The organism is Kitasatospora sp. NPDC054939 (genome assembly GCF_053610105.1).
Genome location: NZ_JBSGXP010000041.1, coordinates 1 through 56,243 on the forward strand (window position 1 = coordinate 1; position 56,243 = coordinate 56,243).

Below are 56,243 nucleotides of genomic sequence, written 5' to 3' on the forward strand. Positions count from 1 at the left end.
CACCGAACTCCTGCGGCTGTTGCAGGTCGAACACGACGAGACCGCCGCACGCGCCGACTACCTGCGCGAACAGATCGACCAACTCACCGGTGAACTGGACGAGGTGGAGGCCCGCCTCGCCGAGATCGTCACCACCGGCAAGGTCATCGACGGCCTCGCCCCGCCCGACCACGAACCGGCCACTGCGGAGACCGCCACCACTTACCAGCGCATCGTGACCGCCTTCAACGAGCATCCCGGGCGGGTCTTCCGGGTCCGCGACCTGCACGAACTCCTCGGCCTGCCCACCGATGAGCCCTCGATCAACGTCACCCGCTCCCGCCTGGGACGACTCGTTCGTCAGGGACTCCTCGACCAACCCGGACCCGGCCGCTACCAGAAACGGACTTAACGTCCTCTCAGAGCCTCGAGATCCCCGACAGGGCCCCTCGCTGCTACTGTCTCTGGCTGGAAAGGAGTTCTGTGTCTGCAGACCGCGCTTCGGGCTCCGCTGGCGATTTGGTCTTCGCCGCGTCGCAGAGAGACCGTGCTCTGGACCAGCAGGTGAAGGCGAGCCGAGCGCTGCGACTTGCCCCGGGTGTCTATGCCGTCGGCGCTGACTTGCCGCCCGAGACCGTCGCGTACATCCACAGGTTCTCGCTCATCGAGCACTACTGGCCAGGCGGCGTGCTGTGCGGGCCGACCGCCATGTCGGGCGGCGAGCCGGTTGATGGGTACATGTTCGTCGCTCATGCGGGGCAAGGCCGTAAGACGGCGCTCAAGCTCCCTGGGCTCACCGTGCAGCCGACGGCCGGCCCAGGGCCGCTGGCGAGCGATGAGAGCGGCCCGGGCGGTCTGTGGACATCAGGCACGGCCCGCCGACTCCTGGAGAACGTCAGCCAGGGGAAGCGTCCCCCACGTCACCAGGCAGGTGCCGAAGAGGTGCGGCAGATCATTCGCGATCTGGCCGACCAGGGCGACGAGCACGTCAGCCAGGTCTCGGCAGAGGTGGAGGCCGTCGCCGAACACTTTGACCCCGGCGTGGTCGCGCAGGTCAAAGTCATGTTGGGGTCGCCGATGGCTGACGAAGTCCCAGGGGCGTCGGCTTCCAACGGGGGCTCTGCTTCCCCATATTCCACAGGCGGTGGAGGCGTGACATTGGAGCGTCGCCTTGCCGCCGTCTACCTGAGTCATCTGCTCACCGGAACCCCGGTGGACGAGCTGGGTGCATCGCGTTCTGTGACTCGCGTCGCGTTTCAGCAGGCCCCTTCCTATGCAGTGGATGACCTTGTCGTCACTGCAGTCGATCCTGACAATCCGCAGGACAGTGCAGAGCTGCTGATTGCTGCCAGGCGCGCGCCGCTGTTGACCGCGAGCGACGAGAGCAGCCAGCAGCTGATCACGCAGGTGCTCAAGGTCACCACACAACCCACCCAACCGCCGCCGATTCGCACGGTCGCCGTCGCTGTCACGGGAAACCACAAGCCCGGCCAGCAGCTCAGTCTGCTGGCACACCATGCCCACGAACAGTCAGATCCAGACGAGTTCTTCGCTCTGATCAACGAGCCGCGCAAGTTCGATGCTGAGGTTCGCGGCCGCCTCGCCCAACTGCTCAAGCTCGTCGCGATCGGGCTGGATGCCCTGTCGCTTCCCGCGGATGAGCCGGCTTCACGCGCGGCCCTCTTTGACCTTCTGTCCCAGCTGGTCGTGATCCAACTTCGTCTGGAAGCCCCGGACGAGCACGACTGGGGCCACCTGCTGGGACAGCTAAAGCCGGCAGCCCGTGGTACCTCTCCGCAGGGGGCGGCACGTTTGCGTGACCGCCTCGAAGCCCTGGCGGCGATCTATGCCCCGGCCGCGGCCGTCATCGAAGCAAGTCAGCTGCGCCGCGATGTGCACGCTCTCCTCGAGAGCACCTACAACCGGAACGCGCCGGCTTGGAACCTGCTGGCCCAGCTCGATCAGGACTGGCGCGCCTCAATCCGGAGCCGCATCGGCGACTACGACAGCGGAGAGCAGAGCGTCCAGATTGATCGCACCGCTGATGCCGACCTGTTGCGCTCCGCGATCGACGACAACGCCCTGCTGATCCACGGGCAATCCGGCGTTGGCAAGAGCGCGTTGATCTGCGACCTCCTCCCAGTTGGTACCCATGAGCAGCAGATCCTCGGCCTCAACCTGCGCCACCTGCCGCGCACCGCAGTCGAGTTCACCGAGGCTATGACTGTTCCTCTGCAACAGGCACTGGCTGAGCTCAGCGCTCCTGAGCGGATTCTCGTCATCGACGGAGCGGACGCGGCCACCGAGTCCGACGCCCGGGAGGACATGCTGGAACATGTCCTCCGCGCCGCACACAGCGCCCAGGTCACGCCGATCGTGCTCACTAACGATGACGCGCTCCACGTGGTACGCGACATCACGCAACGCGTAGTGGGAAAGGTCCGCACGCACGAGGTGAGCGGCCTGGACGACGCGGAGATCGGCGCCGTCGCAAGGACGTTCCCGCACCTGCGCCCTCTGGTCGAATCTTCCCCCGCACGCGAGTTGCTGCGCCGCCCCGCCATCACCGACCTCCTTGTGCGCGCCGGGACCGACGGTGTGCCGCTCACCGAAGCCGACGCCATGCGCGAGATCTGGCACGGCTTGGTCCGTCGCGGAGGGCGCGACGGTCACGGCAATCCGGATGCGCGGGAACGAGTGCTGCGCCAGTTGGCTCGTCAGCAGTTGGACCGTACTGACGCGGAGACGGTACTGGACCAGCTTGACGCTGACGCGGTCGCTGGCCTGCGCCGGGACGGCCTGCTCCGGCCGGCCACGGATCAGCCCTGGCAACAGGTTCCGTCCTTTACCCATGACATTCTGCGGTCCTACGCGCTCGCTCAACTCCTACTCGTCAACGGCCGCCCAGGCGCGCGGCTCGGGACCAGCCAGGCACCGCGCTGGGCGCTTCCAGCCGCCAGACTTGCCTGCCAGGCCCTCCTGACTACGTCGGCCGATCGCTCTGACTCCCCGCTCGCGCAGCGATTCCTGCAGCTTCACGAACAGTTCCAATCGTTGGTGGAAGCAGGTTACGGCGACCGGTGGGCTGACATCCCCAGCGAAGCCCTGCTGACCGCCGGCCGCGACGGTGACGAGCTCAGCAGTGCTTGGCCGACTATCCTGGCGGCCGCCCCGGAGACGCCCTCCCGGGTTCTCCGCGTGCTCGGGCAACGTCATCAACGCGGTGGCTTGCTGGACTCCTCGATCGCTGAACCAGTGATCCAGTGTTTGCTCGACCACCGTGTTGCCCCTGCGACAGCAGCCACCACACAAGAGATCATCCGTGACTGGCAAGTGGCACTGGTTTTCTCGCGTACACCTGGCGGCCACCCGCTGCGCAGGCGCCTGCGAGAGCAGCTTGTCCAGCACTGCCGGGCCGCGTTCGCAGCTCTGGAGGAGGAGCAACAACGTTCGCGTCAGCAAGCCAGCGCGAACGACCCAGAGAAGGACAGCCTCGCGGCGGCAGCCAGGCTGATGGCTGCGCCGGACATGCTTCGCCTCGAGCGCACTCGAGAGAAGCGGCAGCATCTGCCGAACGAGTACACCGATGAAGCCATGCTTGAGCGGTTGGCCCTCCTGGGACCGGATCTCGACGACGAGACGGAGGAGATTCTGCGCCTCGTCGCCGAGTACGGCCCGCATGATCTCGCCCCTGCGGTGGAAAAGCCTTTCACGGGTCATGCGCTTGCTCAGTACAGCCCCGAGCTCCTGCGAACCCTGATCGAGGCGTACTACATCGACACAGAGAGTCCGCCATTTTTCAGCGCTGGCTCCGATGAAGGCATCAGGGAACACCTATGGGGTGGCCTCGGCACTCCGCTCGCGGCCTCCTACCGGGGCCCATTCCTCGCGTTGCTCCGCACCGACTTTCGCCGGGGCGTCGCCGTCATCAACACCGTCTTGAACGCTGCGGCCAAGGCGCGCGTTGCCCACATGACCCGGCCTACCTGGCACACACATGGGCAGCAAGCGGACCCTCGGGATTTTGAGTCGATCTTCGTCCTTGACGGAGCGGAGCGATGCTTCATCGGCGACGAGCAGGTCTGGGTGTGGTACCGCGGGACAGGAGTCGGACCCTACCCGTGCATGAGCGCCCTTCAGGCCCTGGAGCTGGTCTGCGACGAGCTCATTGCGCTCGGCATTCAGCCCAGCCAGTTGGTGCCGGTCATGCTAGCGGGCGCTGAGAGCCTGGCCATGATCGGCCTCATCGTCGGCTTCCTGGTCCGCCACGTCGACACCGCTGGAACCCTCCTCGACTCCTTCCTCGCGGAGCCGCAGGTGTGGCACCTGGAGTTCTGGCGCCACATGTCCGAATCGAGCGGGCTGGCCGCCCGTACACCCGGCATCGCCAACGTCGAGCGGCGGAGCTGGACGCTACGCGAGGCCACCATGGTCATGGTCCTGTCAGCAGACGAGGGGCGACGCCAACAGCTGCTGGCGATTGGCAACCAACTCGTGGAGCGTGCCCAGGAAGCGATTGGCTCGGACGCTGCTTCGGTGGGCACCTCGGGAGCACCCGACACGGTTGATGCTGAGACAGAGAACTTCTTGGCCACCGTGCGCGGATGGGCAGCGACGTTTGACGCGAGCCGGTACCGCAGTGAGCAGCAGGCCGACGGGTCGGTACAGATCGAACTGACCCCGCCTGACGATGTGGTCTCGGTCTTGCAATCCCAGAACGATGACCTCGCTCGTGGCAGTCGCGCGACAGCCCTCGTAGCCCGCTACGGGGACCGCCGCAAGGCGCTGGCTGATGACAGCACTCCAACCGACTTCCTCCGGGATCTACGCGAGGCCCGCGACCTGCACGCGAACCCTCCCCAGAGCATTCCAACTGGGCCCCTCGAGGCTCCCGCAGCGGTCGCCTGCCACGCCCTGCACACCGCGCTGGTCAGGGCTGAGCCCGTGGTTGAGGGTGACCTGCTCTGGTCGGCGAACGTCCTCCTTGAGGTAGCCGAACGGCCACGCTCACAGGAACAGCCGGACGACGACGTCTCGCTGATCACCTGGGGAGCAGATCGCAGTGCAGCACGCGGACTCCCGCTGCTGCTCCTGCCACAGGCAGCCGTCGTGCGTCGGGCCGCCGGCCTTGAGGACCAGCAGGGCCGACAGCGCCTGCGCGACGCCCTTCAACAACTCGCTACAGCCCCGGCACATGAAAGCCGGCTCTACTATGCCGGAGCCTTGGACCCGGTATGGGCAGCACCCTGTGCCCTGGACTCCGCAGAGGTATGCCACCATCGTGTCGCCCTCGGCCTGGTTGAGGACTGCGTTCGTGCTGCCACCCACGGTTCGTGGAACGTCGAGGAGCAGTCCTACGAGCGTCTCCGTCTGGAGGGCCCTGTCGCGGATGCCCTTCCCAGTATCCCCGGGGACAAGATCATCGTGAGGGTGTTGAGCCCTGGAATCCGGGCGGCAGCGCCTGCCGCGGTAAGTGGTTGCTGCAGTGCCGAGGCGGCCCGGTTGCTGGCGGCGCTGCTTGATGCGCACCGGCGCGGTCTGATCTCGCACGAGCACCTCTACCACCGCAGCCAGGATGACGCGCTGGTAGCCGCACGTGCCCTGCTCACGGTGTCCGACGCCAGCGCCATGAGCCAACACCTGGCAGCCTATGGCACACGCATGGACCCTCTCGCGGGGTTCCTCAGAGCGGTGGCCGCAGCAGCGGAAGAGACAACCACTCTGGCCGATGCAGCAAGCCGTGCCTGGCCTCGCGTCATGGACACGGTGCTGGGCATCTTGGATGCCGCCGACAAGCCCGACATGAGAGACCGCTACACGGTGTATGCCACGGCAGCGCTCGTTCCCAGCGTGGCCTACGACTTCGGATACCTCTACCGAGAGGTATCGGGCGAGCCCAGATCATGGACGGACCTCAGTGCGTGGACTGTTCAGATCGGGCGTTGGCTTACGCACGCGAGCGGCCACCCCGACTGCGTCAATGCGCTCGTCAGTGCCGTCCGTACTCTGCCCATGCCTGAGCAGGTCGTGGTTGGACTGCCGTGGATGGAAGCTCTGATCGTGAGCGCGCCTGATCGAATCGCCAACCGCTCATGGGGACTTGCCGACTGGCTGCGAGAAGTCCGCAGCCACGTCCACGGAAACGCTCCGAGTAGCTGGCAGCGAATCGTTGACGCCCTGACCGTGGCGGGCGACGAGACCATGTCGGACTTGGCAGACTGAAGCGCCGACATCAGTGTCATCGGCGTCGGCTTGCAGGGTCGTGATCTCTCCGCAGATCCGGCCACCGGCCAGGAACAGGGAGAGCACGTACGGAAGCCGGAGATCGCACTGTGCGCCGGATGAAGGGGCGAGGAACGGTATCCAACGATGTCGCTGTCCACGCGACGTTGAACGACGGCGGTCCCCTGCCGGGCGCTCTGCGTGACCGGTTTGGGACGGCATCTTGTGTACGGCGCCAGCTGGCGCAGTGGCGCGTGGACTGTCGTCGCTACCGGTAGGCGTATGAGCTGCGCGCGTAGTTCGGCGCGAGCCGGGGCCAAGTGAATCGTATGGCGCGGATACCCAGGTGGATGCTCCGCCATCCATGGCCGGTGCACGCTCGGGCGGCGATTGGACAGCGTCGTGCGTGGGGGCTTGAGGCTGTGGTCGTGTCGGTGCCCCGGAATACGCTAGGCGGCCATGGACTGGCTGGAGCGGGTGGCGAAGCTGAGACGGTGGACGAACAACGATGTTCGGGCGCCGCACAAACCGTTGTTGCTGCTGTACGCGCTGGGCAGCTTCCCGCGAGATGCCGACGGTGAACTGAGGTACAGCGCGGTCGAGGAGGAGCTGAAGCGGCTGCTCGAGGAGTACGGGCCGTCCCATCCGACCACCCCCGCCTACCCTTTCCACCATCTGGTCAGTGACGGCGTGTGGGAGGTCAGGACGGAGCAGGGGCTCGGGAGCCCTGGAAGCGGAGTGCGGGTCCTGCGCTCCAGCGGCGCGACCGGGAGGCTCGCGCCCGAGTTGCGGACGGCGCTGAGGAAGGAGCCGGCGCTCCTGGGCCGGCTGACACGGGTGCTCCTGGACTTCCACTTCCCGCCGTCGCTGCACAACGACCTGTGTGAGGCCGTCGGACTCGACTTGGACCTGGTCGAGACCGAGGGCGTGCCCGGAGGCATCCCGGGTGGGAGAGAGCGGGCGGCGCGACGGCCGCGGGACCGGCGAATGCGTGAACTCGTCCTGACTGCCTATGAGTTCCAGTGCGCCTTCTGCGGCTACGACGGGATGCTGGGTGCGAGCACGGTCGGTCTGGAAGCAGCTCATGTGCGGTGGTGGTCCTATGACGGGCCGGACGAGGTCGACAACGGCCTGTGCCTGTGCTCCTTGCACCACAAGCTCTTCGACAAGGGCGTCCTGGGGCTGGGGGAGGGGCACCGCATACTTGTCTCACGGCGCTTCGTCGGACGCAGCGAGGCCAGCAGGCAGCATGTGCTCGCCTTGGCCGGACGGCCGGTCATCGGCCCGCAGGCAGGGATTCCACCGGTCGCGGGCCGACACCGGAAGTGGCATGTCGAACAGGTCTTCCGAGGCGAGCCCAGAGAATCCCCGAACCCGGTGTCCACCATCTGACAGAGGCTGTTCGATCGCTGATCCAGCAGCGTGATGACCACGTGCCGTCCGGCTTCGTTCCGCACGGCCGGGAACAGGCCCTGCGGAACGGACGGCACCGGTGCCTTGCGCGGAGTCAGTGGGTGGACGTCAGCCGCGGCGGCCGTGCCCCACTTCGATCCGTCCCGCCCGCTGCCCGGTGACCAGATCACGCAACTTGGCGCGTGTCTCCGGGTCCGTCGAGTACACGACCGTGCCGATCATTCCACGGGTCAGCAGCACCTTGTAGGTGTTGCGGATCAGGCGGTCGATGTCGGCGTCGGTGGTGGACTTGCGGAAGACGGGGTCCTTGGAGGCCGTCCGGTCGGTGGTCCAGTGGTCGGTGCGCCAGACGAGGTCCGGCCCGATGATGACGCCGCTCCAGTCGTACTCGAAGCCCTGGGCGGTGTACACGCAGCCGACCTGGCCGAAGCCGGCCGGGTCGGTGGCCCACAGCGCGGCCGGCGGGGCGCCGGCGATCGACCGGTCGCCGTAGACGTTCCACGGGCGGGCCCAGTCACCGATGTGCACGTCGAGGGGGAGCGGATCACCCGGGGCGACCTTCGTGGTCCACTTCCAGCAGTACCCGGCCGACATACGGGCGCCGTACCCCTCCGCGCGCCGCGCGTCGAGGAATGCCTCCAGCTCCTGGGGACTGTCGACCACCTCCAGGGCGACCTTGCCGTCGGGCTCCCAGCCGACCGGGCCGCCGGGCTCGAGGCCCAGGAGGCGCACCACCCAGTGCAGGTAGGCGTCGCTGCCTCCGCAGCGGAACTGGCTGTCCAACTCGACCACCTGGCACTCCAGGCCCTTCACCGCCGCGGCAGCCCGGATCTGGGCCACGGTGCCCATCTCGCCCGGCCGGACGACCTGGTGCTCGTCCAGCAGGAACACGGGCACCCGGGCGGCGTCGATCAGCTCCTCGATCTGGGGCTTGCCGGTGCGCTGGGCGGCCCGGGTGTAGCGGTTCGCCGACGTCTCCCGGATCCGGTGTGCCTCGTCGCAGATCAGCACGTCCAGCCCGTTGCGCTCGGCGGTCATGAAGCTGTTGAAGTACTTGAACAGCTCCTGCACCTGACGCTTCCGTGCACCGGCCATCCGACGCATCGTGGTGGTGAACGAGCTGGACCCGGTCGCGTGAAGGGCAGTGACGCCACGCCGGTACAGATCGCCGAGGAGGGACAGCGCGATCACGCTCTTCCCGGTCCCCGGGCCGCCCGTGATGACGACAACCTGCTTGTGGTCGGACTGCTGTGCCTGACGGACCGCGCGCAGCACCAGCTCGTAGGCAACTCGCTGCTCGTCCAGCAGGACGAACTGCTCGCGCTCGCGGACCTCTTCGGCGGCCACCGCCATCAACTGCTTGGACGGGGCCACCTTGCCCGCGAGCAGCTGGTCTGCCGCCTCCGCGCCGGAGACCGGCTTCAGCTTCGAGCGGAGGTACTGGACGAATTCCCCGCGGCGCTCGGCGGTGAAGAGCCGGCCGCGCTCGTCCTGCGGCACCTCATAGAGGCCCTGGACGCCGAACTCCGTCGCGTTGTGGAGGAAGGCCACTCCGGACAGCCGCTCGGGATGGGCGGCGAGTGCGCCGTTGAAGGAGGTGAGGTAGTCGCAGTAGCCACGGACCTGCTCGATGGGATTCAGCACGGGCCGGGTGTAGGCGTCGACGCGGCAGAGCAGGGGCTCGCCGTCCTCCGGGAGCGCACTGCTCCACTGCTTGAGCTCGACCACCACGTACGACGGTTCGCCCGTGCTCGGGTGGACGCCGGCGAGTATGACGTCAGCCCGCTTGCTGTTCAGCGGAAGCGAGTACTCGAGGAGCACCTCCACCATGCCCAGCCCGGCGTCCAGGAGAGCATTGGTCAGAGCCGGGATGCTCCGCTCCCAGGAGCGCACCTCGGACGGGCTGGGCTTGTGCCCGTGCTTGTGGACGAACTGGTCGATGAGGCGCACGAACAGTGATCCGGCCAGGCTCTCGGCGGCGACCGCGGACACGGAGTCGCGGAACAACAAGGAATGCTCCCAGGCAGCACGAAGTGACTCGTGCGGGTGGGGGCATGTCCCTGGAGGGAAGCCCGGCGGGCCGCGCTGATGACAGAGCCAAACCTACAACGGAGAGTCTGAGCTCGTGCCCGAACACCTGAGCCTCCACCAACGCATGGCGGACCGGGAATGGGCGACGGGGACGGCTTGCGTGGCCAGCAGAGCCCCGGAGCGGCCCCGCCTGGACGGGGCTACTCCGATGGATTGGGTCACGACAGCTGCGACGGAGCCGGGGGGCTGGAGCGGGAAGAACCGGAGACATGCCGGGGACCACGCGTCGATCACCATCGCCTCTGAGGCATCTTTTGGTGAACGAACAGCGCGGGCTGCTGGGGGTCAAGGGGTCGCAGGTTCAAATCCTGTCGTCCCGACCAGCGTTTACGCAGGTCGGAGGCCGTTCCTATCGAAATGATAGGAACGGCTTTTTCGTTCGGTGGTCGCAATGTGGTCGTGAACGCTCGTTCACACCGCCTCGCTGAGCACGTTTCCGCAGGCCCGGCCCCTGCGACCCGGCCGTGACCGGGCATTTGTTCATCCGTCCGGTAATCCGCGTGCAGTCGATCGCGGACCGGTCGCCTCTTCGGCGTGGAAACGGGCCCGGATTCGCGGGAAATGGGCATACCGAAGGGAACCTGCGGCGTCATCTGATTCGACAGGCCGCACATTTATCGGGTGTCAGCTATGAGCCGGGAATCCCGGTTGCTTGTCGGCCCTGGTGGCCGGAGCGGCCAGGAGGGTCCGCCGAGCCGTCTGCAGCGGTGGGCCGTCAGGCCGCGTGGCTGAACAGCGGGTTCGGCAAGCCGACGTCGTGGGCGGGGGCGTTCGGGTCGTGCCGGGCGCGGGCTTCGACGAGGTGGAGCCTTGCTTCGATGGTGTTCACGGCGGCTCTGGCGACGTCCCAGGTCAGGTGGCTGTAGATGTTCGCGGTGGTCGACAGGGTGGAGTGTCGCAGGGTTTTGGAGATGACGGCCATGGAGACGTTGCCCTCCAGGGCGAGGGTGGCGGCGAGGTGGCGCAGGTCGTGGATGGTGACGTGGGGCAGCGCGGCCTGTTCGCGCAGCTCGTGGAAGCGCCGCCGCACGGCGGCCGGGTGGAGGGGCCGGCCGTCGGGGCCCTGGAAGACGTGGCCGTTGATAGTGGAGGTGCTCCGGTCCATCGCGCGCTGGAGGGCGGCGGCGACGCGCTCGGAAAGGGGCACCCAGTTGCGGCTCTTCCTGGTCTTCGGCGCGGTCAGGACGAGTTCGTTGTTGTCGACGGCGGAGAGGGTGTGGCGGATGTACATGACGCGGTCGTCGAGCCGCACGCACGGGCGCTGGAGGCCGAGTGCCTCGCCCTTGCGCAGGCCGGTGCCGATGATGACCTCGAAGAGGTCGGCGAAGGCGGGGTCGACGTTGCGGCAGTGACCCAGGAAGGCGACGGCCTGCTCCGCCGTCCAGGGGACGCGTTCGTCGGGGCGGGGCCTGCGCATGGGCAGGGGCTGGGCGGCGTTGAAGGGCAGGCGGTGGGTGCGCACGGCTGTGCCCAGGGCGCTGGAGAGCGTGGCGAGGCAGTGGTAGACGGCCTGGCGTCCGCGGCCGGCGTCGAGCTGCTCGTGCGTGTAGGCGGAGATGTGGTCGTGGGCGAGCTCCTCCAGGCGCAGCTTGCCGAAGACGGGGATCAGTTCGCAGAGCACGTAGGTGCGGTAGCGGGCGTAGGTGGTGGGCTTGAGCAGGAACTCCATGCCCTTGAGCCACTTGGTGAGGTAGGCGGCGACCGTCTCGTGCGGGTCGGCGTCGAACCCCAGTTGCCGCCCTTCGAGAAAGCGCCGCAGCGCGGTCCCGGCATGCCACTCGTCCTCGAACCCGCCGCGACGTATCGTGCGCCTGCGGCCGCTGAGGGAGGGGATGTCGACGGCGAACGTCCACGTGCCGTGCCCCTCTTCGGCCAGGCGCGGGCACCCGGCGCCGAGCTGGCGCCGGGCGGCGTCCCGGCACCCGCACCGGCGGTAGACCCGGCCCGGCCGTCCTGACGTGCGCACTTCCCCAGCCTCCTACGGCAGTTGATCTCTTGCTCGACCCGCGGAGGCTACCGGGGCACTGCCCCGGCGGTCGTCTGCGACCACCATGCGATCACCAACACCAAATCGAGGCCCTGACCTGCGGCTCACGGTGAGGACCCGCACCTGGGCATGCGCATGTGCGGACGACTGCCTCGATACCCGAGTCGGCGCTGCGGATGCCCCGGAACTTCGTTACGGTACGTAACCGCCTGCGGGTCTGGAGCTGGGGGCCATGCTGGGGTATCAGGGGGGTGCTATTTCTGGATACCCACATTCGTGATACAGGGACTGACTCCTCCGGCGAGCGTTCGGCATGGCCGTCGGACGTCTCCTGCCGTCGATGCGGCTACGTAGTGTCACTGAATGGCGGCCCAGGTGTGTCGGCCGTGGGTGTCCTGTGGGCGCCGGCCGGCCCGGGTGCAGGCGGAACTCCGGGGAATCCGTGGGCGGGTGGTGCGGCAGGCGGTCAGATCAGTCGGTCGCGGTGGGTGGCCGCGGCTTCGCGGACGAGCCGGGCGAAGTGGCTGTGGCTGAGGTCGTGCGGCTGTCCGGCGTGCTCGGCGTCGAGGAGGTCGCGGGCGGGGCGCTTGGGGTCGAGCGGGCGTGAGTCGCAGGGCGACGTCGGTGTAGTCGGCGAAGGTCTCCTCGAGGTCGTCGAGCTGTTCGCGCAGGGCGTGGGGTCGGGGCGCAGGCGGTCGGTGATGTGCATGGCGTGGTGGACGAGGCCGATGACTGTGGCGTACGGGGTGGCGCCAAGTGGCGGTCGTGGATCCGCGCGGCGGGTACGGAGACGGGGCGGGGGAGGCGAGGGACGTCGTAAGGCGGCCCTTCCGCGGCTCGCGCCGGGCAGCGCCGTGCGCCGCCCGAGCGGCAAGGCCCGGCGGCGCACGGCGTTGAAACTGTCGGGCCCGGAAGCGGGTGGTTCGGAACGGGCGGCTCAGAGGAAGCAGGGGTCGTCGAGCGCGGGGCCGCCGGCCTGCCCGGGTACCCACTGGCCGCGGGTCGCGCGCCAGGCGCGCTGCTCGTCGGAGTCGGCCGCCGCCTCGGCCAGCCGCTCGGCCTGCCGGACACCGGACAGGCTCGGCGCCGGGGTGGCCTGGTAGCCGCCGAAGCGGGCCACCGGGCTCCACAGCGGGACCACGGCCGGCAACTCCGGGGCGAGGCCTTCGTGTTCCTGGGCGCCGTACACGATGCGGCCGCCGACCACGGTGAGCACCGACTCGATGTGCGGGATGTCCGCCTCGGGGACGGTGAGGTAGTCCGCGCTGAGCACCGTGAGGTCGGCGTAACAGCCCACGCGGAGACGGCCCTTGACCTCCTCCTCCCCGGTGAGTCGGGCGCCGCCGAGGGTGTACAGCTCCAGCGCCTCCTCGCGGCTCAGCCGGCCCTCGACCGGGCGGAGCGTACGTCCGCTGACGGCCCGTCCGGAGACCAGCCAGTGCAGGGCCACCCACGGGTTGTAGGAGGAGACCCGGGTGGCGTCGGTGCCGGCGGCCACCGTCAGGCCGCGCTCCAGCATCGCCCGCACCGGCGGGGCGTCGGCGGCCGCGGCCGCGCCGTAGCGTCGGACGAACGCCTCGCCCTGGAAGGACATCCGGTTCTGCACCGAGACGGCGCCGCCGAGCGCCGCGATCCGGTCCAGGCTCGCGGTGGAGACCGTCTCGGCGTGGTCGAAGAGCCAGCGGTTCCCACTGGGGAACAGGCCCTCGGCGGCCAGTCGCTCGAAGACCGCCAGGTCGCGGCGGATCGTCTCGTCGTAGCTCGCGTGCAGCCGGAAGCCCCAGTCGTGCTCCATCAGCAGGCGTACCGCTTGCTCGAACCCAGCCTCGTACGGGCCGAGCTCGGGGCGCGGTTCGGAGAAGTTCTCGAAGTCGGCGGCCGCCCAGGTGAGGTTCTCCCCGGCCCCGTTGAGCCGCAGCCATTCGTCCCCGTCGCCGGGGCGGACGGTCTCCACCCAGCGCCGCAGGTCGTCCAGCTCCTGCCCGGCGGTCTGCGGGAAGAGGTGGTAGGCGATCCGGAGTGTCAGCTGGCCCTTCTTCGCCAGCTCCGTGACGGTGCCGTAGTTCTCCGGGAAGCTCTGGAAGCCGCCCGCCGCGTCGATGGCGGAGGTGAGCCCGAAGCGGTTGAGCTCGCGCAGGAAGTGCCGGGTGGAGGTGGCCTTGTCGGCCTCGTTCAGGGTCGGTGCCTTGGCCAGGGTGGAGTACAGCAGCAGGGCGCCCGGGGCGGCCAGCAGCATGCCGGTCGGCTCACCGTCGTGTGCGCGCACGATCTGCCCGCCGACGGGGTCGGGGGTGTCTCGGGTGAAGCTCGCGGCCCGCAGTGCCGCCCGGTTGAGCAGCGCCGACTGGTACAGGTGCAGCACGAACACCGGGGTGTCGGGGGCGGCGGCGTTGAGTTCGGCGAGGGTGGGAAGCCGGCGCTCGGCGAACTGGTCGGCGGACCAGCCGCCCACCACCCGCACCCACTGGCCCGGAGGGGTGCGTTCGGCCTGGGCGCGCAGCATGGCCAGTGCCTGGCGCAGCGTCGGCACGCCGTCCCAGCGCAGCTCCATGACGTAGTTGAGGCCGCCCCGGATGACGTGCAGGTGCGAGTCGTTGAGACCGGGGACGGCTCGCCGGCCGAGGGCGTCGACCACGCGGGTGCGTGGGCCGACCTGCGGCAGGACGTCGGCGTCGTCGCCGATGGCGGTGATCAGTCCGGCGCGGATCGCGACCGCGCTCGCCCGGGGGCGCAGGGGGTCGCCGGTGTAGACCTTGGCGTTGCGCACGACCAGGTCGGCGGTGTGGTCGGGGGAGGCGTCGGGGGCCGAGGGGCCGGGACGGATCCCGGCGACGGGCATGCTCGACATGCGATCTCGCTTTCGGGGAGCAGGAAGAGGGGAGCGGAGGAAAAGGCGGAGGAGGGCGCGGGGGAGCGGTCGATCACTCGCCGATGAAGTCGAGCAGCTCCTTGTTGACCTCGGTGGCGTGCGTCCAGATGAGACCGTGCGGGGCACCTTCGAGCACCACCAGGCGGGCGCCCGCGATGGCCTTCGAGAGCGGGACGGCGGTCGAGCGCAGCGGCAGGGTGCGGTCGGCGTCGCCGTGGATGATCAGGACGGGGACGTCGATCCTCGGCAGGTCCGCGCGGAAGTCGGTGAGCCAGGTCGGGACGCAGTCCGCTGTCGCCTTCGCGGAGGCCGAAACACCGATGTTCCAGCTGTACTGGACGACCTGGTCGCTCACCCGGTCGCCGCCGAGCACGTCCACGTTGTAGAAGTCGGCGAGGAATCCGGCGATGAAGGCAGGGCGGTCGGCGCGGATGGCGCCTTGGATCTCCTCGAAGACGATGCCGTCGACACCGTCCGGGTTGTCCTCGGTCTTAAGCAGGAACGGCGGCACCACGCCGAGCATCACGGCCCTGGAGATGCGCTCCGAGCCGTAGGTGCCGAGATAGCGGGTGACTTCGCCGCTGCCCATGGAGAAGCCGACGAGCACCACGTCGCGCAGGTCGAGGTGGGTGAGTACGGCGTCGAGGTCGGCCGCGAAGGTGTCGTAGTCGTAGCCGAAGGACGGCTTGTCGGAGGCGCCGAAGCCGCGGCGGTCGTAGGTGATCACGCGATGGCCGGCGGCCAGCAGCGCGGCCTCCTGCTTCTCCCAGGACGCGCCGTTGAGCGGCCAGCCGTGGATGAGCACGATGGGCCGACCGGTGCCGTGGTCCTCGTAGTACAGGTTGATGACGCTGGAGTTCTCCTCGTCGACGGGGAGGAAAGGCATGAGTGCACTCCGTGCAGGTGTGGTGCTGCCGACATCGGAGGCCGGCACGGTGGGGACGCGGTACGGACGAATCTAGGGAGCCGGGGGGAGTCGGCTTTCCTCTGCACGCACCGGTTCTGGCCCGTCCGGGCAGTTCCGGATCAGACGCCGGCCGGTCGTTCTCCCGGCCGGACCGGGCGGGGCGGGGCTGCGCCAGTACGGGGGCGGGAGCAGCTGGGGGCGTGGCGGGGCAGCGGCTGTGCGAACGCGGATGGTCAGCGTTTCGGCGCGAGCCCGGGCGGTCCTTGAAGCCTAGGAATCCGCATTCCTGATACCGCTGGAAAGGATCTCCGCCAGAACCCTGTCGAGCTCGGCCTGCGCCTTGTCCTCCCATCGCTCCTCGGCGCACTGCGTCCTGGCCACCACGTCGCGCACATGGGCCGACGCCATCCTGACGACGCACCAGGACTGCCCCGAGATGAGCTCGACGTCCGTCTCGTCCTCGCCGTGGGGCCGGACGCGCACGTCTCCCTCGCCCGTCGGCAGGATGAGCCCGGTGGCGAGCAGATCCCGGCCGAATACCCAGGTCGCGGCCGGTGGATCGTCCTCGGCTGCGAAGAGGTCCATTCGGACTGCCAGTGCATCGTCCGGCGAATGCCTCATGCGCAAGGTCATTTCATGCCATTCACACGCTGCTGTCATCAGTCTCGCGCTGATCGTCTTTTCGAGGGGGAGCTGCATTGCGGTTCCTTTCGCCTTCATTGAAATTACCGGTGTTCCGGATGTCATCGAGCCGTTCCACGCACGCGTTCTTGACCTCTGGTGCACGCGATTCGAAAAGCAACGTGGCGCGGACGAACCGGGATTCGTACGCGCCACTCGGTGCGTTCCGGTCAGCTCGTCGCCCGCACGGCGTCCCGGATCAGATCGGCGACCTGCTTGGGCTCCGACAGGGCGACGGCGTGGGAGGCGTCCGGGAGCTCGACGACGACGGACCCGGCCCGCTCGGCGCCGAAGCGCTGGACCTCCGGGTTGATCGCGCGGTCGGCTCCGGCCACCAGGGCCCAGGACGGCTTCAGCTGCCAGGCGGCGGCGGATGCCGTCTCGGTGAAGGCCGCAGTGGCGACCGGGCGTTGGGCCGCTGCCAGGACCCCGGCGACCTCCTCCGCCACGTCCGCGGCGAAGACGGCGGGGAAGGCCGCCTCGTCGATGGTGACCTCGACCGCGGAGTCGCCGTCGACGAGCGGGTAGGTCCACCTCTTCAGATTGCTCGTGAGCGAGGAGTCGGGGAAGCGTCTCTCGAGATCGCCGAGGCACTCGCCCTCGTGGAGCACGTACGCGGCTATGTAGACGAGTCCGACGACGTTCTCCGCGGCGCCGGCCACGGTGATCAGCGCACCACCGTAGGAGTGGCCGACTAGAAGGACGGGGCCGGCGATCTGGGAGACGACGGACGTGACGTAGGCGGCGTCGGAGGCGAGGCCGCGCAGGGGGTTCGGCGGTGCGATCACCGGGATGCCGCGGCTGCGCAGTTCCGAGATGACGCCTATCCAGGCCGCTGCGTCGCCGAAGCCGCCGTGTACGAGGACGACGGTGGGGGTGGTCATGGCGGTTCTCTTCTCGGTGTCAGGCCGCGTGCGGGGCGTCGGCGACGGCCGAGGACGCCAAGGACTGCCATTCGCTCGGGGTCATGCCGTACGCGCCCCGGAAAGTGCGGCTGAAGTGCGAGGGGCTGCTGAAGCCCCAGCGGTGCGCCACCGCCGCCACGGTGAACCGGCGGTTGGACCGGCCCAGTTCGACCCTGCAGGACTCCAGCCGACGTCGCCGCACCCACTGGCTCACCGTGATGCCCTCGTTCTGGAAGAGCTTGTGCAGGTACCGGACGGAGATGTGGTGGGCGCGTGCGATCGACTCCGGCGAGAGGTCCGGGTCCATGAGGTGCTCCTCGATGAAGCACCGGATCCGGGACAGCATCTCGCTGCCGATCGTCGGCGCCTCGGCCTCCTCGCCCTCCTCCCCGGTTCCGAGGAGTTCCATGAGCAGGACGGACAGGAGGTGGACGGCCGTACGGGCGAGCCGGTCCCCGGGCCTGGACCGGCGGAAGTCGGCCTTGTCGGCGAGCGCGGACAGGAAGTCCGACACCAGCGCCCCCAGCCCGTCGCCACCCGGCACGGGAACACCCACCACCTGGTCCAGCTCCGACTCCGTGACTCCCAGATAGCCGCGGGGCACCCGGAAGAAGATCATGCGGCAGTCGTCGCCGAACTGCAGAAGGTGGCGCCTCGCCGGGTCGCAGAAGACCAGGTCGTGCGGCTCCAGCGCCGTTCTGACGCCTTCGCGGACACTGGTCGCCGCCCCCCGGACGTGCATCCCGAGATAGAGGAAGTTGCCGTCCCCCTCGCTCGGTATGCCGGAACGAATCTCGACGAGCCATTCGGAGGCGGACACCGGCCGGAGAGCGGCTGGTCGGTGTTCCTCCTTTTCCGGCGCGCGTGACATCACTGACTGGGTCATGAGAACTCCAAGCCTACGGTTCTTTACGGTGGAGCAGCCGTTCGCGCGGCCGCCGGAACGGAAACGGAGGCGGTCTACGCTCCCAGGTCCGGTTCCTCGGCGAGGAACTTCTCCACCACCGCGTTGAAAGCCGCCGGGTTCTCGAGGAACGGGAAATGCGAATTCGCCGCCTCGGAGGTGAACACATGGATTCGGGCGCCGGGAATCTGCCGGGCGATGAAGCGCTGCGACTCGGGGTTCACATGGCTTCCCTCGCAGCCGATCACCAGGGTCGGCACATCGATCCGGGGAAGCACGTCGCGCCAGTCCTGGGCGCAGTGGTCGAACAGCAGGGGGACGCCGGCGTGGGCGGGCGTCGAGGTGATCTCCTGTGCGACGAAGGCGAGGATCTCCGGGTCCGGCTCACCCGAGAACATGCCGCGCACGAAGTCGGCGCGCACCCGGTCACCTCCGGGGGCCGCGAGCGCGGCGAGCAGTTCGAGGAGCTGCGACACGTCGAAGATGGCGCCGGACTGCTGCTGCTCCTCCCCGGTCGTCCAGGGGACGGCGGCGACGGCCGCCGGCTGGTCGACGGCGACGAGGCGCCGGATCCGTCCGGTGCCGTACTGGTCGATGAAGCTCCACCACACCGAGACGCCCATCGACCACCCCAGGGCGTCGAACCGCACCAGCCCGAGGTGGTCGACGAGTTCGAGCACATCGCGGGAGAACCGGGCGATGCGGTAGCCGTGCTTCGGCTTGTCGGACAGCCCGTGGCCCCGGAAGTCGACGGTGATCACGCGACGGCCGGGCGACAGGCTCTCGACCTGGTGGCGGAACATCGCCTGCGTCTGGCCCCAGCCGTGGAGCATGACCAGGGGGACGCCCTCGCCACCGGTGTCCCGGTAGGCGAGGCGTGTCCCGTCGGTGGTGATCAGTTCCTTCATGACCTCTTCCTTCCCTGGCCACGGGCCTGTGGTCGTGCCCGCGCCGTCTCTCACATCTTCGATCACGGCCCTTCGCCGCCACCACCGCGCGCTGTAGGAATCGGGTCGCGGATCCTTCTCGCTTTGTCGAAGCGGCGGGGACCGGTGGGGGCCGGCGGGGACCGGTGGGGGCCGGTGGGGGCCGGCCGGGATCAGGCGGCCCGGTCGTCGCCGGTGGCGAGGAGTTCCTCGATCCTGAGCCCCAGGTGCAGCGTGAGCCGGTGACCGCCGTCGTCGAGGTCGAGTCCGGTGATCTCCTGGATCTGGCGCAGGCGGTAGTAGAGCGAGGTGCGGTGGAGCCGCAGCGCCTCGGCGGTCCTGGGGATCGATCCGGCGTGTTCGAGGAAGCAGCGCAAGGTGTCCCGGAGCCGGTCGTCGCCGTGAGCCTCGTTCAGGGTGCGCAGTGGCTCGGGGACGAGGGAGGCGTTCAGTGCGTGCTCGGGGAGCTGGAGGAGCACGGCGAACTCCCCGAGCAGGTCCCAGTCGCCGATGCTTCGCAGCGAGGGGATCCGGCGCGCGGCCCGGGCCGCGACGAGGGACTGCTCGTACGACCGCCAGGCGTGCTGCAGGCCCGGGTGACGCCCGCCGACACCGATGACCGGAGCCGCCGACGGTTCCAGAAAGGTGGCGAGTTCGTCGAGGATGCGGGCCGACTGGGCGGCGACCTCGGGCGGGGTGGGAGGCCGCTCACGCACTTGGAGCAGGACCGCCCGGTCCTGGTCGACCGCGAGGACGCCGTGCGCCGAACGTGTTTGCCGGAAGCCCTCCAGAGCCCCCCACAGAGCCGCTTCGCGTTGCCGCACGGGCTCCGTGCCGCGGCGCAGCTTGACCAGGGTGACCAGGACGTGTTCGGCCTCCCCGAGCAGCCCGAGTTCCACGGCCCGCCGGCGCGCGGCGGTGCGGGTGACGACGTTGGTGTCGACGAGTTCCAGGACCAGGGTCTGCTCGTCGGTCTTCCGGGTGTCGGCGCCGAGCTGCTCGACGTACATCTGGGCGGCCATCAGGCCGGCGGCCCGCCCGATGGCTTCGGTCTCCTTCGGTTCGAGCGTCATCTCGGGCGCCACCACCATGAGCAGCCCCAGGAGGTGCCCGCGCTCGCGCAGCGGCACGACGTAACGGGGCAGGAGTCCGAGGTCGTCACGGCCCTCGATGAATCCGGGCCTGGGCCACTGGGTCACTCCTTGGGCGAGTACGTAGCGGATCGTCGCGTTGTCGGCACGGCCCTGGAGCAGCGTGCCGATGCGTACCGGGTCCTCGTCCCCGAAGTGGCGACTCGTGCAGACCACGCGGACCAGCGGATCATCGATCGCGACGGACCGGCCGAGCTGCTCCGCGAGCTCGTCGACGAGCGCCTGGAGTCCAGGGCTGCCAGGGCGGGCTCGCTGGAGCCTTGCGGTCATGCGCTGTTCCTCTCTCGACCAACTGTTCCCTGCGGAACGCTTCTTTTCCGCAGCTGTTGATCATTTTGAGGAGACGGCGATGTCCGCACATCGCATGAAGGGTCCATAGGTACGGCGTCGGCAGGGGATGCGAAGTGATCACTCTCCGCTGTCGCGTCTCTCCACCAGTCGGGCCAGCTCCGCGCGGGAGGCGATGTCGAGCTTGGTGTAGGCGCGGCGCAGGTGCGAGCCCACCGTGTGGGGCGACAGGGAGAGCTGTTCCGCCACCTGCGGGTTCGTCAGCCCCTGGGCCACGAGCCGTGCCACCCGGAGCTCGGACGCCGTCAGCTCGGGCCATTCCTTGGCAGATCCGGCCGGTGAGGGGCGTCGGCGCACTCCGGCGGCCCGCAGGCGTCGACGGACCCGCGCGACGTGCCGCTCGGCGCCTGCCTGGCTGTAGAGCACGAGCGCCTTGTCCAGGTACGGCACCGCCTCGGGCCTGCGGGTGGTCGCGAGCTTGCGTCCGACGTCCTCCAGCGCCGACGCCTGGGCGATGGGGCGTGAGCACCCCTCGTACAGCCGGACGGCGTGCATGAGGTGTGCCAGATCGTTGTCGAGCAGCCCGCGGGCGTGCGCGGCACTGGCGGCGAGGATCGTGAAGTCCGGGTTGCGCGCGGCTCGCCGCTCGGCCACCTCGACGGCCGGAGCGGCCCGCTCGGCTGCGCCGGCGCGCAGGGCCATGCGGACGAGGGCGGGAGTGTCCATCGGGTCGACCGGGCTCACCAGGGCCGGCCGTTGCTCGGCGAGCGCCGCCAGCACCTCGTGGAGTTCCGCCAGGGCCCGGTCGGGCCGGCCGTCGAAGTCCGCCAGCTGTACCAGCATCCAGGCACTGACGCTACGGGCGAGCGGTGCGCCCGTACCCCGCACGCGCCGCGCCTGCGCCGCGCACCGCTGAGCGGCTTCGCGGTCGTCGGTGTGGATCGCCACTCGCGTCAGCGTGTACAGGAGCATGAGTTCAGCGAGGTCTCCGCCGTCGAACGCACCCCTCATGTCGGCGGCGGCTTCCGCATCGGCCCGGGCTTCCGCCAGCCGCCCGGCGTCCAGGAGCGCCCGGGCGCGGTGCATGAGCCACATGCGTGCGGCCGCCGCCCGGCCCTGGTGGCGGGTGTCGTGGACCCCGGCTTCGGCGAGCGCGAGCGCCTCCGCGGTGCGGCCGGCCACGGTCAGCAGCAGGCACTGCCACAGCGCCTCCGGAATCCAGACCGAAGGGGTGATGCCCAGTCCGGCCGCCAGGGCGGCCGCCCGGCTCGCCCGGCGGAGCGCCTCGTTCCAGTCCATCCGGTAGAAGCACAGGGCCGAGTCGACCACCATCATGGTGGCCTGGGCGGTGCCGTCCTGGGCCGCATCGGTGGCCTCCCGCGCCTCGGCAGCGGTCTGCTCCGCACCCTCGGGGTCACCCGCCAGCGACAGGCCCAGGCACAACAGGGCGAGCAGCCGGGCCCGCAGTGCGGCCGGGATCCCGGGCAGTGCCGCCCCCGTACGGGCCTGGCGGACGGCCTCGGCGAAATCGAAGTGACTGGCGAGGCGCGCCATGGCGAGGCGTATTCGCGCCTCGTCGTCTGGCCCGAGATCACCGGCGGCCAGGGCCGACGTCCCCAGGTCGTGTGCCTGGGCCGGCTGCCCCATCTGCCAGAGCAGTGGGAGCGTCTCGGCGATGACCTTCGGCCGTTGCGCCGGGTCCTCCATGGTGAGTTCCAGGGCTCTGAGGCTGAGCTCCGCCGCTGCTTCGGGTGCGGTGGCCGCGAGATCGGCCGCGGCGGCACGCAGCCGTTCGACGGCCGTCCGGTCGCCGAGCCGCACGCCCACGGCCGGCGGCGTGCACGGCTCGATCGGGGACGCCGCGCGCGCCGGCGGCAGCTCGGCGGCATGCTTCCGCAGGGTTCGGCGCAGGGCGGGAGGGAGTCCGGCTTCCACAGCCTCACGGATCAGCTCGTGGCGGAACTCCAGACGGTCGTCCCTTTCGACGAGCAGACCGGAGTCGAGGGATTCCTGGATCGTGGCGATCAGCGTCGCAGGTCGTCTGCCGAGCAGCCCGGCCAGCAGCTCCACGGGGACGGGGCCTCCCACCACGGCCGCCGTTTCGACGAGTTCGCGGGCCGCGGTGGGAAGCCGGGCCAGCCGGCCCTCGACGGACGGCAGTTGCGTGAGGGAGAGGGATCCGGCCGTGAGCCGTGCTGTGCCGTTCTCGATCGTCACCAGCCCCTCGTCCCGCACCGCGTCGAGCAGTTCTTCGAGCAGCAGCGGCACCCCCTCGGCGCGGCGCGCGACACGGAGGACGCCCGGGTCGGGAACCGCGCCCAGGACGTCCTCCGCGATCCGGGCGACCGCCGGGTCACCGAGCGGCCCCAGAAGCAATTCGTGCGCCCCGGCCTGCCGAATCCTGTCCAGTGTCGTGCGGACCCGGGAAGGCACGCTCCCGTGGGGCACGGCGACCAGCCACAGGATCGGGTGCGGCGCGAGTGCGGCCGCCAGGGTGTGGAAGGTGAGGAGCGTCAGTTCGTCGCACCACTGGAGGTCGTCGAGGACGATGAGCAGCGGCCCGCTTTGAGTGGCCTCCCGCAGGCGGTCCCCCAGTTCCTGGAGCAGCCAGAACCGCTGGCCCGGCGTCGCGGCGAGGTCCCGTAGCCGGTCGGCACCCGCGAGCGGTTCCTCCCCCGCGAACAGGCCGTCCAGCAACGGGCCGAGCGGCACGAACTGTTCGTCGGGGTCGGCTCCGCCCTGGAACACCCTCGTCCCGCGCCGTTTCGCGGACGCCGACGCCTCCGCGAGCATCCGCGACCTGCCGATGCCCGCAGGGCCTTCGACGAGGACGATCCCGCCTGCCCCCCGGGCCAGGGCGTCGAGTCGCGCCTCGACGAACGCCAGTTCCTCACCCCTGCCGCGGACCGGTGTCCCCTCACCCTCGGTGTCCTCGGGGAAGGGCCATGTCGTCAATCGGTTCACACTCACTCCGCCGGACGGGGACGCACGGGACGGGGCTCGTCCAACGGGCGGTACGGCGGATCAGTATGCGGCACGGCGGCTTCGCCCGGGCAGGCGGCACCTCGGAGCGACCGGCTTCAGTCGAAGCGCAGGTCGGCGAGCTGTCGTTCGAGGGCGGTGACGTCGTCCTCGGGTTCGGCTCGGGCCGGGCGGTCGGCCATGAGCGCGGCCAGCTCGCCGCCCGCCCGGCGGATGCGGCCGGGCAGGCCGTCGGCGTACTCGTCTCCTCCGGATCCCCAGTCCGCGGACGCCGCGTACACCGCGGTGGGGACAACCGTGGCGCGCAGGTACGCGAAGAGCGGTCGCACGGCGTGCTCCAGCACGAGGGAGTGGCGAGCCGTACCACCGGTGGCCGCGACCAGGACCGGTTTGCCGGCGAGGGCGTCCGGGGCGATCACGTCGAAGAAGGACTTGAACAGGCCGCTGTAGGAGGCCGTGAACACGGGGGTGACGACGACCAGGCCGTCGGCTCCGGTCACCGCGTCGATCGCGGCGGCCAGGCGCGGTGCCGGAAAGCCGGTCACGAGATGGTTGGCGACATCGCCGGCCAGTTCGCGCAGCTCCACGACCTCGACCGACACGGCACGGCCCTGGACGGCGAGTTCGTCGCGGACCGAATCGGCCAGCCGGTCCGCGAGCAGGCGGGTGGAGGAAGGGGTGCTCAACCCCGCGGAAACGGCGACCAGCCTCACGCGGCGCCCACCTCCCGCGCGGTCGCGGCGGCCGTGACCCGCGCCGCGTGGGTGGGGGCGTCCGGCACGTCGTCCGGACGTCCGATCGCGAACTCCCGGCGCAGCACGGGCACGACCTCCTCGCCGAGGATGTCGAGCTGCTCCAGGACGGTCTTGAGGGGCAGACCCGCGTGGTCCATCAGGAAGAGCTGGCGCTGGTAGTCGCCCACGCTGTCCCGGAAGGACAGGGTCCGTTCGACGACCTGCTGGGGAGAGCCCGCGGTCAGCGGGGTCTGCTCGGTGAACTCCTCCAGCGACGGGCCGTGGCCGTAGACCGGCGCGTTGTCGAAGTAGGGACGGAACTCCCGTATCGCGTCCTGCGAGTTCTTGCGCATGAAGACCTGGCCGCCCAGCCCCACGATGGCGTCCTCCGGACGGCCGTGGCCGTGGTGGGCGTACCGGCGCCGGTACAGCTGGACCATGCGCCTGGTGTGGTCGGCGGGCCAGAAGATGTTGTTGTGGAAGAAACCGTCGCCGTAGTACGCGGCCTGTTCCGCGATCTCGGGCGACCTGATCGACCCGTGCCAGACGAACGGTGCGACGCCGTCCAGCGGCCGCGGTGTCGACGTGAAGGCCTGCAGGGGCGTGCGGAACCTGCCCTCCCAGTCCACCACGTCCTCACGCCACAACCGGCGCAGCAGCGCGTAGTTCTCCTTGGCGAGGTCGATGCCCTGGCGGATGTCCTGGCCGAACCAGGGGTACACCGGTCCGGTGTTGCCACGCCCCAGCATGAGGTCGACCCGGCCGTCGGCCAGGTGCTGGAGCATCGCGTAGTCCTCCGCGATCTTCACCGGGTCGTTGGTGGTGATCAGGGTCGTGGCGGTGGACAGGACCAGCTTCTCGGTGCGGGCGGCGATGTGGCCGAGCAGGGTGGTCGGGGACGACGGGACGAACGGGGGGTTGTGGTGCTCCCCGGTCGCGAAGACGTCCAGGCCGACCTCCTCGGCTTTGAGGGCGATGGCGACCATCGCCTTGATGCGCTCGTGTTCCGTCGGGACGCGGCCGTCGGTGGGGTCGGGTGTCACGTCCCCGACGGTGAAGATGCCGAACTGCATGGTGCTTCTGCTCTCCTGAACCTGTCTGGATGCGGTGGTCGCGGGCCTGGTAGCCGGAGGAGTCCTGATCGTCCGGCGCCGGCGCCCGCGGCGGCCGGACCTCCGGCTGCCGCGGGCGGGGGGCTCACTGCGGGTGGGCGGGCCGGAGCGGCCTCACTTCGCCAGGAACGCGAGGAGCGCGGCGTTGACCTCCTCCGCGTGGGTCCACAGCAGGCCGTGCGGGGCGCCGTCGATCTCGACGTAGTCGGCGGACGGGAGCGCCTTGTGGAAGGGACGCGCGGTGTTCTCGGCCGGGAGGATGCGGTCGGCCGTGCCGTGCAGGATCAGGGCGGGGACATCGACGGCCGGGATGTCGGCGCGGAAGTCGGTGTACCAGGTCGACGGCGCCGCCGAGGCCGCGAAGGAACCGCCGGCGGCTGCGGTGTTCCAGCTGTTGCGGACGGCCTCCTCGCTGATGCGGGTGCCCAGGTTCTCGTCGAGGTTGTAGAAGTCGTTGAAGAAGGCGGTGTAGTAGGCGTAGCGGTCGGCCTTCACCGCGGCGACGATGCCGTCGAAGAACTCCTGCGGGGCGACACCGTCCGGGTTGTCGTTGCTCTTCAGCAGGAAGGGCTCCAGCGAGGCGAGGAAGGCGACCTTGGCGACGCGGGCGGTGCCGTACGCGGAGACGTAGCGGGCGACCTCGCCGGTGCCCATGGAGAAGCCCACGAGGACGGCGTCGTTCAGGTCGAGGGTCTCCATCACGGTGTTCAGGTCGGCCGCGAAGGTGTCGTAGTCGTAGCCGGTCGTCGGCTGGGAGGACCGGCCGAAGCCGCGGCGGTCGTAGGTGATGACGCGGTAGCCGGCGTCGAGGAGCGCGGCGCTCTGGCGCTCCCAGGAGTGGCCGTCGAGGGGGAAGCCGTGGATGAGCACGACCGGCCGGCCGGTGCCGTGGTCCTCGTAGTAGACCTCGACGGCGGTGGTGTTCTCCTGGCCAACGGTGATGTACGGCATGGCTGTGTCTTCCTCGCTTCGGTTCGGCTGGTCCGCGCGTCGTCGCGGCGCGGAATGCCGTCACGCTATGGCGGGGGAGGCGCCGCCGATTGTCGTGCGGCGCCCCGGGCCTTGCCCCCGGGCGCAGAGTGCGCGGACGGCGACGGCGACGGGGACGGGACGGCCGTGTCGGGTTCGGCCTGCGCCAGGACCAGCCGGGTCAGGTGGACCCTGGAGTTCACCGAGAGCTTGCGGAAGATCGACGTCAGATGCGTGTTGACCGTGTGCGGAGACACGACCAGGGCGGCAGCGGCCGACCGGTTGGTGTGTCCTGCGGCGATGAGCCGGGCGACCTTGCGTTCCGAAGCGGTGAGCGCGTCCCACCCCTGGCTGGGACGGGGGCGGGCCGGACGCCGGCCGGAGCCCGTCACGGCCCGGTCCAGTTCCGCCCGGACCTTGTCGGCCTCGAAGCCGGCCCCCGCGTGGGCGTACGCCTCGTAGGCCCTCGTCAGGGCGGGTATCGCGGCGGCGTCTCCTACGGCCGACAGCGCGCGGCCGAGGTCGGCGCGGGCCGCCGCGAGGTGCAGCGGCCGGGGACCGTTGAGAAGGATCCGGACGGACCGTTCCAGAAGGCCGGGATCGGCGTTCACCAGTGCCGCCGTGTGCGTGGCCGTCCCCTGTGCCGTCGGCACGGCGGGGTTGTGGGAGGCGTAGTCGGCCGCCTGGGCCGCGAGGTCCACGGCCAGGGCCCGGTCTCCGGCACGCAGGGCGATCTGCACGGCCTCGACGAACCGGGTGCGCAGGAGCCTCCAGCGGACGAAAGGGTGGTCCCGCTGGGCGGACCGCAGCCGTTCGGCCGCCGCCACGTGATCGCCGTCGGTGTCGGCGAGGAGGGCCTCCAGGAACTGGTGGGCGGCGTGGTTCCCCGGGTTCGGCCGGCCGGCCACCGCCGCCCTGACGACCTCGACGTGTTCCTCCGCGGCTTCGCGATCGCCACGCAGCAGCGCCAGCCAGCCCCGGTGGACCCGAACGTTGACCAGGTTCGCGGGCACGTGGATGTCCGCTTCCAGCCGCTCGGTGGTGACGAGGTCGGCCTCCGCGTCGTCGAGCCGCCCGAGCCCCAGATTCAGGCTTCCCTGCGCCCACATCAGCATCGCGGGCCGCAGCGGATCGTCGCCCGCCGTCCGCAGCAGGTGCCGGGCCGTGTCGAAGTCGTCCAGGTGGACACGGGCGACGACCTCCTCGGGCAGGAACGCCGCGTCGAACGCGCTGAGCGCCGTGTGGTGGTCGACGGCGGACGCGCACTCGCCCGCGTTGAGGGCGATCTCGCCCAGGCCCCACAGCGCGACGACGCGGGCCTCCCGGTCCTGTGCGCGCTCCGCCTCGGCGAACGCCCGTTCCGCGGTCGTGCGAGCGCTGCCGAGGTCGCGGCCGCGGGACTGGGCGAGCGCGAGTCGCGCGGTCAGCCGGGCGCGGACCGCCGGGTCGGTGACGACGCCCAGGGCGGCCGTCGAGCGGCGGGTCAGCTCATGGATGTCGTCGAGGTGCCACAGCGTGTCCCCGAGGACCGACTGCAGACGGGCGAAGACGTCCAACGGGGGCTGCCGGGCCAGGAGGACGTCGCCGGTCTCCCGTGCCCGGGTGTACCGGCCCGCACGGGTGAGGGCGGTGATGGCCCGTTCACCCACGTCGAACTCCGTGGGATCGTGGGGCGGCACCAGGTCCATGGCGCGCACGGACAGATCGGCGGCGAGGTCGGGCATGACGGTGAGTACGTCCGAGGCGGCGCGGCCGAGCAGCCGGATCGCCTCCCGGTCACCCGGTTCGGCGCTCTTGAGCAGGTGCGGGACAGCGTCGGCCGAGGTGCGGCCCGCCGCGACGAGCAGACTCGCCGCCTCCCGGTGCAGTGCCCGCCGCGCGGAGGGTGCGAGGTCGGCGTAGACCGCCTGCCGGAGCAGGTCATGGCGGAACACGAGGCGTTCGCCGTCGTCCTCGATGAGCCCGGCGCCGATCGCCTCGTGCAGTTCGCCGATGAGGCCCGAGGCCGGCCTGCCGCACAGGGCCGCAGCGTCGGCGAGGTGGAAGGCGCGGCCCAGGACCGAACCGATCCGCAGGAATGCGAGGGTGCCCGGTCGGAGCGCGGACAGCTTGCCGCGGACCCCGAGCACCAGCCGCTCCGGCGGCTCGGCCCCGTCCGCACCCGACGCCGCGATGCCTTCCAGCACCTCCGTCGCGAGGAACGGGTTACCGCCGGCGGTGTCGAGCAACCCGGTGACGCGATCCGGCACAGTCCCGCCGAGTACGTCCCGCGCCAACTCGGCGAGCGCCGCACCGGACAGCGGCCGCAGCGCGAGCGTCGCCGTCCGGGTGGCGCCCCCGCGCAGGTCCGGGTTCTCCCTCCCCGCGAGCAGCCAGAGAACCGGGGAGGCCAGCAGTCGCGCCGGCATGACGTTCAGTGCGAACCGGCTCAGCGGATCGGTCCACTGGACGTCGTCGATCGCGATCAGTGTGGGAGCGCCCGTCGAGCGCTCCTCGATCAGCCGGGCCAGCCGTTCGACCAGCCAGACGCGCTGGTCGTGGTGGCCCGCGAGGTGCGCGAAGTCCTCCGCGGCCAGCAGCGGCGGGTCGCCGTGCAGCAGGCCCGAGGCCAGCGACGCCAGCGGTGCCAGCTCGTGCAGCTCCTCGGCGCGCCCCTGGCTGACGGTGAACCCGCTGGCGCGTGCGATCGAGACGGTCTCCTCCAGCAGGGCGGTCTTCCCGATTCCCGGCTCGCCGAGGAGCAGGGCGATCCCGCTGCCGTCGCCGTCGCGCACCGCCTCGACCATGGCCCGCAGCTGTTCCAGCTCGGCTTCCCGGCCGCGCAGACCCGGCCGGCTCAGCCGGGCGTCCGTGCTCATCTCCTGCGGTGTCATCCCTTGACGGACCCCGCGAGCAGACCTCGGGCGACGTGCCTCCGGAAGAGGAGGAAGACGAGCAGCGGGACGAACGCCGACACGAACGCTCCCGCGGTGAGCCGCTGCCACTCGTTGCCGCGCGTGCCGGCCATGGCCGCCAGTCCGACCGTCACCGGAGCGGTCTCGGCGGTCCCGCCCGACAGCGTCATCGCCACCAGCAGGTCGTTCCACACCCAGATGAACTGGATGACCGCGAACGTCACCAGGACCGGGCGGGCCAGCGGCAGCACGATCCGGAGCAGCAGTGTCGCGTGTGACGCGCCGTCGACCCGGGCTGCCTCGATCAGGTCACGGGGCAGTCCGGCCAGGTAGTTGTGGAGGAGGAACACCGCGACCGGCAACGCGAAGACCGTGTGCGCGAACCACGCCTGGCTGAACCGAGCCGCTCCGGTGGCGTTCCAGGCGGGCAGGAACAGCCATCCGCGGGAGAAGAGCCGCAGCAGTGGGACGAGCACCATCTGGAGGGGCACGATCTGGAGCGCGAAAATGCCGACGACGAGCACATCGCGCCCCTTGAAGTCGATCCACGCCAGGGCGTACGCGGCGAGGAACGCCAGCGTGAGCGGGAACAGCACCGAGGGCAGGGTGATGACGATCGAGTTGACGAGGTGGTCGGCGAGCCGGCCCGACGCGTTCCCGGTGCCGAACAGCACCTCGCGGTAGTTGGCGAGCGTGAGGTGGGGCGAGCCGAACACGGTCCACCAGCCGGTCGTCTTGATCTCGGCCTCGGGACGGAACGAGGAGAGGAACAGACCGAGCGTCGGCACGGTCCACAGGATCGCGGTCACCACGGCGGCCAGCGAGAACACGCGGGAGGACAGCCGCTCCCGGACACCGCTCACCCCGCGTACCCCGCTCACCCCACGCTCCGCTGCGTACGGACCTTGTAGGCCACGACAGGGGTGACGAGGAGGAAGAGCAGCACCGCGAGGGCCGCGCCGTGGCCGGTCCGGCCGTAGCGGAAGGACTGGTCGTACATCTCGTGGGCGATGACAGCGGTGTCGAACTGCCCGGCGGTCATGGTTTTGACGATGTCGAACGCCTTGAAGGTGCCGATCACCTCGGTGAGGACGACGACCAGCAGCGTGGGTCTGATCGACGGCACGGTGATGTGCCGGAAGATCTGCCGCGGTGACGCGCCGTCCAGCCGGGCCGCCTCGACGATCTCGCCGGGAACCGCCGTGATCGCGCCTGCCAGCAGGAGGGCCGCGAAGCCTGTCTGGGCCCACACCATCGCCACGATGAGGAACAGGATGTTCCAGGGGGAGTCCACGAGCCACTGTCTCGGCTCGCCGCCGAACGCCACGACGAGTTCGTTCAGCAGCCCGATCTGCTCCGCGCCGGCCGGCCGGTAGGCGTAGACGAACTTCCAGACCAGGCCGGCGCCGACGAACGAGATCGCCATCGGCAGCAGGACGAGGGACAGGGCGAGCGCCCGGAACCGCGCACGGACGACGGCCGCGGCGTAGAGGAGACCGATCCCCGTCACCAGCGGGGGCACGAGCACCACCCACGCCAGGGTGTTGCGGAGCGCGATCAGCGCCTCGGGGTCGGTGAACATCCACACGTAGTTGTCGACGCCGACCCAGGTGTCCCCTTCGTCGTCCATGAACGACAGGCCCAGGGTGTGCAGGCCGGGCAGAAGGAGGCCAATGGTGAGCAGCAGCAGGGCGGGGGCCAGCAGCAGGAAGGCCGCGCCCCGCCTCCGTGCCGGCCCTCGGTGCAGTGCCAGGAGGATCAGGCCGACCACGGCCGAGAACGCGACGACGGCCTGGAGAATGTGGGCCAGCTTCGGTTGCTGAGCGACGACGTCGAACGGCATCAGTGGCTCGGCCAGGACCGTTCGATGGCCGCCGCCACCGATTCGGTGTCCTTGCCGCTGATCCAGTCGACGGCTCCCTTCCAGAAGGTGCCCGCGCCGACGGCCGCGGGCATCTGGTCGGAACCGTCGAACCTGAACTGTGTCCGGGGATCCTGGAGCAGCTGGATCGAGAGTTTGTCGATCGGGCCGGCGGCGTCGGCCGGATCCACTCCCTTGTTCGCGGAGACGAAGGGGCCCTTCTTCATCCGCGCGTTGGCGAAGTCGGCGCTCGCCAGGTATTCCCGGAAGGCTCGCACCTCGGGGCGGTCGGAGAACGCCGTGGCGAACGTCCCTCCGCCCAGGACGGGCTTGCTGGTTGTGTCCGCCCCCGGAAGGAGGAAGGCGAACACGTCCCCGTCCGGTCCGATCCGGGTGCCCTTCGGCCAGTGCTCGGCGTAGAACGACGCCTGGCGGTGCATCGCGCAGTCGCCGGAGAGGATCGGCGTGCCGCCGTCCTGGTAGGAGATCGAGGCCATCGAGCGGGCCGGTCCGTAGCCGCCGTTGGCATAGCGGTCGCTCCTGAGGATCGATCCCACCGTGTCCATGGCCCGGATCACTCGCGGGTCGTTGAACGGGATCCGGTGGGAGACCCACTGGTCGTAGACGTCCGGCCCCTGCTGGCGGAGCAGGACGTCCTCGATCCAGTCCGTCACGGGCCATCCGGTGGCCTCGCCGGATTCGAGGCCCGCACACCACGGTTTGACCCCCGATGCGGCGACCTTCTCCGTCACGTCCATCAGTTCGGCCCAGGTGCGGGGGACGGTCAGCCCCCTGTCGCGGAAGAGCTTCGGCGAGTACCAGACGAAGGACTTCACGTTCGCGACCAACGGAGTGCCGTAGAGGGTGCCGTTCACGGTCGCGTAGCTGTTCCAGTCCGCCGACCAGCCCTGTTCGGCCAGGGAGACGAGCTCCGCGCTCGCGGGTTGGAGCTTCCCCCCGCGCGCGAATCGTTCCAGGAGCCCGGGCTGGGCGAAGAACGCCACGTCGGGGGCGTGGCCGCCCTCGACCCGGAGTTGGATCTGGGCCTCGAACTCCCCGTTTCCCTCGTACTGGACGTCGATTCCCGTGCAGGCGGCGAAGCCGGCCCAGGTCTCTTCGAACAGGTCTGCTTCCCGGTCCCGGCTGGGCGCGTAGACGGTGACGTGGGTCCCGGGGTGTTTGCCGTACCGCGTGTACGGCCCGCAGTCCCCGGCCTCGCCGGACGAGGAAGAGCTGGGAGGGGCGACGCATGCGGCGGCCGTGACGACGATGGCGATAACGGCGAGCGCGAGCCTCGCGCCGAACCTCATGGGTGTGCTTCCTCCGTTCGCCCGCCGAGTGTTCTCGGGGGCGGACCGAAGCTATCAGCGTTCGAACATAATCAACCAATCGTTCGAGGTCAAAGGCTTGTGTGCCCGTCCGAGCCCCCACCGGGGGTGGGCTCGGACGGGCACCGGCGGCGCGGGCGGGTCAGCGGGTGACGGACCGGGCCGCGTCCTGGATCAGCGCGGCCACTGCTTCGGGCCGGGCGAGCATGACCAGGTGCGAGGAGTCGACCTCGACGGTGGTCATGCCGGCCCGCTCGTAGCCGTAGCGCTCCACGTCGGGGTTGATGGTCCGGTCGGAGGTGGCGACCAGGCCCCACGACGGCTTGCTCTTCCAGGCCGCGACCGGGGCCGCTTCCGAGAAGGCCCGCGCGGCCAGGGGGCGCTGGGAGACGGCGAGCACCGCGGCGAGCCCGGGGTCGACGTCGGCGGCGAAGAGGGCGGGGAACCGCTCGACATCCACCGAGACGTCGGTGCCGGCCTCGGCGGATCCGATCGCGGGGAACGGCGTGAAGACGAGCGCGTCGGCGAGGCCGGAGTCGGGGAAACGCCCCTGCAGCTCGCCCAGGCTCTCGCCCTCCTCCAGCGCGTATCCCGCCAGGTAGACGAGTGCCTGGACGTTCTCCTCCACGCCGGCGAGGGTGATGACGGCGCCACCGTAGGAGTGGCCGACCAGGATCACGGGTCCGTCGACAGCACGTATCACCGAGGCGATGTACGCGGCGTCTTCCACCAGGCTGCGGTTGGGCACGGCGGGAGCCACTGCCTTCAGGCCCGCGGCGGTCAGCTCCGGTATGACGCGGGCGTAACTGGAGGCGTCGGCGAAGGCGCCGTGGACCAGCACGACGGTGGGTTCGGCGGATCGGGACATGGGGGAACTCCTGTTCAGTCGTTGTGACGGTGCGGGTGCGGTGTTCATGAGCGCGGGACGGTCAGAGCGTTCGTCGCACGCCGGCCTGGCGTTCCAGGTTGCGGAGCTGGACCGCGAGGTCGCCCTCGACAGCGGTGTGGGCCGGCCCGCTGCGGCCGATGGGCAGGACCTCCTCGCTGCGCATGTCCTCCAGCATCAGGGCGAAGGCGGTGTACATCGCGACGATCGCCACCACGAGACCGAGGGCCCCCGACGTGCGGGTGAGCCATTCGGCGCCGGTGAGACCCGACAGACCGGTGGTCGCCCAGCGGGGCAGGGAGACCAGCAGGACGAGCCACAGTGCGCGCTTGGGCCGTGTCACGGCGGTCATCAGCGCCCCGAAACACAGAAAGGCAAGGTTGAAGACGCCCAGCACGCGCAGACCGTCGGGCGCGCCGCTGAACATGACGAGCGCGTAGGCCAGCCAACTGCCGGCGAAGATGCCCATCAGCGTCGCCGCGATCACGTCCCGGGCGCCGAATGCCAGGATGCTCACCAGGAACTGCAGCGCGAAGGCCGGCAGCACGCACAGGGCGACGGCGCCGCGGGCCTCTGTGTCGAAGAGGCCGAGCTGCATGCACCCCGTCATCACGGAGGCGATCGCCACCGTGAAGAAGCCCAGCGGCATGGGGGAGGCGATGGGACGGAGGTTGATCCGGGTCATCGACCGGAGGTCGGGTTCGAAGCGGCGTTCCGGGGGAACGTCCGGCCGGCTGCCCTTTACGTCGTCGGCGCCGCCGGAGGTGGAGGGGGAGGTCGGACTCATGGTGGGATCTCTCGTTCAGCGCTCGAAGCAGGGGCGGGGAAGGCGAGCAGGGCTCGCGGAGGGGCACGGACGGAGGTCGCCTCAGAGGCCGTACGCCTCAAGGAGGCGCAGCCAGACTTCGCTGACGGTCGGGAAGGCGGGGACGGCGTGCCGCAAACGTTCGAGCGGTACTTCGCCCACGATGGCGACGGTGGCGGTGTGGATGAGTTCGGTCGCCATGGGGCCGGTGAGGGTGCAGCCGACGACGACTCCGCGGGTCTCGTCGACGACGAGCTTGGCGTAGCCCTGGTAACCGTCCGCGTACAGCGCGGCTCCGGCGACGTCGCCGATGCGGTACTCCACCGCACGGATCGCGAGACCGGCTTTACGTGCCGCGCGTTCCGTGAGGCCGACGCTCGCGATCTCGGGATGCGTGAAGACGGCCTGCGGGACGGCGACGTGGTCGGCCTGCGCGCTCCAGGCCTGCCAGTCGCCGCTGTCGGCCGGGCGGCCTGCGGCGCGTTCGGCGATCGCCGCGGCGCAGGCACGGGCCTGGTACTTGGCCATGTGGGTGAGCGGCGCGCGGTGGTTCACGTCGCCGACGGCGTACAGCCAGTTGCCGTCGAGGGCGGTGACGCGACAGGTGTCGTCGACCGGGAGCCAGTCACCGCCCGGCAGCCCGACGGTCTCCAGGCCGAGGTCCGCCGTGCGGGGGCGCCTGCCGACGGCGGCCAGCACCTCGTCGCACGCCAGGACGGCGCCGTCGTCGGTCTCCACGGTCACGGTGCGGGTGGCCCCGTCGCGGGCGACCCGGAGGGCCGAGACCCCGAAGCGGATCGTCACGCCCAGGGCGGTCAGCCCGCGGGCGACTTCCTCGCCGGCGCGCGGCTCCCAGCCCGTCAGCAGGGTCTGGTCGCGGACGAGCAGGGTGACGGCGGAGCCGAGTGAGCCCCATGCGGTGGCCATCTCGCAGGCCACCACTCCGCCGCCGATGACGACGAGCCGCTCGGGTACCGCGTCGGCCGTGGTGGCCTGTCGGTTGGTCCACACACCGACCTGGTCGAGCCCTTCGACCGGCGGTAGCGCGGGTTCCGTGCCGGGGCTGAGCACGACCGCGCGCCGGGCCCGCAGGGTGCGGACGGTGCCGTCGGCGCCGGTGACCTCCACCCGGCGCTCTCCGGCGAGCCGTCCGTGCCCTCGTACGATAGGTACGCTGGCGCTGTTCAGCCACTGGGCCTGACCGGTGTCGTCACCGCGGCTGGTGAACCGGTCACGGCGGGCCAGGACACGCGCCGGGTCGAGTGCCGCCGTGACGGCCTGCCGGGCACCGTCGACCGACCGTGCGGCCTCCCGGGCCGCGCCGGGACGCAGCAGGGCCTTGCTCGGTACGCACGCGCGGTAGGAGCACTCGCCGCCGACCGCCTCGGCTTCGACGAGGACGGCGGTCAGACCGGACCGGACGGTCCGGTCGGCGGCGACCTCGCCGCCCGGTCCGCCGCCGACCACGACGATGTCGTACGTGTCCGCCATCAGCCCTGCACCAGAGGGGTGTCCACGAGGTGTTCGGCCAGGAACCACACCTGCGCCTCGCCGGGGCGGATGACCTCGGAGACGAGCAGGTCGGTGCTGCCCTCGTCGCCCTCCGCCGAGATCCGGGCGGCGGCGTCCCGCGCGTCGATCAGGATCCGCTCGTGCGCGTCGAGGAGCCGCGACAGCATGACGGGGACCTTCTCCACACCGTTCGGCGGTCGCGGAATGGCCGTCAGCTCCGCGACGTGGCGCGGGTCTGCGACCGCGACACCGCCGAGGCTCTGGATTCGCTCGGCCAGCGCGTCCACGACGGCCAGCTGGGCCTCCGCGTGCTTGTCCAGCATCAGGTGGAGCGAGTAGAAGGTCGCCCCGCGCATGAGCCAGTGATGCTTCTTGTAGAGGGAGTACAGGATCTGCGTATCGGCCAGCACGCGGTTGAGGCGCTGGCAGGCGTACATGCGGGTGTCGTGGCCGAGGCCGATCGGCAGCTGCTTCAGCGTGCCGAACGTCTGGGTCTCGCCGCCCTTCTGGTGCAGCAGCGGCTGACCGCCGCCGCGCGAGGGTGCGGTGGTGGATGCGGTGGTCGCGGTTTCCATCGGTACTCCTGGTGTGGAAGGTGGGAGGGCCCGGCCGCCCGCGCGGGGGTCGCAGGGCGGCCGGACCCGGTCTTGTCGCGGCTCGTACTCAGCGGCCGCCGGGGGCCGCGGTCCGCGCCGCCGCCGGGGCCCGGCCGTGCAGTACGAGCCGGGTGAGCAGCCCGCTGCCGAGGCCGGCCACGAGGGCGGCGGCGGCCCACCACAGCGGGTACGGAGTGAGGCCGAGGGCCGCGTCCAAGGACCACGCGCCGGGGCCGGTGGCGGCGAGAGCGGCGGCGGTGCCGATGAGGACGAGCGGGTACTCGTACCCGTCGTTCTGCACCCAGAGTCCGTGGTGCCACTTCACGGTGAGCGCGACCGTCATGACCCCGATGACGCCGGTCGCGGCGAGCGGGGTCAGAAAGCCGGCGGCGAGCAGCAGCCCGGAGCCGATCTGGCCGCCGCCCGCCGCCAGGGCGGTGACGACACCGCCGCGGAAGCCGTCGGCGCGGAACTCCTCCGTCCCGCCCTCAAGCCCCTTGCCGCCCAGGTGGGAGCTGATCTTCTGCACGCCGTGACCGGCGACGAGCAGGCCCGCCAGCAGACGAAGGATCAGAATGCCGGTGTCCACGAGCGTCAGCCCGCGGCGTGCGCGCCGATGACGCTCTGCGCGTACACGACGCCCAGGCCGTACGCGCCCGCGTGGGCCTTGACGATCTCCATGACCGCGCCGTACGTCTCCTGGCGCGCCCAGTCGCGCTGCAGCTCCAGGAGCACCTGCACCCAGGTCACCGGCACCGCGCCGGCGGCCAGCATCCGCTGCAGCGCGTGCTCGTGGGCAGCCGGGCTGACGCCACCGGAGGCGTCCGAGACGACGTACACCTCGTACCCCTGCTCCAGCGCGGAGAGCGCGGGCAGCACCAGACAGACCTCGGTCCACAGGCCGGCGAGGATGATCTTCTTGCGCCCGGTCGCCTTGACCGCCGCGACGAGGGCCTCGTCCTCCCAGGCGTTCATGCTCGTCCGGTCGATGATCTCGTGCTCGGGGAACACCTCGGCGAGCTGAGGCAGCAGAGGCCCGGAGAAGGACTCGGCGGCCACCGTGGTCAGGACGGCCGGCACGTCGAAAGCCCGAGCCGCCTTGGCGAGCCCCACGGTGCTGTTGATGATCGCGGTGCGGTCACCGCTGCCGGTGCCGAAGAACATCTGCGGCTGGTGGTCCACGAAGAGCATGACCGCGTTGTCGGGCGTGAGGAGGTCCGAGCTCGGGCCGGCCTGAACCTTGGTGATGTCGAACATGAGGGATCCTTTCGGAACAATCGGTAGGGTGCCCACCGCATTCGCGGCTTCGGCACACCCCGAAACTACGGCCGGATCGATCGGCCGAATCCTCCCTCTGTGCTCAGGAATTGGCACCACAGCGCACTACCCGGGGATGAACCGGCGCGGTGACGCGGTGACGCGGAGGCAGTACGGACGCCGGGCCGGCGACCGTCGCACGAGGCTGCGACAGTCCGCTCGTTCGACAGACGGACGCCCCGGGGCGACTGGCCGCGGCGAGACACTGTGACGTCGGAAGCCGCGGAGCCGGGAGGCCGCAGAGGCGGTCCACGAACCGACCGGTTGCTCCGCGCCAGGCGGGTGGCGCACTTCCCATCAGGTGCCGGTGCGTTGCCGGGACATCCGAGCCGGCTTCGGCTCATGGTCCGAACTCCGTCAAGGGTCCTCGGGCCTGCCGGGTCGGCACTCGTGACCGGGAAGACGCGCGCGCAGCTGTCGATCCAGGGCCCGCCCACCCGGTGACGCCACTTCTCGGCAGACTGCGGCCCGTCCGGAGCGCCCGTACCTCCACCGAGCTCGCCCTGGACGGCCGGCTCGTGCTCGGCGAGGACCGGTTCCTCGACATAGACGCGGGGGCCTCCCACGGTACATCTCATCCGTGGAAGGCCCCCAAGCATGCAACCAGGTGTGCTGGCCGGACGGCTCACCGGTTCTCTCGCCTACTCCTGGCGATTCGCTTCCCGTCGGCCGCGACCGGGCAGCCGCAACCCCTCGCTGGTCAGGAAGTAGAAGACAGGCAGCACGACGAACACGGCGAGTGCGACGACCGGGGCGGTCAGCGCACCGACCGCACCGGCGAGGAGATACGCCATCACGCCGGCCCACGAGCGGAGCCTGCCGTGAGCGACGTAGGAGGGTTCGACAGCGTGGTGCAGCAGTTCCGGACGCCGGTCCAGATGGCTGTAGAGCACGATCCAGCTGCCGCACATGCCTGCCGCGATCCCGGCGTACAGCGCGACGGCCACGCGAGCGTCGCTGTCGATGACGCTGTTCTGCAGCGCGCCCGACAGCACCGCGGTGGGAAAGGCGAGCGCCGCCGTGGTGAAGAGCAGGAGGAGATTGGCCGCGTGCAACCCGCGATCCATGGCACGTATCCGAACGAAGGCCTGATGGTGATTCAGCCAGATGACCGCCACATAGCTGAAGGAGGCCAGGTAGCCGAGGTAGACCGGCCACTGGCGGAGCAGGGCCCGCCCGAGTCCGCCCGGTTCGTGGGGCGGATCCGTGAGCCCGAGGACCAGGATGGTCACGGCGATGGCCAGCACGCCGTCGCTGAACGCCTCCGCGCGGGCGGTCTCGGAGCGAGCGAACCTCCGCGGGAGGCCGTGGTCGTCCGTCATGTCGTTCTCTCCTCCGGTCCCGGGCCGCACCACCCGATGAGCCCGAGGTCGTTGTGCCACCGACGGCACTCCGGAGCACTCCGGGCGGGACGGCCGCCGCTCGTCGACATCCACCAGGCCTCCGCCGGGGAAGGCGGAGGCCGCGGCGCGCCCTACGGGGCGAGTGGGGCATGGACCGGGCTGCACGGGCAGGCGAGGTCGACACCGGTCGTCACCGTACGTCCGCCGGTCATAGCCGGTCGGTCCATCCGTGCCCCGGTTCTGGCCTGTGCGCGAACAGCCGTCGGAGGTCTTCGTCCTCCGACGGCTGCGCATACCTGCTCTTGCCGAAAACCTCATCCGCCCCGATCAGGTCGCATGTTGGTACTCGTGGAGGAGGCCGCCGAGTGTGTCAGGCGAATGAGAAGTGTGCGGCGGCTTCGCGGGCCGTCGAAGGCAGGAGGCCGGCCGGCAGCATCTCGGTTGTCAGGGCCAGGAACACGGCCGCTGACAGGCTGAGCGGCCCGCTGACGGGCGCGGCCCGGGACGGGGCTCACGGGGGCGGCTGCCGGGGGCGGTCGGCGACGACAGGACGGCGGTGCACTGCTGGTCAAGGGCCGAGGCCCTGACGGCACATCAATGGATCACATGGCCGATTAGCGTGCCGACAGCGCGCCGTGGATGCTCGCCGTGTGCGAAAGCCGGTGGCCGGGCGAGCGCGCTGACGACCTGTCGTTACACGATCGAGGGATTCCCGCATGCTCACAATGAATGGACCCGGTGCACTGGTACGCGTGCGCCGACGGCTGGTCGGCTCACTGGTCGCCCTGGCGCTGGCGGTCGGGCTCATGGGTATGACGCCGCCTGCGGCGCACGCCGACACGAACAACCGTCTCAGCAACATCAACTGGGAAATCAGCGACCTGAGCGGCGGCGGCGCTCAGGCGCACCAGCGGTACTGGGACGTGATCGCCCAGCTCCACTCGCTCAGCAGCCACGACTGGTTCAGGACCGACCTGGACGAGACCGTCGTGGCGGACAACGACCAGCTCATCCAGATCAGCCTGTTCCAGAGCGGTGCCTACCAGGGGGCCATTTACTTCTGGCCGCACAACCTGTACCTGGCCGGCTTCTACCAGGTCGGGGGCACGCACTGGGTCTTCAACGACGGCAACGCGTCGAGGGAGCGCTTCAACCGGGTGCTGGGCGTCCAGGCGAGCACCCTCCCCTGGTCCAGCAACTACAACGGCCTGCCCGGTGGTGACACTCGGTACAACCAGCAGATCAACGGGCCGAGGCTCGACAACGCCCTGCGGCAGGTCCGTCAGATCGCCGCTCTCCAGAACACCGCCAGCGGGCGCGCCGTCCTGGCGGACTCCCTCCTCATGATGATCCAGGCCACCTCGGAGGCAGCGCGCTTCGGGCGGATCTTCGACAACATCCGCGGCAACATCCGCGACCACGGTCTCGCCCAGATCGGCCGGGACAACGTCAACCTGGAGACGAACTGGGCCGGGATCTCGAACTGGGTCTACCGGGTCATGAACAATGCCGGTACCCCGCCCATCTTTGCCGGTGGTCAGACGTTCTACACGTTGCAGCAGCTGATGCTGTACGTGGGCTACCTGGACCTCTACAGCGGGTCGCGTCCCCGCTAGTAGTGCTTTGTCGGGAGGCTTGTCGCATCGTGTCATCGGTAGTTCTCCGTTGGTATGAGGGCTGGGGACCTTGCGTTGTGGCGGGGTCGGTTGGAGGAGTTCGCGGCTGAGGTGATCGCGCCCTTGGCCCGTTGTGATCAGCGGGCCAAGGGCGGTCTGTATCTGCGGGGGATGCTGCTGGAGGGCCGGCGCAAGTCGATGCAGCCGATGGTCGGGCGCCTCGGGGTCGACCATCAGCGCTTGCAGCACGCCGGCACGCTAGCCGTCACCACTGACACCCGTGCCGTTGTCCCGCCGCTGTCGTCCACCGGCGGCCACGGCCAGGGAGTACTCCCAGGCCGTGGCCGCCCGAGCCTCTGTGCCGCCAGAGGCACAGCCTCATTGGGCGGACAACCCCTCGGCGACTCGGGTACGGTGTCGGCCAGGACCAGGTCCGGACCGCCGACAGCATCGGCGGAACCAGCCTCGGCCGATCGTCTTCTCCACCGTCCGGGGGCGCGTCAGCAGCGCGCCCACCAGCGGAACTCCACTCTCCTGCGCGCCGTGTGCCCGCGGCGTGCCTTCCACCGCACCGGAGTTCCCCGTATGTCCGAGCACCAGCCCACCGCCGCACCTCGCGACTTCCTCTGCGAATACACCCCCAGCAAGAGCCGCGTCCTCGTCCTCCTCTCCCACGCCGACGGCCCCGACTCGCTCCAGGCCGTCCTCACCTGCCGCGACCCCGAACTCGCCCACCGCGCGGCCGAACTGCTGCGCCGAACCCTTCGAGGACCGGCCGGCGAAAATGCCGTCGAATCGGTGGACGGGCTGTGCGGCGAACTCCCGGACGCCCCGGCGTCCTCGCTTCGGCAGGCCGCCACCCACGCGCGTTCCGGCACATGGCCGGCAACCGCCGGAACGCTCATCGCCTGGCCTGACGGATCCGTGCACGAGGATCCCGACCAGGACGACGAGAGTGGCAGCCGAGACAGCGACGACAACGACGCGGTCCCGGGCGCGGACCCTCCCGCAGAGGGCGAACCGCGGCTTCGAGACCTGCCGGGCCAGGTCGTACGGGTTGCCACGCTCCGCGAGTTCCACATCCACGACCGGAAGGCGCTGCTGGAAGAGGCGGGCGAGCAGGGATGGGAACCGATGTCGGCCGACCAGATCGCCGGGGACGATCCGCACGATGTGGTCGGCGCCGTCATGTGGCTCGCGGACCTGCCCATCGACATCGAGGGGGCGGACGGCCTCACCGAACACAGCCAGGCCTCCCTGCTCCGACGGGACAAGGGCGATGAGGTCGCCCTTTGGAGCACCGAGCCGGTCGTGGCTGACTTCGGCCCCGGCTGGCATGCATCCCGAACCGTGCAGCCTCCTGACCGTGGAGACGAGGAGGAACTCCCCGACTTCGTCGCGCTCTTCCCCGTAGAGGCCCCGCACTGCGCGGACCCGGAGTGCGAGGACGAACGCTGCCGGTGGAAGCTGACCCCCCGTACGGCCGACCTCCTCCACACCGCGCTGTCGCTCTTGGCCGACGAGGCGTACGACGACGCCGACGAACTCGGCGACGGACGCCTGGTACCGGACGAGCACGAGGGCAACTGGGGCGTGTTCCCACGCCTGCCGAAGCTGACCTTCGCCACCGATCTCCAGTGGCGTCGTCGCTTCGCCCGCGCCGCAGACGACCTCGTCGACGAACTCGAACACGGCCACCGGCCGCGGCCGACCTGCACCGCTGAGGAAGTCGCCCTTCACCTCGCCATCGACGACGCCCGCGACCGCGTCGACGAACTCGAGGACGACCCCGACGACTCCGGGGCCGACACCCACAACAGGATGCCGACCCACCGCGACGACTACGACTTCGACGCCTGCACCGACCTGTTCTTCCAGGACACCGATGTCCTCATGCTCTACAGTCCCCGATTCGACGGCATCGAGGACCCCGACAGCGACGCGAACCGTCAGTTCCGTGTGGGCGACCTGCGCGCGCAGGCGTGGTTCAAACCGTTCGGGAACGTCAAGGCCCGCGACCCCCACCGGGGCTTCCGCCGTTGATCGGACGGGCGTGCACCCCGACGGCGGGCCGAGGCGCAGAATGTACCTCCGCCCGCCGTCGGCGGCGTCCGGGAGTGGGCGGCCTGCGGGGACCTTTCGGGCCTGGCGGTGCTCGGCCCGTTGCCGGTCGGTGGTGCAGGGTGAACGGGTGACCGAACGGATCGGGGCAACCTTCCGTGGCAGTGGTACACCCATGAGCTGCCCCGCAGCCCGGGAGCTACGCGAGCGGAGCGTGGCGCTGGCGACGCATCGTCGGCGAGCTGCAGGTGAAGGCAGAAGCCGCCGGACGCGACACCCCGTGACCCAAGCAGGCAACGCCATGCACGCGACCGCACTGAACAGGCCATCCATGACCAGCACACCGCGCGAGAGCCTCTCGCCGCACGCCACCGGTCCCCGGTTGCTCGCCCGGCTCACCGCACCGCTCCGCCGGGCCGGCTGGACGGAAGGCGAACTCTGGGACGACACGGCAGAGGACGACGAGCCCGGCACCGGCCCGCTCTACCGGGAGTTCTCCCGCTCGAACTTCCACATCAGTGTCATCTGGAACCCTGCCGACGCCCGGCTCACCATCGACGACCCGACCGAGCACTGGGACTGGGACGACGGCCTGCCCCCGCTGTGCCCCGTTGACCAGCCCCTCATCGTCGAGCTGAGTACCCGCCCCACCCAGGCCGCCATGGCCGAGGCCGCACGCCGCGCCTTCGCCGAAGCCGGCCTCCTCGACGCCACCCGCGTCCACGTTCCCGAGCAAGCCCGGGATCTGTGCCACGATCTGGTCGTGCAGTTGTGGGCGGCTACCGTCAGCTGCGCGATCGCCCGGCACCGGCGCGCCGGTGGAGGGCGTGAGGCCATCGCCGCGCTGGGCGAGGAGTTCTCCTGGCGCGTGGGTGACGGGCTGCGTACCTACCCGCTGATCGTCCCGGACCCGGTTCCGACGGCGGCGGCGCGTGGCATCGCCGAATGGTGCTGGCGTCGGGAGAGCGACGTCGAGGAATGGCACTTCAAGATCGACGACATCACCATGGCCCGCGCCAACATCGCCGCGACCCGCGTCGTCACGCCCCACGTGCACCCCGAAGGCGTCGACTGGCCGGCCGTTCGACTTGCCCTCACGGCGCCCACCCGCCGACTCGCCGACGGCCGAGCACTCGCCGATATCCTCGAAGAAGGCTGGGCACCCGTCCTCGCCTCCATCCACCGCCAGATCGACCTCTGGCAACGGGCCGACGAGACGCTCGGTCCCGAAGCCGTCCTGCGCATGCTCACCCTGCACGGCTCCCGCACCGAATCCGTCGGCGAATGGTGGGGATCCGGCTGGTACGAGACCGCCACCCGCCGTGCCATCGCCCGTGCGGCGGGCGACGGCACCGTGCCCGCCGCGGTGACCGCCCTCTTCCCCGACACCGAGCACCTGGCCGACACAGCCGCCGCCCACCCCGACCTCCTCGACGACGACACCCTCGACTGGATCACCGAAGCCGTCTTCAAGGAGGGATCGCTGCGGCGCGAAGCCAGACTCCCGGTCCCGCCGGCCATGACCCTTCCGGACTGGGCAGCTCACGACCTCCTCGACAACCTCCGCCTGGACCTTGAGGAAGACGATCCCCCAGTCACTGACCCGAGCCCCGGGCAGCCCTGACCGACGTACGGGGTGCAGCAGCCACTACGCGGCGAGCGGCAGGTCGTCGTCGTCACGGGGGACGGCGCGGAGCCGTTCCGGCTGGGCTCGGGCGAGGGCGTTGACGGCCTGGTCGGCGGAGTCCTTGAAGAGGTGGCCGTAGAGGTTGATGGTGGTCGCCAGGGTGGCGTGGCGCAGGGTCTTGGAGACGATGGCGATGGCGATCATGATGCTGGCAGCCGTGTGGCGCGGGTCGTGCAGCCCGATCCGGGGGAGTCCTACCTCGGTGGTGCGTTTGCGGAGCTGGTCGAGGACCCACTGGGGCCGCAGGGGCGATCCGTCCGCGTGGGCGAAGACCAGGCCCTCCAGCCGGCCCGCCGGGTGGGAGTTCATCTGGAGGGCGGCCTGGCGGTGGAGGGCGGCCGTGACTCTGGGGGAGAGGCTGATCCAGGCGCGGCTGGCCTCGGTCTTCGGCTGGTTGAAATGGAGGTCGCCGTTGTCCACGGCCGACAGCGTCCAGCGGACGAACAGCTTGCGGTCCATGAGGTGCACGTCCGACCAGTGCAGGGCCAGGACCTCACCGCGACGCATGCCGCTACCGAGCAGGACCTCGAACAGGTCGCCCAGCTGGTCCGCGTACTGCTCCGCGTTGTGCCGCAGGAACACCGCGGCCTGCACCGGCGTCCAGCACGTGCGCTCGTCCGCGCGGGGCTTTGGCGGCACGCAGTGCTCGGCCGGGTTGAACTTCAGCCGCCACGACCGCACCGCGTGGTTCAGCGCGTTGCGCAGCGTCGAGACGACCCGGTACAGCGTGACCCGGCCCCGGCCGGCCGTGCGCTGTGCGGCCATCCAGTCCTCGATCTGCTTCGGCCGCAGGTCCAGCAGCCGGCACCGCCCGAACGCCGGGACCAGGTCCCTCTCCACGTACGCCTTGTAGCCGGCGTAGGTGTTGACCGTGAGCTCCTCCTTCCGCGCCGCCAGCCACTCCCGCAGATAGTCCGCCACGGTGGTACGACGCTCCTCGTACGCCCCGCTCAGCTCACCCTCCAACACCGCCGCCAACTCCTGCACGGCCTCGGCCTCGGTCCCGAAGCCGCCACGACGCCGAGTACGACGCCGACCGTCATCCGGCGCCAGATCGACGCAGTACGTCCACGACCCGTGCCCCGCCTCCTCCAACAACCGCACACACCACACACCCAACTGCCGCCCGCCCCCGTCCCGGCACCCACACCGCCGATACACCCTGCCCCGCTGCGCACGCTGCCCCATGTGTGTTTCTCCTTCTCGAACGCGGTGACCTGGTCCAAGGCTCGCCGTTCGGCCGGGCGTGGCGGCAGAGCGTGCGGGACGGTGCGCGAGGCACGTCAGAACCAGCCGGCGAGGACACGCTCAAGACGACACACCGTCCGGAGGATCACTATCCGTAGCCAGCGGGTAGTCGACCTTGATCTACCCGGGGTGCTCGGGCCAGCCAGCGGCAATGTGCGGCGGTCCGCAGCGGTCGGCCGGCGGGCTCTTCTGAAGGGCCGACAGATTGCTGCTACTCGCAGTGACCAAGGCCGGTCTGGGGTCCTGGGGGCCATTTGGGGACCAGTTTGGGACCGCGCTCGGTGAGCGCGTATGAGCGCCCGTGGGCGATAACGGGCATCTATGTACGAACTTGAACCCGACTGAGCATCGCGCGGGTTCGAGCCCTGTCGACTGTGGATCTCCATGATGAGCATCAACTTCCCATGTTTTCAACATGGTTGAGCAACATGAAAGCCGAGGCCGCGAGGCCTCCGCTGTCGACAATAGTTGAACCCGTGGGGGTCAAGGGGTCGCAGGTTCAAATCCTGTCGTCCCGACTGTGAAGTCGCAGGTCAGAGGCCGTTTCCACCGGATGGTGGGAGCGGCCTTTTCTGTTGGTGATCGTTGGGTGGTCGTAAGCCGGGGCATGGCACGGTTCCGTTCCCTGACGTTCTTTCATGCCGCTTTCGGATACTGGTCTCTGTGGGGCGGCCGGCGCTGTTCCGGCGGGCTGGTGGTCGGTTTGCGGTCGTAGCGCTCTTCTTCGTGGTCGAGCTGTTCGGCGATGGCGTCGACGGCTTGGTGGGCAGCGGTCTTGGTGAGGTGTCCGTAGATGTTGGCCGTGGTGGAGATCGTGGAGTGGCGCAGGGTCTTCGAGACGATGGTGAGTTCGACGCCTGCGGTGAGGGCGAGGGTGGCGGCGAGGTGTCGCAGGTCGTGGATGTTGGTGCGGGGGGCGCCTGCTTGGCGGGCGAGGTAGTGGAAGTGGTTGAGGACGTACTCGGGGTGGAGGGGGTGTCCGTCGTCGCGGCAGAAGACGTACCCGCCGCCTGGTGGCCTGCGCACTGCGGTGGTGGTCGGGTGGGGCCTGGTCCTGCGGCGGGCGAGGATCTTGTGGACGCGGGGTGAGAGGGCGACCCAGTCGCGGCTCTTGCGGGTCTTGGGGGTTGTGAGGATGAGCTTGTTGTTGTCGATCGCGGACAGGGTCCAGTGCACGTACAGGGTGTGGGTGTCGAGGTGGACGTCCTTCCAGTGAAGGCCGAGGGCTTCGCCTTTGCGTAGTCCGGTGCCGATGAGGACCTCGATGAGGTCGGCGAAGTCGGGGTCCGCGGCACGGCAGTAACGCAGGAAGCGGACGGCCTCGGCGGGCGTCCAGATGGTGCGCTCGTCGGCGGCCGGGCGGGGGATGACCGTGGGCCGGGCGACGTTGACCGTGAGGCGGTGGGTGCGGGCGGCGTCGCCGAGCGCGCTGGAGAGGGTGGCGAGGATGTGCCAGACGGTGGGGCGGCCACGGCCGGCGGCGAGTTGGGTGTGGACGAAGTTGTGGATGTGTTCGTAGGCGAGATCGTCGAGGTGGATCTGGCCGAGTGCGGGGATCAGGTCGTGGTGGACGTAGTCGCGGTAGCGGACCCAGGTCGTTGGCTTGAGCTGTAGCTGCTTGCCCGCGAGCCATTGGAGCAGGTAGTCGGCGAGGGTCTGGTTGGGGTCGGCGCTGATGCCGAGGGCGCGTCCGGTGAGGTAGCGGTGGAGGGCGGTGCGGGCTTCGTCCTCGGTGGGGAAGCCGCCGCGGCGCGTGGTGCGGTTGTGGCTGCCGGGTGTGGTGGCCGGGACGTCGACGGCGAAGGTCCAGGTCCCGTGGGATGGATCGGTGGCGAGGCGGGGGCAGCGGGTGCCGAGCTGGTGGCGCTGCTCGTCGCGGCAGCCGCAGCGGCGGTAGACGCGTCCCACGCTGTGGTGGGCGCGCATGGTGATCACCTTCTAGGGGTGCATGGAGTTGTCGGAACCCATTGTGATCCGTGCCGGGGGAGTGGCGGGGAAGCCGACGACCACAATCCGACCACCAGTCCCCATCCGACCCCTATGGCCTGGGCGGATCCCTTTACTTGTCCGCCAAGTGCGCTGCCGGTTGGGGATTTTCGTCCCGCGGTATCGGTGGGGTGGGGCAGGCTGGTGTCATGAGCTACGCGGTCACCGTGGACACCTGCCGGCCCGAAGGCACCCCTGAACTCGACCCGCTGCAGCGGGCGGGCGTCATCCATCTCCTGCGCGAGGGACTCGACGCGGTCGAAGCCATCGAGGGGAAGGAGGGCGAGATCGTCGAGATCACCGATCACTTCATCGGCGTCCACCCCGAAGGCGCGCTGTTGAAGGTCTTCGTTGACGCGCCCTCCCTGGAGGATGCCGAGGCCGCCATCGAAGCCGTGATCGGCGAGATCCTGGAACACACCGAGACGCTCGCCGGCTGGTCCATCCAGAGGTGCGAGGTCGAGCTGCACCTCGACTCGGCCAAGGAGAGCCTGGAAGCGGCCGACGGTCCCGACGCGCCCGCATCCGATCCGGCCGTCCGTGCCGCCACGCACCGCAAGACCTCGCCAGACGCAGCGTCGCAGCCCGCACTGAGTGACCAGGACCGAGAGAGGATGCGGGCGACCATGCGCGCGCTCGCGCCTCAACTCGCCGGCGTTGGCCTCGCGACCTTCGGGCACCTGACCGCGGAGGACATGGAGGACGAGGAGGACGAGGAGGAGTCCGACGAAGAGTTCAATGTGGCGCGTGAGGACGCCGAGCTCGCAGCCGGCGCGATCTTCTACTCCATCGACATCCTGCTGGATGAGCTCTTCGAGGACATCGACAGCCTCGGCGACAACCCCAATGTCGCCCAGTGCGAGGGAGGCCTGCTCCAACTCGAACGGCTGCCACTCCAGTTCGCTCACCTCTATACGCCGCTCTTCGCGCGCAAGCTGCTGGTCACCGCCGTGGACCTGACCGGCCGTCTGTGCCGAGGGGGATTCTCGCAACTCAGCAGCGTCGCGGAGGAACTGCTGCTTCGGCTTCTCCTGGAGACCACCGAGGCGACCCTCGATATCCACGGTCTGCTGGCTGGCGGAGTTCAGGAGGCGCTGGGCTCCTTCCGCGAGAACGTGTACGAGGACCTGGACCACGAATGGCTCTACGAGCCTGCCCTCGATGGGATCGGCCAGGACCCCGCTGCCGCGCTCCTCGGTGCCGCTCCGATGAGCGCGGACGACTGGTTCGCACCCTTCAACGGCAGCCGTCCGGTCCACCCTTACGCTGCTGGATCCGCCACTGAGGAGGAGTAGGCGCTGGTGGACCGCATGGCTGCCCGAACTCCGGCACCCGGCTGGTCATCGATCACTGACTGAGCGGCCGTCGTCGGCCATGCGCATGCCTGCGGTGGCCAGTGCGAGGATCGCTGCCGCACCGGAAACCCCTGCCAGGAAGGCGAACATCACCGGGGTGCCACCGATACGCGGAGCGAGGGCAGCGGTAGCCCAGGTTCCCGCTCCAGTCCTGCGCGCGGCATTGGAAGGGCCGTGGAAGCCTGGATTCCGAGCCCGACGGCCGGTTCGATCCGAAGGTCGGACGGTTCCCTCGGCCAGGGAGGCCCCGATGGCCAGTACCCACAACCAGCCCCCGGCCGGCAGCGCCGTCCCGGGCTCCTCACGGCATCCGCTACGGTCCGGCTGGATTGTCTTCGCCGCAGTCCTGATGATCTTCAGCGGAGTCATGGCGATCATCGAGGGGGCGCCGCCATTGCCAAGGACGACTTGCTCGTCCGGACGGCGAACTACATTTTCCTGCTCAGCGTGACCGGCTGGGGCTGGATTCATCTCATCCTCGGCAGGCGCCGGAAATCGCGAGAGCAGGTCCTTCCGGCGCATTCAATTTCGGAGTTCGACAGGAATGCCGCGTGCGCTGTCCAGCGGTCCCCTGGATGACGCCGGCGGGCGTGGCGCTTCGCTGTTCGCGGCCAGGGCAGGCGCTCCGCGCCCAGTCGGCCGCCCTCTCCATCCCTGGAGTCGGCGGCGCCGACAGGGCGGGAGGCATGCTCAACGAGGCTGCTCTCCATGTGTGTTGATGGTCCCGGTGCCTCGCGATCGGCGGCCCTGGGGAAGGGGCCTCGCGGAACCGGGGGTGAAATATCCGCCCGTGGCGGGCTGGGGCCTGCTAGAGTCGTTTTAGTTGCAGTAGTGGTTCCCATGAACTTTGTGTGCGCCTGCTGATGTATCGCAGGCGCCTTTTTGTTTCCCGGCTATTTCCCGGGTGGGTGCTCATCGCGGCGACTCGAAACGCGCGCTGTGCGGGTTTCGGACAGCCCCTTGAAGGAGATTTCTTTATGGCTAATGGCACTGTGAAGTGGTTCAACGCGGAAAAGGGCTTCGGCTTCATCGAGCAGGAGGGTGGCGGTCCTGACGTGTTCGCCCACTACTCGAACATCAACGCCAACGGCTTCCGTGAGCTGCTCGAGGGCCAGAAGGTCGAGTTCGACGTCACGCAGGGTCAGAAGGGCCCGCAGGCCGAGAACATTCGTCCGCTGTAGTTTCTGCCATGGCACCCGCCTGGTAGCGAGGGGCCCGCACCGCGTACATGATGCCCGGTGCGGGCCCCTCGACATTGCTCCACCACGCATTCCCCGGCCGTTCAGGCCCCCTGGCTCCGCCACCGGCGGCCATCCCCACGCGAGACGCCCAGCGCCGCGTCCGGATCGGCGCCCTGCCGTGACATCCCACGGTTCGAGGATCTTCGCTCCCGCCCTCCGCGGTGAGCGTCGACCTGAGGTGACGTGCCGCACGGTTTCACCGTCCACGCCCCGCTCCCCATACTTTTCGGCCCGTTCCCTGGCGATCTCCTGCCGGCGCCCCGCGCTGCGGAGTCGCCTCGCGACGTGCCGTCCCAGGAAGGTTTCGCATGAACCGCTCCAGTCGCTCCCCGTACCAGAACACCAACTCCCGCTCCTCGGCCTCCGCCCGCTCCTACGGATCCCGCTCCGGCGGCAGCTCCTTCTACGGCGACCGGCCCGCCGGCGGCCGGAGCTTCCATCAGGGCTCGTCTGCTCAGGGCGAGTTCGCGATGCCGGTGAGCACCACCCCGGCGCTGCCGGCCGTCGAGGCGTTCGGCGAGATGGACATGCCGAAGGCGCTGCTGTCGGTGCTGACCCGCCAGGGCGTCACCACGCCGTTCCCGATCCAGGCCGCCACGCTGCCGAACTCGCTCGCCGGCCGTGACGTCCTGGGGCGTGGCCGTACCGGCTCCGGCAAGACCATCGCGTTCGGTCTCGCCGTGTTGGCCCGCACCGCCGGGCAGAAGGCCGAGCCGCGCCGGCCGCTGGCCCTGGTGCTGGTTCCCACCCGTGAGCTCGCGCAGCAGGTCACCGATGCCCTCACCCCGTTCGCCCACGCGGTTCGGCTGCGGATGGCGACGGTGGTGGGCGGAATGTCGATCGGACGCCAGGCGCAGGCGCTGAACCGGGGGGCGGAGGTCGTGGTGGCCACCCCGGGCCGGCTCAAGGACCTGATCCAGCGGGGCGACTGCCAGCTGGACGGGGTCGGCATCACGGTGCTCGACGAGGCCGACCAGATGGCCGACATGGGCTTCCTGCCGCAGGTCACCGAACTCCTCGCCCAGGTCGCCGAGGGCTGCCAGACGATGCTGTTCTCCGCGACCCTGGACCGCAACGTCGACCGCCTGGTGCGGCGCTTCCTGAAGGATCCGGTCACGCACTCGGTTGACCCGTCGGCGGGTGCGGTCAGCACCATGGAGCACCACGTGCTGCACGTGCAGAACTTCGACAAGAACGCCACGATCGCCCACATCGCCTCCCGTGACGGCGGGGTGATCATGTTCATCGACACCAAGCACGGCGCGGACCGCCTGGTGGAGGACCTCCTCGCGAACGGGGTGAAGGCCGCGGCCCTGCACGGCGGCAAGTCCCAGCCCCAGCGCACCCGCACCCTGGAGCAGTTCCGCACCGGCCAGGTCACCGCGCTGATCGCGACCAACGTCGCCGCACGCGGCATCCACGTCGACGGGCTCGACCTGGTCGTCAACCTGGACCCGCCCAGCGACCACAAGGACTACCTGCACCGCGGCGGGCGCACCGCCCGCGCGGGGGAGTCCGGCACCGTCGTCACGCTGGTGCTGCCCAACCAGCGCCGCGAGATGGCCCGCATGATGACCACGGCCGCCATCACCCCCGTCACCACCCGGGTCAGCGCCGGCGACGAGGAACTGGCCCGCATCACCGGCGCCCGCGTGCCCACCGGCATCCCCACCGTGATCGCGGCCCCCGTCGTCGAACGCCCCCGCCGCAGCGCCTCCACGAGCCGCGGCCGCCGCAGCCGCCCCGCCTACGCGGGAGCCGACGCCCGCGCAACCGCCACGGGCCGCGACAACCAGGGCTCCTCCGGCCGCCGCCGCCGGGCACCCCGCCGCGTCGCCCTCGCCGCCTAGCGCGTACGGGGGGCCCGGACTGCCGCCGCAGTCCGGGCCCCACCACCCACCAAGCGCAGAGCAGTCCCGGCCCGGTCCGGCACACCCGCCGGCCATCCCACCGCCAGTGCCCTGACTACCGCCGGCCCCGGCGGTGGATACGCGAAGGAGTCTGCCCATGACCATCACCCTCGAACGCCCCCCGGCCACCGCCACGGTCGGCGACCTCATGAAATGTCCGGAGCTGCAGATCAGCGACGACGTCATGGTCGACATGGCGATGGACATCCTGCAGAGCTCCGGCGCCGACCACCTCCTGGTCCGCGACGACGACGGCCGCTGCGCGGGACTGCTGACCCGCCTGCACCTGGCGCCGTTCCAAACCCGCTCCCGGTCCACCGAGCGCACCCCGGTGCGCGACATCGTCCTCGACCGGGCCCCGTTCGCCACCGCCGACATGCCCGCCGCCACTGCGGCCGCCGCCATGCGTTCCCGCGGCCTGGCCGTGTGGCCGGTGGTGGACCACGACGGCCACGCCATCGGCCTACTCAGCTTCTAGGCCCGGCGCGTCGGCGCCGACGCGCCGGCCATCGCGGTATCCGCCCGCAGCACGCTTCGCCCCTACCAGCGGATGCGCCGGGCCGGTGCGGCCTCACGCGAACCTGGAATCCCCCTGCGCGGAAGCGGTCTGCGTGGTCCGCGCCGTGAGGCAGGGTGTCGGGCAGCCGGGCCGGTGGAGAAGGGTCGGCCGGCGAACCGGAACCGAGGGGCTCGTGTCCCGGGCGGCCTGCGGTGAGCACCTGCTGCTCACCGCGGGCCGGTTTCGTCGGCCTGGATGGATGGGTCAGGTGTCGGCGGAGGGTTCCTGGCCGTGTTGGGAGCGGCGGAGCTGCTCGTTGATGCGCAGGGCTTCCTCGAGTTGGTCTTCGAGGATGATGATGCGGCAGGCGGCGTCGATGGCGGTGCCCTGGTCGACGAGGTCGCGGGCGCGCATCGCGATCCGAAGCTGGTAACGGGAGTAGCGGCGGTGACCGCCGTCGGAGCGCAGGGGGGTGATGAGGCCCTGCTCGCCGAGCGAGCGCAGGAAGCCGGGGGTGGTGCCGGTCATCTCGGCGGCGCGGCCCATGGTGTAGGCGGGGTAGTCGTCATCGTCGAACGAGCTGACGGCGTCGGGGGTGTGGGGTCGGATGGTTGCCGTGGTCACTGCACCTCTTCTTGTTGTTGTGTCCGGGGACGCGCTGAGGGGCCCCGGGGCCGTTGCGGCTCCCGGGGCCCCGAAGGGTTTTACACCATCTGTCGGCCTGTGGCCGACTTCCTCATGTCCGCCTCGCCCCGGGGGAGGGGGCGTGCGGGGATCGCGTATGCGTGACCGGAAACCACCGTCCTTGCCTTGGGGTCTTCGGAATCCGCCCGGGTGATGCCTCACGGGCCGGGCGATCCTGATGGCGTTCTGTCCCCTCCGTTCATCCTCTGTACTGACCGATTACTGCGAACTGCGGGTACTTCCACTACCGGGTACTGCGACCTGCTCGGAACTGCGGTGCTGCTGGTACTGCGAACTGCGTGATAGTGCCAACTACCCGGTGCTGCTGTGGCGGTCCTGGTGGTCCGCCGGTTCCGGCAGCCAGCCCCGTCGCCCGTCCTGCTCAACCGCTCGGCTTGGAACCCCACTGCCGGACTCCCAGCACGCGCGCCCGCAGTCTTGGGCGCCTTCACTGGGATACCGCGTACTGCGACTGCCGGTACTGCGCAACTCAACTTCACCTGCTGGTAATGCACTTACCGAACTGCGGTACCGCTCGGTGGTGGCCCCTGATACCTGCGGGCCGCCCGGCCCGGTCGCCAGTTCCGTCGCCGTCCTGCACCTGCTGTGGCTCCGGAACTCCGCTACCGCGCCGTCTTTTGCGTCACCTTCTTCACGCCCACCTGCCCGGCGCGTCTTTTGAACTGCGGTGCTGCTGGGCGGCGGCCCCTGATACCTGCGGGCCGCCCGGCCCGGCCACCGGTCCTGTCGCCTTACTGCGCCATCCCTGGCTTCAGGGCCCTGCAACCGTGCCGACCTGCGAACTTCTTTCCTGCTGCCCGCCAGTTCGTGTCTGGCGGGTGCCGCTTGACCTCGTCTACGAGAGAAACACTAACCACGGTGTGCGGCAATGTCTACTCCGACGGGCATAGATTTTGCGGTGTCGGTCGGGGAGGTAGTCTTCGCCCCGCGCAGGGCGGGGCGGCCGGTCGCCGCAGCTGCGCCAGGACGGAGGACGCCGCGTCCGGCGGCCACGACGACGAACGAACGGGAGGCGAGCGGTGGAAGGGCAGCAGGCCGCGCGGCAGGTGCGCACCCCCGACCCCGATACCCAGGTGTCGCTGGCGGCGGCCATCGCCGAAGCTGTCCGCGACCGCGACGAGCGGGTCCTGCGCCGGCTTCTGGCCCGCTTCGCCGAGCAGGCCGCCCTCACCGACCTGCCCGCCCTGCGCGACGCCATCGACACCACCGGGCAGCACGGCGACCGCCCGCCGGGAACCCGTTAGGCCGAGCCGGCCCGCCGCGCTCCCGGATCAGAAGGCACGGGCGGCGGCGTCGCAGGTCAGGCAGACGTACCCGGCCCAGCGCGGCGGATACCAGCCCTGTCCGGGCCGCTGCGGGCTCCACCGGTCGACCACCATGGACGAGGTGTCCATTCCGCACGCGGTCAGCGCCCCCGGGCCGCCGGTGGCCTTCGGCTCCGATGGTGCGGCGTGTACCCGCCGCGCCGACATGGCATCGACCTGGTCGTCCCGATCCCCAGGACGAGGGTGTCCAGCGGCTCGACCAGTTCCATCAGAACCACGATGCCCATGGGTCAACCGTGCGCGCGCCCGGCCGCGAACGCGACCGCACCGGGGCGCGGGGTGGTCGGCGGTGGACCGCGCCGGCCACCCCGCGCGCGGCTCGCCGCGCCGAGGTGGCGTTCATCGGTGTCACTGAGGGGCGCCCCGGGGCGGCGCACCAAGGCCCGGTGTGCGGAAGGAAGGGGGTCCCGGTCGCGCCCCGGGGTCAGGCGGTGATGGCCTCGCGTTCGGCCTAGGCCGTGATGGTGATCTCGTGGGGGTGGGCCTTCTCGCACAGTTCGAGAACTTCCTCCAAGGCGCTCTCCAGAACTGGAGCGACCTGCCTTCTCCGCCGTCGGCCCAGACAAGGGCTAGCCGGTGGTGCGCGGTGGCGGCCTGGGCGAGCAGGACCTGGGCTGCCGCGCGGTCGCCGATGTCCGCAGAGGTGACCATCACGGCCAGCAGCACGCCGAGGGTGTCGCCCCCTCGTCTCTCCGCACCCTCCCGGTGCGGCACCATCGCAGCAGCCACCGCTCCCCCGTGTCCAGGAACCGGCGGTCCACGTCACTCCGCACCATCCGGGTGCGGCACCATCGCAGCTGCGCCGTGACGCGGCTGATGTTCTATTCCTCGGCTGCCGCTCCGCTCCCATCTCGGCGCGGCACCACTACAGCGAGATCGGCGAGCACGACCTGATGAGTATCCCGAGCCACTTCCTTGTATGCGGTTGCCCACGGAGTGTGGCTGAGGGGTACAGCGGAAGGGGGGACCGGTGGGGACTTGCCGGGGACCACGCGTTGCTCACCATTGCCTCTGAGTCGCCTTTCGCGGAACGAACAGCGCGGGCTCTCTACCGTCTGACGTGCAGCGATCGCTATGGCCGGGCGACTGGGGGTCAAGGGGTCGCAGGTTCAAATCCTGTCGTCCCGACTGTGAAGTCGTAGGTCAAAGGGCCTGGAAGCCTAGAGCTTCCAGGCCCTTCCTGTTGCCCGGGGGTCCTCCGGGGACGCGATGGCCGCCGCCAGTGCGTCTACGCAGGTCAATGCCGGTCTACGGTCCGCCACGCGGGTGGCCCGGACGCTGTGGGGGTGGGGCCCAGGCTTGTGGGTCTCTGCCATCGACGGGGCTCGGAAGTGGCCGGGCGATCAACGGGCGCATGTCGGCTGACGCAGCGTTGCTTCTGCGATCCGCACTGAGGCCGGCCGCCGGTGGCGGGCTGGTTCACGCAGGGGTGTTGCGGGGGAGGAAGCCCGAGGGCCGGCGTTGGCAGGGGGCGCCAATGATGTTCGGGTATTCGGACGAGTGGTGGGTTCTGCTGTTCGTCCCGGTGGTGCTGTGGGTACCGCTCGGGCCCTTCGTCATGGGTGCCATGGGGGTGTGGTGTGGGGGTGTTCGCGGTCGACACGGTCCTGCCTGCGGACACCTGGGACGAGTCGACCTGGTGGGACAACTTCCTTGGCTACCTCGCCGTGGACGTCGGGGGCATCACGGTGCTGCCCTGGCTGCTCGGCTACGGCGTCACGCGTGTGACGCGCACCCTGCGTGCCCAGCGGAGCCGGGTGGCTGACCCTGCATTCGGTGGGGTGGGTAATGGATTTCCGCTGCAGCCCTCGGTGCCGTATGGTCGGTGTTACCGACGCGGGGTGGAGCAGCTCGGTAGCTCGCTGGGCTCATAACCCAGAGGTCGCAGGTTCAAATCCTGTCCCCGCTACCAAGAAGGCCGGGTCCGACGCATGTTGTGCGTCGGACC

General features: G+C 70.1%; 41 protein-coding genes, 1 tRNA gene and 1 pseudogene. 14 read left to right on the forward strand and 29 right to left on the reverse strand.

The genetic code is table 11. From position 1 onward, the window contains the following. The 3 genes from ACWGB8_RS14485 to ACWGB8_RS14495 all read left to right on the forward strand — a co-directional run. On the forward strand, positions 1–391 hold a 391-nt coding region (locus ACWGB8_RS14485; protein WP_452213566.1), incomplete at its 5' end, for a hypothetical protein. A 71-nt stretch (positions 392–462) separates the two neighbouring features. Beyond that, a complete protein-coding gene (locus tag ACWGB8_RS14490; protein ID WP_452213568.1) occupies positions 463–6,201 on the forward strand; it encodes a hypothetical protein in 5,739 nt (1,912 codons plus the stop codon). A 459-nt stretch (positions 6,202–6,660) separates the two neighbouring features. After that, positions 6,661–7,593: a phosphorothioated DNA-binding restriction endonuclease gene (locus ACWGB8_RS14495; protein ID WP_452213570.1), complete on the forward strand. Its 933-nt coding sequence runs from the start codon at positions 6,661–6,663 to the stop codon at positions 7,591–7,593. Positions 7,594–7,722: 129 nt separating this feature from the next. On the opposite strand, the gene ACWGB8_RS14500 is transcribed toward ACWGB8_RS14495, so the two are convergent. From ACWGB8_RS14500 to ACWGB8_RS14620, 25 genes are all read right to left on the reverse strand, one after another. After that, positions 7,723–9,624: a DNA/RNA helicase domain-containing protein gene (locus tag ACWGB8_RS14500; protein WP_452213572.1), complete on the reverse strand. Its 1,902-nt coding sequence runs from the start codon at positions 9,622–9,624 to the stop codon at positions 7,723–7,725. Positions 9,625–10,420: 796 nt separating this feature from the next. Further along, complete coding sequence (locus tag ACWGB8_RS14505; protein WP_452213574.1) at positions 10,421–11,671, reverse strand: tyrosine-type recombinase/integrase; 1,251 nt, start codon at positions 11,669–11,671, stop codon at positions 10,421–10,423. Positions 11,672–12,158: 487 nt separating this feature from the next. Then, the gene (locus tag ACWGB8_RS14510) at positions 12,159–12,401 is read right to left on the reverse strand and encodes a hypothetical protein (RefSeq protein WP_452213576.1); all 243 of its coding nucleotides are present in this window, start codon (positions 12,399–12,401) and stop codon (positions 12,159–12,161) included. Positions 12,402–12,629: 228 nt separating this feature from the next. Next, positions 12,630–14,540, reverse strand: coding sequence for an amidohydrolase (locus ACWGB8_RS14515; RefSeq protein WP_452213578.1), 1,911 nt, complete (start codon positions 14,538–14,540; stop codon positions 12,630–12,632). Positions 14,541–14,613: 73 nt separating this feature from the next. Then, positions 14,614–15,447, reverse strand: coding sequence for an alpha/beta fold hydrolase (locus ACWGB8_RS14520; RefSeq protein ID WP_452213579.1), 834 nt, complete (start codon positions 15,445–15,447; stop codon positions 14,614–14,616). Between the two features lie 291 nt (positions 15,448–15,738). After that, entirely contained in the window at positions 15,739–16,167 is a 429-nt protein-coding gene (locus ACWGB8_RS14525; protein ID WP_051740837.1) for an SsgA family sporulation/cell division regulator, read from the reverse strand. Between the two features lie 152 nt (positions 16,168–16,319). Then, positions 16,320–17,033, reverse strand: coding sequence for an alpha/beta fold hydrolase (locus ACWGB8_RS14530; protein ID WP_452213582.1), 714 nt, complete (start codon positions 17,031–17,033; stop codon positions 16,320–16,322). Between the two features lie 19 nt (positions 17,034–17,052). Then, a complete protein-coding gene (locus tag ACWGB8_RS14535; RefSeq protein WP_244215642.1) occupies positions 17,053–17,874 on the reverse strand; it encodes a helix-turn-helix transcriptional regulator in 822 nt (273 codons plus the stop codon). Positions 17,875–18,014: 140 nt separating this feature from the next. Continuing rightward, a complete protein-coding gene (locus tag ACWGB8_RS14540) occupies positions 18,015–18,866 on the reverse strand; it encodes an alpha/beta fold hydrolase (protein WP_030396154.1) in 852 nt (283 codons plus the stop codon). A gap of 191 nt (positions 18,867–19,057) precedes the next feature. After that, positions 19,058–20,305: a PucR family transcriptional regulator gene (locus ACWGB8_RS14545; protein ID WP_043467812.1), complete on the reverse strand. Its 1,248-nt coding sequence runs from the start codon at positions 20,303–20,305 to the stop codon at positions 19,058–19,060. A 138-nt stretch (positions 20,306–20,443) separates the two neighbouring features. Beyond that, positions 20,444–23,287 (reverse strand): helix-turn-helix transcriptional regulator, encoded by a 2,844-nt coding sequence (locus tag ACWGB8_RS14550; RefSeq protein ID WP_452213584.1) that lies wholly within the window; start codon positions 23,285–23,287, stop codon positions 20,444–20,446. Between the two features lie 116 nt (positions 23,288–23,403). After that, entirely contained in the window at positions 23,404–24,018 is a 615-nt protein-coding gene (locus ACWGB8_RS14555; protein WP_452213586.1) for an FMN reductase, read from the reverse strand. Continuing rightward, positions 24,015–25,112 carry an LLM class flavin-dependent oxidoreductase gene (locus tag ACWGB8_RS14560; protein ID WP_452213588.1) on the reverse strand — a complete coding sequence of 366 codons (1,098 nt, stop codon included), beginning with the start codon at positions 25,110–25,112 and terminating at the stop codon, positions 24,015–24,017. Before ACWGB8_RS14560 ends, ACWGB8_RS14555 begins: the two co-directional genes overlap by 4 nt. A 153-nt stretch (positions 25,113–25,265) precedes the next feature. Next, positions 25,266–26,102, reverse strand: coding sequence for an alpha/beta fold hydrolase (locus tag ACWGB8_RS14565; protein WP_452213589.1), 837 nt, complete (start codon positions 26,100–26,102; stop codon positions 25,266–25,268). 65 nt (positions 26,103–26,167) lie between these two features. Continuing rightward, positions 26,168–28,978, reverse strand: a complete 2,811-nt coding sequence (locus ACWGB8_RS14570; RefSeq protein ID WP_452213591.1) for an ATP-binding protein — start codon at positions 28,976–28,978, stop codon at positions 26,168–26,170. Positions 28,979–28,989: 11 nt separating this feature from the next. Beyond that, complete coding sequence (locus ACWGB8_RS14575; protein ID WP_452213592.1) at positions 28,990–29,895, reverse strand: carbohydrate ABC transporter permease; 906 nt, start codon at positions 29,893–29,895, stop codon at positions 28,990–28,992. Then, positions 29,892–30,857 (reverse strand): carbohydrate ABC transporter permease, encoded by a 966-nt coding sequence (locus tag ACWGB8_RS14580; RefSeq protein WP_452213593.1) that lies wholly within the window; start codon positions 30,855–30,857, stop codon positions 29,892–29,894. The genes ACWGB8_RS14575 and ACWGB8_RS14580 overlap by 4 nt, the downstream gene beginning before the upstream one ends. Beyond that, on the reverse strand, positions 30,857–32,185 hold the full coding sequence (locus tag ACWGB8_RS14585) for an ABC transporter substrate-binding protein (protein WP_452213595.1): 1,329 nt from the start codon (positions 32,183–32,185) through the stop codon (positions 30,857–30,859). Before ACWGB8_RS14585 ends, ACWGB8_RS14580 begins: the two co-directional genes overlap by 1 nt. A gap of 160 nt (positions 32,186–32,345) precedes the next feature. Then, positions 32,346–33,071, reverse strand: a complete 726-nt coding sequence (locus ACWGB8_RS14590) for an alpha/beta fold hydrolase (RefSeq protein WP_452213597.1) — start codon at positions 33,069–33,071, stop codon at positions 32,346–32,348. A gap of 61 nt (positions 33,072–33,132) precedes the next feature. Continuing rightward, the gene (locus ACWGB8_RS14595) at positions 33,133–33,876 is read right to left on the reverse strand and encodes an acetate uptake transporter family protein (RefSeq protein WP_452213599.1); all 744 of its coding nucleotides are present in this window, start codon (positions 33,874–33,876) and stop codon (positions 33,133–33,135) included. Positions 33,877–33,957: 81 nt separating this feature from the next. Then, positions 33,958–35,385, reverse strand: coding sequence for a dihydrolipoyl dehydrogenase family protein (locus tag ACWGB8_RS14600; RefSeq protein WP_452213601.1), 1,428 nt, complete (start codon positions 35,383–35,385; stop codon positions 33,958–33,960). Then, complete coding sequence (locus ACWGB8_RS14605; RefSeq protein WP_452213603.1) at positions 35,385–35,981, reverse strand: Dps family protein; 597 nt, start codon at positions 35,979–35,981, stop codon at positions 35,385–35,387. The genes ACWGB8_RS14600 and ACWGB8_RS14605 overlap by 1 nt, the downstream gene beginning before the upstream one ends. A gap of 88 nt (positions 35,982–36,069) precedes the next feature. Then, positions 36,070–36,591 carry a DoxX family protein gene (locus tag ACWGB8_RS14610; RefSeq protein ID WP_043467833.1) on the reverse strand — a complete coding sequence of 174 codons (522 nt, stop codon included), beginning with the start codon at positions 36,589–36,591 and terminating at the stop codon, positions 36,070–36,072. Between the two features lie 5 nt (positions 36,592–36,596). Further along, positions 36,597–37,259 (reverse strand): hydrolase, encoded by a 663-nt coding sequence (locus tag ACWGB8_RS14615; protein WP_452213605.1) that lies wholly within the window; start codon positions 37,257–37,259, stop codon positions 36,597–36,599. A gap of 701 nt (positions 37,260–37,960) precedes the next feature. After that, entirely contained in the window at positions 37,961–38,641 is a 681-nt protein-coding gene (locus ACWGB8_RS14620; protein WP_452213607.1) for a TMEM175 family protein, read from the reverse strand. 737 nt (positions 38,642–39,378) lie between these two features. Between ACWGB8_RS14620 and ACWGB8_RS14625 the strand changes: the two genes are divergently transcribed. The 4 genes and pseudogenes from ACWGB8_RS14625 (at position 39,379) to ACWGB8_RS14640 (ending at position 43,963) form a co-directional block, all read left to right on the forward strand. After that, on the forward strand, positions 39,379–40,278 hold the full coding sequence (locus tag ACWGB8_RS14625; protein ID WP_452213609.1) for a ribosome-inactivating family protein: 900 nt from the start codon (positions 39,379–39,381) through the stop codon (positions 40,276–40,278). A 54-nt stretch (positions 40,279–40,332) separates the two neighbouring features. Continuing rightward, positions 40,333–40,524, forward strand: a pseudogene (locus tag ACWGB8_RS14630) (transposase); the annotation flags it as partial. 339 nt (positions 40,525–40,863) lie between these two features. Next, the gene (locus tag ACWGB8_RS14635) at positions 40,864–42,321 is read left to right on the forward strand and encodes a hypothetical protein (RefSeq protein ID WP_452213624.1); all 1,458 of its coding nucleotides are present in this window, start codon (positions 40,864–40,866) and stop codon (positions 42,319–42,321) included. A 349-nt stretch (positions 42,322–42,670) separates the two neighbouring features. After that, entirely contained in the window at positions 42,671–43,963 is a 1,293-nt protein-coding gene (locus ACWGB8_RS14640) for a hypothetical protein (protein WP_452213611.1), read from the forward strand. A gap of 24 nt (positions 43,964–43,987) precedes the next feature. Here ACWGB8_RS14640 and ACWGB8_RS14645 read toward each other — a convergent pair whose 3' ends face one another. Both ACWGB8_RS14645 and ACWGB8_RS14650 read right to left on the reverse strand, forming a co-directional pair. Beyond that, on the reverse strand, positions 43,988–44,995 hold the full coding sequence (locus tag ACWGB8_RS14645) for a site-specific integrase (protein WP_452213612.1): 1,008 nt from the start codon (positions 44,993–44,995) through the stop codon (positions 43,988–43,990). A gap of 915 nt (positions 44,996–45,910) precedes the next feature. Next, positions 45,911–47,200: a tyrosine-type recombinase/integrase gene (locus tag ACWGB8_RS14650; RefSeq protein WP_452213614.1), complete on the reverse strand. Its 1,290-nt coding sequence runs from the start codon at positions 47,198–47,200 to the stop codon at positions 45,911–45,913. 209 nt (positions 47,201–47,409) lie between these two features. Between ACWGB8_RS14650 and ACWGB8_RS14655 the strand changes: the two genes are divergently transcribed. From ACWGB8_RS14655 to ACWGB8_RS14675, 5 genes are all read left to right on the forward strand, one after another. After that, positions 47,410–48,555 (forward strand): hypothetical protein, encoded by a 1,146-nt coding sequence (locus tag ACWGB8_RS14655; RefSeq protein ID WP_452213616.1) that lies wholly within the window; start codon positions 47,410–47,412, stop codon positions 48,553–48,555. Between the two features lie 234 nt (positions 48,556–48,789). Further along, positions 48,790–49,194 (forward strand): DUF7144 family membrane protein, encoded by a 405-nt coding sequence (locus tag ACWGB8_RS14660; protein ID WP_452213617.1) that lies wholly within the window; start codon positions 48,790–48,792, stop codon positions 49,192–49,194. Between the two features lie 398 nt (positions 49,195–49,592). Next, complete coding sequence (locus tag ACWGB8_RS14665) at positions 49,593–49,796, forward strand: cold-shock protein (RefSeq protein ID WP_030918248.1); 204 nt, start codon at positions 49,593–49,595, stop codon at positions 49,794–49,796. A 368-nt stretch (positions 49,797–50,164) separates the two neighbouring features. Then, the gene (locus ACWGB8_RS14670; protein WP_452213619.1) at positions 50,165–51,706 is read left to right on the forward strand and encodes a DEAD/DEAH box helicase; all 1,542 of its coding nucleotides are present in this window, start codon (positions 50,165–50,167) and stop codon (positions 51,704–51,706) included. Between the two features lie 157 nt (positions 51,707–51,863). Next, complete coding sequence (locus tag ACWGB8_RS14675; protein WP_452213621.1) at positions 51,864–52,244, forward strand: CBS domain-containing protein; 381 nt, start codon at positions 51,864–51,866, stop codon at positions 52,242–52,244. A 285-nt stretch (positions 52,245–52,529) separates the two neighbouring features. On the opposite strand, the gene ACWGB8_RS14680 is transcribed toward ACWGB8_RS14675, so the two are convergent. Next, positions 52,530–52,811 carry a helix-turn-helix domain-containing protein gene (locus ACWGB8_RS14680; protein WP_209415364.1) on the reverse strand — a complete coding sequence of 94 codons (282 nt, stop codon included), beginning with the start codon at positions 52,809–52,811 and terminating at the stop codon, positions 52,530–52,532. 1,178 nt (positions 52,812–53,989) lie between these two features. On the opposite strand from ACWGB8_RS14680, the gene ACWGB8_RS14685 reads away from it, so the two are divergent. Next, positions 53,990–54,214, forward strand: coding sequence for a hypothetical protein (locus ACWGB8_RS14685; protein WP_354642932.1), 225 nt, complete (start codon positions 53,990–53,992; stop codon positions 54,212–54,214). Between the two features lie 27 nt (positions 54,215–54,241). Here ACWGB8_RS14685 and ACWGB8_RS14690 read toward each other — a convergent pair whose 3' ends face one another. Next, complete coding sequence (locus ACWGB8_RS14690; RefSeq protein WP_354642933.1) at positions 54,242–54,364, reverse strand: hypothetical protein; 123 nt, start codon at positions 54,362–54,364, stop codon at positions 54,242–54,244. 1,766 nt (positions 54,365–56,130) lie between these two features. Here ACWGB8_RS14690 and ACWGB8_RS14695 point away from each other — a divergent pair. Beyond that, a tRNA-Met gene (locus ACWGB8_RS14695) sits at positions 56,131–56,207 on the forward strand. The last annotated feature ends 36 nt before the right edge of the window (positions 56,208–56,243 follow it).

What these genes read in the sequence shown, in the direction of transcription:
- ACWGB8_RS14510 (WP_452213576.1), bottom strand. Translation starts at nt 12,401, where the DNA reads ATGCACATCACCGACCGCCTGCGCCCCGACCCCACGCCCTGCGCGAAC.
- ACWGB8_RS14605 (WP_452213603.1), bottom strand. Translation starts at nt 35,981, where the DNA reads ATGGAAACCGCGACCACCGCATCCACCACCGCACCCTCGCGCGGCGGC.
- ACWGB8_RS14680 (WP_209415364.1), bottom strand. Translation starts at nt 52,811, where the DNA reads ATGGGCCGCGCCGCCGAGATGACCGGCACCACCCCCGGCTTCCTGCGC.
- ACWGB8_RS14600 (WP_452213601.1), bottom strand. Translation starts at nt 35,385, where the DNA reads ATGGCGGACACGTACGACATCGTCGTGGTCGGCGGCGGACCGGGCGGC.
- ACWGB8_RS14525 (WP_051740837.1), bottom strand. Translation starts at nt 16,167, where the DNA reads ATGCAGCTCCCCCTCGAAAAGACGATCAGCGCGAGACTGATGACAGCA.
- ACWGB8_RS14650 (WP_452213614.1), bottom strand. Translation starts at nt 47,200, where the DNA reads ATGCGCGCCCACCACAGCGTGGGACGCGTCTACCGCCGCTGCGGCTGC.
- ACWGB8_RS14640 (WP_452213611.1), top strand. Translation starts at nt 42,671, where the DNA reads ATGACCAGCACACCGCGCGAGAGCCTCTCGCCGCACGCCACCGGTCCC.
- ACWGB8_RS14540 (WP_030396154.1), bottom strand. Translation starts at nt 18,866, where the DNA reads ATGAAGGAACTGATCACCACCGACGGGACACGCCTCGCCTACCGGGAC.
- ACWGB8_RS14595 (WP_452213599.1), bottom strand. Translation starts at nt 33,876, where the DNA reads ATGAGTCCGACCTCCCCCTCCACCTCCGGCGGCGCCGACGACGTAAAG.
- ACWGB8_RS14690 (WP_354642933.1), bottom strand. Translation starts at nt 54,364, where the DNA reads ATGGACACCTCGTCCATGGTGGTCGACCGGTGGAGCCCGCAGCGGCCC.
- ACWGB8_RS14625 (WP_452213609.1), top strand. Translation starts at nt 39,379, where the DNA reads ATGCTCACAATGAATGGACCCGGTGCACTGGTACGCGTGCGCCGACGG.
- ACWGB8_RS14565 (WP_452213589.1), bottom strand. Translation starts at nt 26,102, where the DNA reads ATGCCGTACATCACCGTTGGCCAGGAGAACACCACCGCCGTCGAGGTC.
- ACWGB8_RS14515 (WP_452213578.1), bottom strand. Translation starts at nt 14,540, where the DNA reads ATGTCGAGCATGCCCGTCGCCGGGATCCGTCCCGGCCCCTCGGCCCCC.
- ACWGB8_RS14655 (WP_452213616.1), top strand. Translation starts at nt 47,410, where the DNA reads ATGAGCTACGCGGTCACCGTGGACACCTGCCGGCCCGAAGGCACCCCT.
- ACWGB8_RS14615 (WP_452213605.1), bottom strand. Translation starts at nt 37,259, where the DNA reads ATGTTCGACATCACCAAGGTTCAGGCCGGCCCGAGCTCGGACCTCCTC.
- ACWGB8_RS14670 (WP_452213619.1), top strand. Translation starts at nt 50,165, where the DNA reads ATGAACCGCTCCAGTCGCTCCCCGTACCAGAACACCAACTCCCGCTCC.
- ACWGB8_RS14530 (WP_452213582.1), bottom strand. Translation starts at nt 17,033, where the DNA reads ATGACCACCCCCACCGTCGTCCTCGTACACGGCGGCTTCGGCGACGCA.
- ACWGB8_RS14675 (WP_452213621.1), top strand. Translation starts at nt 51,864, where the DNA reads ATGACCATCACCCTCGAACGCCCCCCGGCCACCGCCACGGTCGGCGAC.
- ACWGB8_RS14620 (WP_452213607.1), bottom strand. Translation starts at nt 38,641, where the DNA reads ATGACGGACGACCACGGCCTCCCGCGGAGGTTCGCTCGCTCCGAGACC.
- ACWGB8_RS14560 (WP_452213588.1), bottom strand. Translation starts at nt 25,112, where the DNA reads ATGCAGTTCGGCATCTTCACCGTCGGGGACGTGACACCCGACCCCACC.
- ACWGB8_RS14570 (WP_452213591.1), bottom strand. Translation starts at nt 28,978, where the DNA reads ATGAGCACGGACGCCCGGCTGAGCCGGCCGGGTCTGCGCGGCCGGGAA.
- ACWGB8_RS14590 (WP_452213597.1), bottom strand. Translation starts at nt 33,071, where the DNA reads ATGTCCCGATCCGCCGAACCCACCGTCGTGCTGGTCCACGGCGCCTTC.
- ACWGB8_RS14520 (WP_452213579.1), bottom strand. Translation starts at nt 15,447, where the DNA reads ATGCCTTTCCTCCCCGTCGACGAGGAGAACTCCAGCGTCATCAACCTG.
- ACWGB8_RS14665 (WP_030918248.1), top strand. Translation starts at nt 49,593, where the DNA reads ATGGCTAATGGCACTGTGAAGTGGTTCAACGCGGAAAAGGGCTTCGGC.
- ACWGB8_RS14635 (WP_452213624.1), top strand. Translation starts at nt 40,864, where the DNA reads ATGTCCGAGCACCAGCCCACCGCCGCACCTCGCGACTTCCTCTGCGAA.
- ACWGB8_RS14545 (WP_043467812.1), bottom strand. Translation starts at nt 20,305, where the DNA reads ATGACCGCAAGGCTCCAGCGAGCCCGCCCTGGCAGCCCTGGACTCCAG.
- ACWGB8_RS14580 (WP_452213593.1), bottom strand. Translation starts at nt 30,857, where the DNA reads ATGCCGTTCGACGTCGTCGCTCAGCAACCGAAGCTGGCCCACATTCTC.
- ACWGB8_RS14585 (WP_452213595.1), bottom strand. Translation starts at nt 32,185, where the DNA reads ATGAGGTTCGGCGCGAGGCTCGCGCTCGCCGTTATCGCCATCGTCGTC.
- ACWGB8_RS14495 (WP_452213570.1), top strand. Translation starts at nt 6,661, where the DNA reads ATGGACTGGCTGGAGCGGGTGGCGAAGCTGAGACGGTGGACGAACAAC.